Below are 56973 nucleotides of genomic sequence, written 5' to 3' on the forward strand. Positions count from 1 at the left end.
GGCAGATGGCTTTCGGCCGACCATGGACACATCGCGAGGGACTCCGTGATCTAAACTCGATTCATGTCTCATTTTCCTCCTCTCCTCATGGCCCTCTATTGGAGCAACATTCAAGCCAAACAGGGAGTTACGCATGCGTAAGGAATGTTATGCGACACAAGTAGTGAAAAGCATTAGACCACTTGCGTTGCCTGCTTTTAGTTATACCTAAGGAAAACATACTGAGGAGCTTCAGCTAGCCATGGACGAAAAGCCAGTTGCGCCCTGGATAAGAAACCTATCAAGATCGACATTAACCGTTACTTTGTTTTCTTTGATGACAGTATTTGTCTCATCTGGCAATGTTCAAAAAAAATCAATTTTGGTTTCTTGTGTCGGCGTGTCTGCCATGTTTGCAATGACTGCAATTGTTTGCGTTATCAAAAAATCCGCTCCGGCTTTTACTAGTCAATACGGGAGGGTTTCGGCCACCCCTCAAAAAACCAAGCCGGTACAGTTTTTCTTGTGTGTATTTTTATTTATCTCAATATCAATATTATTGTTGCTAGCCGCTGCGCAGAGATATACAGAGCTTTACCCGATTCAGTCATAAAAGATGGGGGTAGATTTATTTTCATTACTCTAACCCTGCCTACACCCAGACGCCTCTAGAGTAGAAAAAAAAATATATACCACCATTTCCAGTTAGGTAAATCAGCAACTTGGCTGCTCGAAAAGTGGCGTTATCCAACATCTGTCTGGATGTTATGCGGCAGGAGTGTCGTCTAATAATTGTTAGGGGTCTTCAATGGCTGGAGGCGGTGCCTTAACCCTCGCGATCCTATTCCTAGTGTTAGCCGTAGTGGCTATTGGACGAATTCTTTTCTCGTCTAGCACTCGATCTAAACGCAAACGAATAAGCTTCGCTATACTTGCGTTCATTTCACCATTTTTGCTGTTATTTGTAGCAAGCAGCATCCATAACAAAGTTCCTGATTTTCTATCGGGCTTTGTTTTCTGGGCGGCAATACTTAGCCCTGCGATAATCTATATCGTTTACGGGTTGACCGAGCCCAATAAGCAAACACAGAGTAAATCCTAACAAACGGTTCTAGACCGTCCGCTTCTCTCGCTGGGACGCCCGCGGAAAAGGGGACACATTAAAGGGGACAGATTTATTTTTCCTACTCTAGAGGTGTCTGGGTATGGGCAGGTTTAGAGTAAAGAAAATAAATCTGTCCCCTTTTTACACTGTCCCCTTTTTACACGCTCACTGAGCGCGTAATTTTGCCGGCGGCATGGAGCGGCAGCTACTTTTTCAACAGAATCGGCCAGAAGCAGACATTCAGCTTCGGGCGCTTTTGACCCTTAGCCGGCGCCTGCAAGGGCTGCATTCGGTCGATATTCTGTGACTTGAAGGTGTCTACGAAGCGTTGGGCGATTCAGTCGGTTCAGCACGCAAGCGTAGATTCGTCGAGCGCTGCCATCAATTCCATCCGCTTCGCAATTAGCTTAAGCCTGTCCGAACCCGAAAGATATTTTCCTGGTGCGGGCAAGGCAGAAGCTGTTGCCTCGCACCAACGCGAATACAGAACGCTGGTGTTAACGAAATCTGCTACTTGCGCCTTGCGCGCTAATGCCCGCTCGATCTGTTCAGCAATAATGGGATTGACAGTGGAGTAAGCAAACTGCGAAGAGGGGTGATTAACCACTGCCACAGGCACACCACCCGCTAGCGCGGTAACCCGACTACCGTTTCGCTTGCTGTAGCAGACGATCAACTCTGGTTCCAACACGTCCAAGACTTCAGTGAACGATCGCTTACCTTTCTCCCAAACTGCGTCCGACGGCACTTTGCGGATGCTGGGTAAGAACTCTTGGATAAAGTTGTAGTAGGCAATGCTATGCCAAAACTCACTCCTATCTGTTTTGGAAAAGTGCTTCCTAGCATTCAGGATAGAAGCCATTATTTTAGTGAAATGTGCATGTCGCCGAAGCTTAGCTGTGGCGTGAGGGTGTTTCTGACCTAAGGCCAGGGCCTTCAATACCTCGGGTGTGACTGTCGGGCGTTCATGCTCCTTGGCACCATAGTGAGATTCGCAGACCACAAGAATGCGTAGACCATGAATGCCTCGCTCGTAGTGGGGGCCGACCCATGGTGCAAAACGGACCGTACTTTTGCTCATCGCCATCCTTAGTTTGATTGTTAAGGCCAACAATTTTGGCCCAGCCGTAATCACACCATGAATCTACGCCGCTTCTGTATACGTCCTCAATGGCTGCTACCGCCGTAGCTCCTCTGTATATGCCCTTGCAAGGCTACGTCCTACAGATACTTCCGACTCTCTTTCCCCCTCCCTACAGAGAGTTTTCCTACAGCCCGTTAGCCTTGAGGCCCTACGCGTGCCATAGCTAGTGTCCCCGCCGTCACGGTCAATCCCGTGGCTGGGTTTGGCGACCCGACATTAGCAGGCGCGATAGCGCCAGCAAGGTGCTTGCGAGAACGGCGGACGTTCTTGCAGGTCCCCGCACGAATGCAGAAAGCCTGCATTGCTTTATGGCAGATCGCGCGGGGAGACCTTCGGGTCTGCCGGGTTCCTGCTAACCGGTTCGCCAACCCCGCGCGATTTGCCACCCACGTTTGGCGACGCAGGTGGCAACTCTTTCACTTAGCAGGAGTACCACCATGCACGACGCATACACCCCTGTCGTTTTCTACCGCCATTCCCACCGCCTGCGCACCCTGATGCTCGACAACCAGCCCTGGTTCGTTGCCCATGACTTCGCCCGGTTAATCGGCCACCCCGATGCCCTCCCCCTGCTCCAGGCCCTGGAGCCTCACGAACAACAAACCCTCCGCCTCGGCTACACCCATGACTTCCATGAAGAGGTCACCGCCATCAGTGATATCGGCGCCTACAAGGTGCTGTTCCAGTTTGGCCAGCCAGAGCACGGCGAGGTCGGCCGTTGGCTGAGTGAAGTGCTGGTGCCGACGCTGCATGACTATCACCGGGTGCCGGATGCGGCACCGTGCCGTGACGTTCTGAGCTATGAGGGCAGACGAATTGGCGTGGTGCGCTGGCAGGGCGAGGTGTGGGTGGCGTGGCGAGATTTGCCGGCCTTTATGGCCTCGGGAAAGGAGGTGTCGGCATGAGCATCGACCTTGAGGAACGTCGGCTGCGGGAGCTGCTGGACCGCTTGGATTCGCGGCTGCATGCGGTGCAGATGATTGCCGAGGTCGTTCTGGACAATGCGGCGCTACGGGAGGGGATTCCCGGACCCTATCTCGACAACATCAAGGAAAGCGCGCTGGTGGATGCGTTGATTCATTTGTCTCGCAGCAATCTGGAGGACTTCTGGCTGTTGGTGAAGATGGAGGAATTGCCGTTGGGGGCGAGGTGATTTGCGGTGTATTTGGGCCCCTCTCCGATGTGGAGAGGGGCCTTTGTTTGTTGGGGCAACGGGGTTGCCCTTGGCGATTGAAATCGCCCCTACAGGTGGGGTGGATTTGGGGTTGTTCGCGAGCAGAGCTCGCTCCTACGGTGCGCGCTGTGGGTCGTCAACACCAGAGCAACACGGCCATGGATGGTTTGCTTATCGTGCCTTTGAAGGAGCTATGAACATGAAATGTCCATCTTGTGCAGCATCGGAACTGGTGCATGACACCCGCGATATGCCTTACACCTACAAGAATGAGTCGACCAACATTCCGACAGTTACCGGCGACTTCTGCCCGGCTTGTGGCGAGACGGTTCTCGATGCAGCCGAGTCGGCCCGCGTCAGTGCGGCGATGCTGGAATTCAACAAACAGGTGAATGCTTCGATTGTCGATTCGAGCTTCATAGCCAACGTTCGCAAGAAGCTCGCACTCGACCAACGTGAAGCGGCAGAGATTTTCGGCGGTGGAGTCAATGCATTTTCACGCTACGAAAACGGCAAAACCAAGCCGCCGTTGGCTCTGGTGAAGCTACTCAAGATACTTGATCGCCACCCCGAACTATTGAACGAAGTCAGGACGACCTAGCCTCGCCCGCGTGGTTGGGGGAAGCGCACCGCCACTCGTCTATCGAGGTGTCAAAGCCCGCATCGAGCGGGCTTTTTCGTGCCTGAACGATAGCGTTGGCTTAGGGGTTGGCGTGTTGGCTTTTAGCGAATGAATTCGCCCCTACAGCGGTGAATTTGGGTGGGGTTGTTCGCGAGCAGAGCTCGCTCCTACGGCGGTAATCGTGCGTTGCCCTTAGCGAATGAATTCGCCCCCACAGGGGGGGAGTTTTCCCGGATTTCATTCGAGCTGCCAACGCCGTATGGCCCGCCCCCGCGAAGGACAGGATCGCTATGCATCACAGTGTGTCTGAAATGCATTGAGATACATGGGTACGAGTTTGACCAGGGAGCTGACACAGGCCAGATACCTCGGGGTGTTCAACTGCATGCGTCGCTTGAACGGGGTCGACCGGCCCCCAGCCAAACGCTTGCAACGGAGACATCCTCATGACGATGGCAATGCAGAACAAGGCAACCGGCAATAAACGCCGCCGCTGGGTCGGCTCGTCGATCCTCGCCCTGACCCTGATGCAGCTCGGCTTGGCCCATGCCCAAGCCTCCACGAGCGCGGCGCCCGCCGCGACCAGCGCCAGCACCCGGAGCGTGCAAGCCTCCCCGTTCGGCCAGTTGAAGCATGTAAAGGCCGGGCTGCTGGAGGTGGCGTATGCCGAGGTCGGCCCCGCCGACGGGCCTGTGGTCATCCTCCTGCACGGCTGGCCTTACGATATCCACAGCTATGAGAAGGTCGCGCCTCTGCTGGCGGACAAGGGCTATCGGGTGCTGATGCCCTATGCACGGGGCTATGGCGATACGCACTTCCTCTCCGAGCAGTCCGTTCGCAATGGTCAGCCCGCTGCGCTGGCCAGTGACGTCATCGATTTCATGGATGCGCTCAATATCAAACAGGCCGTGCTTGGCGGCTACGACTGGGGCGCGCGCTCGGCCGACATCGTCTCCGCACTCTGGCCGGAACGGGTCAAGGCGCTCGTGTCGGTCAGCGGCTATCTGATCGGCAACCAGGCCGCGGGCCAGAAACCGCTACCGCCCAAGGCCGAACTGCAGTGGTGGTACCAGTTCTACTTCGCCACCGAGCGCGGCCGCGCCGGCTACGAGCAGAACACCCACGACTTCGCCAAGCTGATCTGGCAGTTGGCCTCGCCGAAATGGGCGTTCGACGACGCCACTTTCGATCGCAGCGCCGCTGCCCTGGACAACCCCGATCACGTCGCCATCACCGTGTACAACTACCGCTGGCGCCTGGGCCTGGAGAAGGGGGAACCCCGCTACGAGGCCCTGGAGCAGAAGCTGGCCACCTCACCCTCCATCAGCGTGCCGACCATCACCCTGGAAGGTGACGCCAACGGTGCGCCGCACCCGAAGGCCGAGGACTATGCCAAGCGCTTCACCGGCAAGTACGAGTACCGGCTGATCACCGGTGGCATCGGCCACAACCTGCCCCAGGAAGATCCGCAGGCCTTCACCAAGGCCATCATCGACGCCGACAACCTCTGAAGCGCGGAAAGGGCACGCTCGTTGCCACCGGCGCGCCGGGTGGCAGCGAGGGCCTCGATTCACGGTTTCTAGCTGCACGGAATCAACCATCAACTGCATCGATGGCAGCCATTACGCAGCATCACTTCTTCAGCGAAATCCCATCAGTAACATGGGCCCCATAGACGAATTCCACCCCCCTCTAATCAAGGTGACCAAAATGAAAAAGCAAATCTTCGCCAGCCTGTTCATCGCCAGCCTGTCCGCCTCCGCTTTTGCACTGTCGGTTGCCGAGGGTGGTGCCGAGCGCACTTCCATCCACCGCGTCGCCGAAGGTGGCGCTGACCGCACCAGCATCCACCGCGTTGCGGAGAATGGTTCCGAGCGCTCCCAGTCCCTGCGTGTGGCTGAAGGTGGTGCCGACCGCACTGGGGCCAACCGCATCAGCTAATTCCCGGAGCAGTTCAGAGGCGGGCAATTCATGATGTATGCACCTCGAAAGGCAGAAGGCGCCACTTATGGCGCCTTCTTTCTTTTTGGGGAATACGAAATCCATGGGAGCGGATTTGGATGGGGTTGTTCGCGAGCAGAGCTCGCTCCTACGGTGGTTATTGTGTGCCGGCCATTGGGACAGCTGCGCTGTCCTTGGCGAATGAATTCGCCCCTACAGGGATTGGGTGCCGTAGACCTTCCGGGCCCCGAAGAGGACCATGCCTGCCGTGTAGTGCTTCCCATCATCAGAGGACGCCCTGGAAACAATCTCCGGGGCGTCTTGCGTTGGATCAGCCCTGCGTCGACGCGTGGCGACCGGCCTGACGGCCGAAGAACGTAGCGTCCGCCAGCGACATGCCCGAGCTGTAGCCACCGCCCCAGCGTGGCAGGCCGCAACTGGTGCGCCCTGCTGCATAGAGGCCGGCGACAAGTTCACGCTGCGCGGTCAGCACCTGGCCGGTAGGCAGCGTGTCGAGGCCACCGAAGGTGAAGTGCGGGAAGAAGGCGTAATCGAAGCGGCAGTCCAGGGCGACGAAGGGCGGCTCGTTCAGCGGTTTGAGCCACTTTGCCGCCTTGTGGAAGAGCGGGTCACGGCCCTCGGCGGCATGACGGTTGAAGAAGGCCACGCTCGCTGCCAGGGTCCCCTCCGGCATCCCCAACTCCTGCTCCACCTCGTCCCAGGTCTCGCCGACGGCAGCGATATCGATACGGGTGAACTCGGCGGGACGTTCGAATGTGGCGTTGTCCGCCAACAGGAACACCCGGTTCCCGCCTTGGCGGAGGATGTGGTAGCCGATGCGGCCGTGGTAGCTGTCCTCGTTGATGAAGCGTTGTCCGCGCTCATTGACGAAGATGCCCTTGACCAGGGATTCCGGCGCATAGAACGGCAAGCTGACGAAGGCCTCGTCCATGTGGATGGCCGCGCCGCCGACGCTAATGCCCAACTGAATGCCGCTGCCGTCGTCCCCCGGTGTACCGATCGGATTTTCGTTATGCATCAACTGCGGGGCATGGCTACGTACCATCTCGCGATTCATGACGAACCCGCCAGCACACAGGATCACGCCCTTGCGCGCGCGGACGAAACGCAGGCGGCCGTCGCTTCGCACCACCACGCCGTGGACCTTGCCATCGTCATCGGCCACCAGTGCCATCACGCGGCTGTCATAGTGCACTTCGACGCCCAGTTCGCTGACGCGGGCCGCAAGGACGTCCATCAGCAGGCGGCCACCGCCCCAGCCCTGGTACTGCGGCGCGTGGCCGCGCGGACACGGCGTGGCCTCCTCGGCGAACGGCCAGGCCTCCTCGCTGCCGGACCAGATCAGGCAATCGTCGGTCACCGGTTCAAGCATCTTCTCCGGCAGGAACGTGTTCTTGTAGGGGACGCCCTGGGCCACCAGCCAGTGGTAATGGTCCAGGCTGTTCTCCGCGTAGAGGCGTACCTTGGCCTCGTCGGCATCCGGGCCGCCGGCCATCATCAGGTATCGATACAGGTCTTGGGTGTCGTCGTTGAAGCCAGCCTCCCGCTGGGCCGGGGTGCCACCGCTGCCGCCCAGGTAGATCTCGCCCCCCGAGAGCGCGCTGGTACCACCGTTGCCGGAGGTGGCCTCCAGCAGCACGACCTGGGCTCCCGCGCTGGCGGCCTCGATGGCGGCAGAGGCGCCTGCGGCCCCAAAGCCGACGACAATCACATCGGCTTCCTGGTCCCAGGCGGAGACGTTATTCAGACGGCAAGGCCGGTTTACGGAGAAAGGTACTGACATGCAGGCGATCCTTATTGTTGTTCTGGCGAGTAGACCTGTGGGGTCCGGGGAACGCTGGCGATCGGTCGCGAAGTTGGCGCCGTTCGGGCAGGCAGGTGAGTGCCCACCTTAACCGCGAAGGGCATGACGGCCCTCGTCCAACTGAACTACCAGGCCACGTCCAACGCCAGGAGTGGGTGAATCGAGTGAGTGCCCCCTCTTCCGGACTTGGGGAGGGGCCTTTTGGGGCGCCGGGGTTGGGGCGTAACCCGGGATCGTTGGGTTTCGCTTCGCTCTACCCAACCTACGGAAGCCGATGGGGCTCACGCCGAGGCCAGCGCCGTGACGCGACGCGACGGCGCTGCCCTACCCCGAGCCATACCGCCAGGGCCGGCAGCCCAGAACCAGGTGATCCAGACACCCCTCGTAGATCGAGCGTTCCGCCTCCTGGCGCTGCAGCCGTGCGTATAGCCCAAGGGCGCGGAAAAGGTGCGGTAGCAGGTTCCTGATCAGCTCCACGTCGCTGGACGAGAAGCCCTGTTCCGGCGCGTTGTGCCCCCGCACCACGTCGACCCAACAGCGCATGCCGCCGGGCTCGGCGAAGCAGGTTCGAAGGCAGCTGGCGACATCCAGGGAACGCATGAACTCGGCGCAATCGGGTTCCACATCGCGCGGACCGAAAACGAGGATATCGCCCGGCAGTACCGACTCGGGGTCCAACAGCTCGATATGGGTGAAGCGCTCGCGGTGGATCTGTTCGGCCAGCAGCCAGTCCGTTTCGTCATGGGGCTCGACGGACATCACCTGGAGATCGGAGGGGCGGTCATCGGAATGATGCAGGGTGACCGTGACGTTGCGTGCGACCAGCACATGGCGCAGGCGCTCAGCCAGGCCGAACCAGGGGGTGGTTTCGTTCAGGCCTTCGTAGACCAGCCCGATCAGTTCAGGCAATAGAGCGACGCTGGCGCCCGGAACCTGGGTTACCGGGCGCCTCAGTAAAGCGACAGGCTCAGCTGCCATAGACCTTTTGCGCTGGCACGGCCTCGGCCAGCAGCTGCTGCACTACCCCGCCCAACTCCGCCGGCGCAAAGCGTGCGCCCTTGTCGAACTCGGGGCCACGACGCCAGCCGTCAGCGATGGAGAGCTTGCCGCCTTCCACTTCGAACATGCGGCCGGTGACCTGCTGGGATTCTTCCGAGCCCAGCCAGACGACCAGGGGCGCGACGTTCTCCGGGGCGAAGTAGTCGAAGCCGTCTTCGGGTTTCTTCATCACATCGGCGAACACGTCTTCGGTCATGCCGGTACGCGCGGCCGGGGCCAGGGCGTTGGCGGTGATGCCGTAGCGCGCGAGTTCAGCGGCCTGCACCAGGGTCAGGGAGGCGATGCCACCCTTGGCGGCGGCGTAGTTGGACTGGCCGATGGAGCCCTGCAGGCCGGCGCCGGAGCTGGTGTTGATGATCCGCGCCTTGACCTGCGCGCCGCCCTTGGACTGCTCACGCCAATGCTTCACGGCATGGCTGGCGAGGCAGAAGTGGCCCTTCAGGTGCACCGCCATCACGGCGTCCCAGTCGGCTTCGGTGAGGCTGGCGAACATGCGGTCGCGGCAGATGCCGGCGTTATTCACCAGCACGTGCAGATCACCGAAGGCTTCGATGGCCTGGCGCACGATTTCACCGGCGGCGGCGTAGTGGGTGATGTCGCCGTTATTGGCGATAGCTTCACCGCCGGCGGCTCGGATTTGTGCGACCACGGCTTCGGCGGCCGGCAGGTTGATGTCGTTGACCAGCACCTTGGCGCCTTCGGCGGCGAAGGCCAGGGCATAGGCCCGACCCAGCCCGCCGCCGGCGCCGGTGATGATGACGGAGCGGTCTTTGCAAATTGGCATGGGGAGTTCTCCGGTGAGTCTGGAATTGGGGTTGGCCGCCCTCTCCCCCGGCCCCTCTCCCTGAAGGGCGAGGGGAGCAAATCAGCCCGTGCCGGACTCAACCGCTGCACGGACAGCTCCCTCTCCCGCTTGCGGGAGAGGGTTGGGGAGAGGGCCAGCGGATTCAAAGCCTTTCGATAATGGTCACGTTCGCCTGCCCACCGCCTTCGCACATGGTCTGCATGCCATAGCGGCCGCCGCTGCGCTCCAGCTCGTGCAGCAGGGTGCACATCAGGCGGGTGCCGGTGGCGCCCAGGGGGTGGCCGAGGGCGATGGCGCCGCCGTTGACGTTGGTGCGCTCATGGGGGTAGCCGGTTTCCTTCAGCCAGGCCAGGGCGACCGAGGCGAAGGCTTCGTTGATCTCTACCCGGTCGATGTCTTCCAGCTTCATGCCGGCGCGCTTCAGGGCGTACTCGGTGGCGGGGATCGGGGCGGTGAGCATCCACACCGGGTCGTCGGCGCGCACGCTCATGTGGTGGATGCGGGCGCGGGGTGTCAGGTTGTAGCGCTTGAGCGCTGCCTCGGAAACCACCAGCAACGCGCTGGCGCCGTCGCAGGTCTGGCTGGATACGCCGGCGGTGACGCGGTCGCAACCGAACAGGGCTTCCAGTTCAGCCATCTTGTCGAGGCTGGTCTGGCGCGGGGTCTCGTCGTGCTGGACACCGGCCAGCGGGACGATCTCGCGAGCGAAGCGGCCTTCAGCGATGGCGTGCAGGGCGCGGCGATGGGACTCCAGGGCGTAAGCCTCCAGCGCCTCGCGCGACAGGCCCCAGCGCTCGGCGATCATCTGCGCCGAGCGGAACTGGGTCGGCGGCACCTTGCCGTAGCGCTTCACCCAGCCTTCGGAGCCAGTGAAGGGGTCGGTGAAGCCCAGCGGCTCGGCGGCGGTCATGGCCGAGGAAATCGGGATCTGGGTCATGGTCTGCACGCCACCGGCGATCACCACGTCCTGGGTGCCGCTCATCACGGCCTGGGCGGCGAAGTGCACCGCCTGCTGGGACGAGCCGCACTGGCGGTCGATGGTGGTGCCGGGCACGGCCTGGTCGAGGCCGGCGGCCAGCCAGCAGGTGCGGGCGATGTCACCGGCCAGCGGGCCGATGGTGTCGACGCAGCCGAAGATCACGTCGTCGTAGTCGGCATCGGGGATGGCGTTACGCGCGACCAGTTCGCGCAGCACATGGGCGCCCAGGTCGGCGGCGTGGATCTGGCTCAGGCCGCCCTTGCGCCGGCCGGTGGGGGTGCGCAGGGCGTCGACTATGTAGGCTTGGGGCATGGGGAAATCTCTGTGAAGTCGAAGTGGATTTGCCCTCACCCCCGGCCCCTCTCCCGGTGGGAGAGGGGAGACAAGCGGCCCGCTGCACGGACAGCCCCCTCTCCCGCTTGCGGGAGAGGGTTGGGGTGAGGGCAGGAATGGTCAGAAGGTATTGCCCGCCCCCGGCTGGATGGCACCCGCGAACAACGCCTCACGTACCCGCGCCTTGTGCCAGCCACGGTCGCCCCAGACCTTGTCCAGGGCCCAGGCGCGTTTCATGAAGAGTTGCAGGTCCACTTCCCAGGTGTATCCCATGGCGCCGTGGGTCTGGATGGCGTTCTTCGCCGCCAGCATCGCCGCTTCGGCGCAGGCGATGCGGGCGTGGGAAACCTGGATGTCCTGCTCTGGCAGGCCGTTGGCGACGGCATGGGCGGCGCGATAGAGGGGGCCCTTGGCGAACTCGATCAGCACCGCGACGTTGGCCATCAGGTGCTTCACGGCCTGGAACGAACCCACCGGCTTGCCGAACTGCTTGCGCTCGAAGCTGTAGTCCACCGCCAGGTCGACCATGCGCTTGGCCAGGCCCAGCAGTTGGGCGGCGGTGCCCAGCGCGCCACGATTCTTCGCCGCGCCCCACAGAGCCCTGCCCTGTTCGCCTTCTGCCACGCGGGTTTGTGCGCTTGGCGTCCAGTCGACACGGTAGAGCTGGCGGCTCGGGTCCACCGATTCATTGCGGGTGAGCTGCACCTGTGCCGGCAGCACGGCGTGCACTTCATCGCCATGGGGCAGCAGCAGCAGGTCGGCCACATGGGCGTCGGCCACGAGTGGATTACCCGGTTCGCCCACGGCGAGGCGGGCCTTGCCTTCAGCGATGCGGGTCAGCCATTCGCCTTGCAGGTCGAGCTGGCCCGGCAGGGAGGTGAGCATCGGCACGCCCACCAGCATGGTTTCCACCAGCGGCTCGGGCAGTCCGGCATAGCCGCACTCCTGGGCCAGCAGGATGAAATCCAGTTCGTTCATGTCCAGCCCACCGAAGCCGTCCGGCACGGTGATGGCGGTGAGGCCCAGTTCGGTGAGCTGGGTCCAGAGTTCGTCGCTGCGGCCGCTCTCGCTCTGCCACAGCTCGCGGATGCGTTCCGGGATCACTTCATTGGTGAGGAAGGCGCGCACGTTGTCCTGGAACAGCAGTTGGTCGTCGCTGAAGGTGAAGTCCATGGCGCGCTCCTCAGGCTCGCGGCATACCGAGCATGCGCTCGGCGATGATGTTGCGTTGGATCTCGTTGGTGCCGGCGTAGATCGGACCGGCCTGGGCGAACAGGAAACCGTCCAGCCAGTGACCGACATCGCCGGCATCCGGCGCGTGGGGCAGCAGTTCGCCGCGCAGGCCGAGGATCGACAGCGCCGTCTCGTGCATGCGCTGGTCCAGCTCGGACCAGAAGATCTTGTTGGTGGAAGATTCCGGGCCGATCTTGCCGCCCTTCCCCAGCCGGGACGCGGTCATGTAGGTGTTCAGGGTGTAGGCCTCGGCGTCCATCCAGGCGCGCATGACCGCTTCGCCGATGGCCGGATCGAGGTCCGCCTGTTGACGGTTGGCCAGGTAGAGCTGCACCAGGCGTCGTGCGGTTTCCTGGAAGCGGGCCGGGGAGCGCAGCATCAGGCCGCGTTCGAAGCCGGCGGTAGACATCGCCACATGCCAGCCCATGCCCTCCCCGCCCAGCACGTTATCCACAGGCACTTCCACGTCGTCGAAGAAGATTTCGGCGAAGCCCGGCAGGCCGTTGAGCTGCGGGATCGGGCGCACGGTGATGCCGGGGCTGTTCAGCGGCAGGAGGATGAAGGTAAGGCCGTGGTGACGGCTGGACTGCGGGTCGCTGCGGAACAGGCCGAACAGCCAGTCGGCCCAGACGGCACGGGTGGACCAGGTCTTCTGGCCGTTGAGCACGTAGACATCGCCCTTGCGCTCGGCGCGGCAGCGGATGGCGGCCATGTCGGAACCGGCGTTCGGCTCGGACCAGCCCTGGGCCCAGATTTCCTCACCGGTGGCCATCTTCGGCAGGAAGCGTTCCTGCTGCGCGGCGGTGCCGAACTCCATCAGGGTCGGGCCGAGCAGGAAGATGCCGTTCTGGTTCACGCGGGCCGGGGCGCCTGCGCGGTAGTACTCCTCTTCGAAGATCAGCCACTCGATCAGGTCGCAGCCGCGTCCGCCGAGTGCCTTGGGCCAGGTCACCATGCCCCAGCGGCCCTCGTTGAGCTTGGCTTCCCAGGCGCGGTGCTGGCGGAAGCCTTCTTCGCAGTCGAAGGATTGCAGCGGCTGGGCCGGCACGTTGGCCGCCATCCAGGCGCGAACCTCCTCACGGAAGGCCCGCTGTTCAGCTGTGTAGGTCAGTTCCATGGCTTCAGCCCTTGAAGGTGGCAGTGCGCTTGTCGACGAAGGCATCGCGGGCTTCCTGGGAATCCAGCGAGCGATAGGCCTGCAGGGTGAAGCCCTGCTCCCAGCGGTATTTGTCTTCGAGGTTGCCGTCCTCGATGCCGGTCAGCGCCTCTTTCGCCAGGGCGATCATGGCCGGGCTCTTGGCGGCGATCTTGCGGGCGATATCCAGGGCAGCCTCACGCAATTCGGCGCGGGGCACCACGCGCTCCACGGCGCCCAGGCGGTAGGCCTCGGCGGCGTCGATCATCTCGCCGGTGAAATACATGTGGCGCACCTTCTGCACCGGGAACAGGCGCTGCAGGTGAGCGCCGCCGCCCATGGCGCCACGGTCCACTTCAGGCACGCCGAAACGCGCGCAGTCGGAGGCGACCAGAATGTCCGCCGCGCCGCAGAGGCCAATGCCGCCGCCGAGGACGAAGCCGTGCACGGCGATGATCACCGGCTTGGGATTGCGGTGGACGGCCTTGAAGCTGTCGTAATTGCCCTTGTTGACGGCGACGATCAGGTTACCGTCGGCGGCCAGTTCCTTGATGTCCACACCGGCGCAGAAACCCCGCCCCTCGGCACGGATGACAATGACGCGGACCTCGGGCGATTCACCCAGGCGTTCCAGCTCGGCGGCGATGGCTGCCCAGCCCTTGCTGTCGAAGGCGTTCACCGGCGGATGGTCGAAGACCATCTCGGCGATGCCGTTGTCGATGCTCACGTGAAATGGATTACTCATCCGGCTCCCCCTCGATTATTCGTTTGTTCGCTCGTAGGGTGCGCCGTGCGCACCACTATTCCCGGTGCGCACGGCGCACCCTACGCATGCCCCGCAAGGCGGCACAGCTCGGCGAGTCGCTGCTCGGCCTGCTGCACGATGGATTCGATGAGTTCGGCGCAGCCCGGCAGGCTGTCGATGGCGGCGGCGACCTGTCCGGCGGGCAGCACGCCCTCGGCCGGAAGGCCGTCGACCATGGCCTTCTGGATCACCATGGGCGCGTTGGCGGCCATCAGTGTCTGGGCAGCGGTCAGGCCATCTGCGCCGCTGAGCTTCAGGGCGCTGCCGAGCAACTGGCCGATGCTGGCGCCACTGTGGCGGCGGTAGGCCAGGGCACTGCGCAGGGCCAGCAGCAGGCGCTTGAGGCCGCCGGAGCGCTCCAGGCTGTCGAGCAATTCGTTGCGGATCATCCGTTGCGGCATGCCGTCGATGGCGCGGCTGACGATGATGGCGGCCGGATCGCGCACCTTCAGGTAGCGCTCCAGGGTGGCCTTCGGCACCGGGCTGTCGGCGCTCATCAAGAAGCGCGTGCCCATGGCGATGCCGTCGGCGCCGAGGGCCAGGGCGGATACCAGGCCGCGTCCGTCCTTGAAGCCGCCAGCGGCGACCACCGGAACATCGACGGCATCCACAACCTGGCCGAGCAGGATCGAGGTGGGTACTGAGCCAGTGTGGCCACCGCCCTCCCCGCCCTGCACGGTCACGGCGTCAGCGCCCATTTCCACAGCCTTCATCGCGTGCTTGAGTGCGCCCACGGTAGGTATACAGACCACGCCGGCATCCTTCAGCCGGGCGACCATCGCCTTGCCCGGCGAGCGGCTGTAGCTCACCGCACGCACGCCGTGCTTGAGCACCAGCTCGACGATCTCGCCGGCGTTGGCCTGGTACATGTGGAAGTTGACGCCGAAGGGCTGGTCGGTCAGCCGCTTGGTCTCGAGGATGGCGGCTTCCATGTGTTGCGGTTCGATGGTGGCCCCGGCGAGGAAGCCGAAGCCGCCGGCATTGCCGGTGGCCGCCACCAGTCTCGGGTCGGCCACCCAGCCCATGGCGGTCTGGATGATCGGATAGCGGCAGCCCAGCAGGCGAGTCAGGCGGGTGTCGAGGGAGATCGCCATCACGCCTCCGAGGGGTTGCGCTGGGACTGAGCCATGGCGCGGGCGTCGTAGCCACCCAGCTTGTCGCCACTGATCAGTTCGTTGTGCACGTGGGCGAAGTGGTGCAGGCCGAACACCATGTCCATGGTGGCGCGCTTGCCCATCAGGTCTTCTGCGTTGTTCACCGCCTGCTTGGTGAGCTGCAGGCCCATGCGCGGCATCTGCGCGATGCGCCGCGCCACGTCCAGGGTCACGTCTTCCAGCACGTCGCGGGGCACCACCTTGTTGACCATGCCCATCTGATAGGCACGCTCGGCGCCCATGCGCTCGCCGAGGAAGAGGAATTCCTTGGCGATGCGCGGATTAAGTTCGTGCACATGGGCGAAGTACTCGACACCGGGAATGCCCATGCGCACCACCGGATCGGAGAAGTAGGCGTCTTCCGAGGCGATGATCAGGTCGCAGACCCAGGCCAGCATCAGCCCGCCGGCGATGCAGGCGCCCTGCACCATGGCGATGGTCGGCTTGGGCATGTCACGCCAGCGCCGGCACATGCCGAGGTAGACCTCCTGTTCGCGGGCGTAGAGAAACTCGCCGCCCGGCTTGTTCACGTGGTCGTACCAGAGGCTGGTGCGCTCGAAGCTCTGGTTGACATCGCGACCTGGCGTACCGATGTCGTGGCCGGCGGAGAAATGCTTGCCGGCGCCACGCAGGACGATGACCTTGACGTTGTCGTCGTCGCAGGCGCGCTTGAAGGCGGCGTCCAGGGCGTAGGTCATGCGCGAGTTCTGCGCGTTGTGGTACTCGGGGCGGTACATGGTGACCAGGGCCAGCGGGCCCTGCACCTCGTACTGCACCACCTCTGCTTCTGCGGCCTGTTCGTGGCTCATGTGTGCGGCTCCGCCTTAGTGGGTCATGGCCTGGGCGCGCACGCCCGGCGGATTGTCCTTGAGCTGGCTGGCGCGCAGGTTGTGCGGGTCCAGTTGCTGGATGAGGATCAGTTGTTCGAGGGTCGGCGCGGCGGTGGTCGGGATCTCGTCCGGCACATACAGCGGGAAGCCGGTGGCGGCCTGCACTTCGTCCGCCGTGACGCCCGGATGCAGCGAGCGGATGCGCATCTGCCGGTCGGGGCCCTGGAAGTCGAGCACGCAGAGATCGGTGACGATCAGGCGCAGGTCGATTTCGTCGAGCGACCAGCCACGGGCGAGGCGCTCGGGGTTGTAGCCAACCGAGGCCACCACATCCACTTCACCGTCCACGAACACCCGTTTGTTGTGGCCGGGCACCATGAAGGAGTTGGCGTGGCTGATGGAGTTGCCGGGGAAGCCGCGCACCCCGAGCATCTGCGACTTCGGTTTGGCGTGGTCGCCGATGCAGGAAATGTTGGCCTGGCCGAAGCGGTCGATCTGCACCGGGCCCACCAGGGCGTGGCGCTTGCCGCTCCAGACGTTGTCGAAAATGCGCGAGAAGCCCATCCAGCTGTCGAACTTGGGCTGGTAGCCGCCGCGCGGGCCGATCGGCACCGGCTCGGCGACCATGAAGGCTTCGGAGTCGGTCATCATCAGTTTGGCGTTGCTGTTGAGCATCGCCAGCGACGCGGCCAGGCGCTGCAACACGCCGATGCCGGTGGCGAGCACCTCACCGTCGTCCGCGAACGCTTCGGAAGCGGCGCAGATCATCAGTTCGGCGAGGCTGTAGGGTTGATTGGTGGCAGTCATCTCAGCGTCCTCAGAAAACCGGGAGCGGCAGTTGGCGAATCGCGTCCAGGCCGCCTACACGGGCCAGGTATTCCGCTTCCCCGCAGTTGACGTAGCGTTCCATGTAGGCCTGCCAGCCATCCGGCTCGGCGGCCGATGCGTTGTAGGCCTTGAAGTGGGCGGTATCGAAGCCGTAGAGCGGCGCGCAGGACGACGGATGGGCGCCGCCTGCCAGGTGCACCACGGCACTGGTGCAGTTGCGCTCCCAGAACACCTGGCGGGCGCGGGACGGGTCCTCGTGGAACCAGGCGCTGTCCACCAGCTCGTCGCAACTCACGTAGGCCTTCTCGGCGGCACGCACGAAGAGGTCGTCCATGTAGTGATCCGGGCCGGCGATCTGGCAGACGCCACGGGCATCGGCGCGGTCGACGTGGATCAGCGCGGCATCCAGCTTCAGCGCCGGCATGGCGACCCAGTCGCGGCTGTCGTCGTAGGGCGAGCTGACCAGCTTCAGTTCCGGGTTGATGCGCAGTACATCGGTACCCAGACCCACGGCGGTGGGAATGAAGGGCACGCCCATGGCGGCGGCCTTGAGGCCAAGCAGCAGCATGCCTTCGTCGATTTCCATCACCTCCACCGCGCCTTCCTGGCGGGCTTTGCGGAAGTAGGGTTCCAGCGGAATGAAGTCCAGCGAGACGAAGGCGTAGATCAGCTTCTTCACCTTGCCGGCGGCACAGAGCATGCCGATGTCGGCGCCGCCGTAAGCGACCACGGTGAGGTCCTTGAGGTCGGAGCGGAGGATCTCGCGAACGAGAGCCATGGGCTTGCGCCGCGGGCCCCATCCACCAATGCCGATAGTCATGCCGTCGCGTAGTTGGCCGACCACGTCGGCGGCGGTCATGCGTTTGTCCATGGGCGGCTCCTTATTGACGGCCGACGCTGAAGTCGTGGCCCCAGTGGCTGACCACGGTGCTCTCGAAGGGTGTGTGGCGTTCCCAGTCCATGACCTTGCCGCCGCAGCCGTACTCCAGGTCGAAGCCGCCCGGGGTCTGCATGTAGAAGCTGGTCATGTCGTCGTTGGTGTGGCGACCGAGGGTGGCGGACAGCTTCACGCCGCTGGCGTGCATGCGGTCCAGGGCGCGGCCCACGTCGTCCAACTCGCCTACTTCCACCATGAGGTGCACGCAGCCCGAAGGGATCGGGCACTCGAACAGCGCCAGGGAGTGATGGCGGCCGTTGTTGCAGTGGAGGAAGTGGATGCGTTTTTCCGGTTCGGCCGGATCGGGGGTGAAGCGCACTTTCATCAGGTCGGACAGGCCGAAGCCCATGACGCGCTCGTAGAAGTCCAGGCAGCGGTCGAAAGACGGAGCCGGCAGTACCGCGTGGCCCATGCCCAGGTCGCTGGTGACGAAGCCGCTGACGCCAGCCGGGGAAACGAAGGGGGCGAAGTTCTGCTGCGGTCCCCAGAAGAGTTCGTGGCGGTTGCCATCCGGGTCGGCGAAGCGCGCCAGCTCCTGCACCTTGCGGCCGGACGCGTCGGCTGCGCTGGCGCGCTGGACCTCGACGTCGGCCTGCTGCAGTTCGGCTATGGCCTGTTCGAAAGCGGCCTTGCCGGCGACTTCCCAGCCACAGGCGCCGTAGCCGTCACGGTCGGCACGCTCCACCAGGATGCGATAGGGGCGCTCGTCCATCTTCAGGTAGAGCCGCTCGTCCGCAACGGCATCCACCATCATGCCAAGCACCCCGGCGGCGTACTCGCGCCAGCGGTTCAGGTCGGTCGAGGCTACGGTGACGTACCCCAGGCCACGGATATCCATGCGGTTCTCCTCATTGTCGTTATCGCCGCGCACGCCAGGCGCGGGGCTCTATGGGGAGGGATTAAATCGGTGGCCCGGGGAGCGGGCATCGTCCGTTGGGACTAGCGCGAAAGGCGCGTGGGACGGGGCTTCGGCTATATCTGCGTTAGCTGTTGCCACAGATCGGCCATCGGTCCAGGGGCCTTGTAGGAGCTAGCTTGCTAGCGAAACGGCGCCATTCGCTGGCAAGCCAGCTCCTACGTGCAATCCAGCCCCTTGCAACACTTAATGCGGACACAGCAAATGAATTCGCAAAAGCAGACAGCCTTGGAATCCAGCGGAAAAATCTGGTGGAAATTTCCCACTGCAGAATGAGCCATTGGCGCAGTAACTTAGCCGACGGATCACTCTCGAGGGACGGCGATGGACTCACTCACCCAGGCAGTGCTCGGCGCCACCATCCAGGGCGCGCTGCTCGGCCGCTGGCAGGGGCGCAAGGCGCTGCTCTACGGCGCCGTGCTCGGCACGCTCCCCGACCTGGACGTAGTGATCCGCTACACCGATGCCGTGGCGGCGATGACCTACCACCGGGGCTTCAGCCATTCGATCTTCGTGCTCAGCGCCCTGGCGGCGTTGCTCACCCCTCTGGTGCGACGATGGCGGCCAAATCCCGGCTATTCCACGCGGCGGCTCTTCCTCACCCTCTGGCTGGTGCTGGTGACCCACCCGCTGCTGGATTGCTTCACCAGCTATGGCACCCAGTTGTTCTGGCCACTGATGACGCCGCCCATCGCCTGGTCGAGCATCTTCATCATCGACCCGCTCTACACCCTGCCCCTGCTGGCGGCGGTGATTGGCGGCGTGCTGTTCGGCCTGCGTGACCGCACGCCACGGCTGCCAGTGGCGGCGCTGGCGCTGTCCAGCCTCTACCTGCTCTCGACCCTCGGCGGCAAGTTCATGGCCGAGCAGCACGTGCAGGAGGTGCTGGAACGGGACGGCATTCGCCCGCAGGCGATGTTCAGCACACCGACACCGTTCAACACCCTGCTCTGGCGGGTGATCGTGCTCGATGGCGAGGACTACCACGAAGCCCTGGTGAGCTGGTTCGACCACGAACCGCCACGGCTGGAACGCATCCCTCGGGGCACCGAACTGGCGCGGCGCCTGCGGGATTCGCCGCAACACCTGCGGCTGGCCTGGTTCACCCACGGCATCCTGCGCTACGACCAGATCGACCAGGTGCTGGTGGTCACCGACCTGCGCCTGGGCATGACCGGTTTCCATCCCTTCCGCTTCATCCTCGCCGAACGCCGGGACGGCAGCTGGCAGCCGGTGACGGAAGCTCGCCGCTGGCATACCGACCGTGGGGACCTGGAGCGGCTCAAGGTGCTCTGGCAACGGATCTGGCATGAGGATCAGGCGGTTCCGCTTTCCACCTGGGCGGGGCTGCTGCAGCGTTAGAAAACTGGCGAATCCGCCCTGCCCTCATGACGCCGAACCTGCGGCCGATAAAGTCTCTGGCGGCACCTGCGGCTGGACTACCCTTGCCAGCATCGGACTTCACCAGCGGGGACGGGACATGAAAATAAGACAGAAAATGGTCGCCTCCGGAGCGATCAGCGTGCTCGCCGCAGCCCTGCTGGGTGGCATCGGATACTGGGGACAGACCGAACTGGCCGGGGCGCTGGCGGAGAACCAACTGAGTGTCAGCGCCCTGCGCAATCACCTGGAGGGCGACATGATGCACGACGCCCTGCGCGCCGACGTGCTGGCGGCGCTGGTGGTGCAGCCGGGCGACCAGGCCGGGGCCGACCAGGTACGCAGTGACCTGCGCGACCACAGCGAATGGTTCCGCCGCACTCTGGGCGAGAACGCCAAACTGCCGCTGACGGCGGATATCCACAGCGCCATCGCCGAGTCCCAGCCGGCCCTGGAGGCATACATCGGCGATGCCGAGCGCATCGTCAATCTCGCCTTGCGCGATCCGCAGGCGGCGCGTGGCGAGCTGCCGGCCTTCGAGCGCAGCTTCGGCGAGCTGGAAGAGAAGAACGAGGCGCTGAGCGGCAAGATCGAAGCCCACGCGGCGAAGACCCGTAGCGATGGCGAGGCAGCCGTGAGCAGCGCCGCCGCCTGGCTGGTGGGCGGCATCCTGCTGGTGATCGGCCTGCTCTGCCTGGTGACCAGCCAGCTGATGCGCGCGGTCCTGCGCCCGCTGGAGAAAACCGTCGGCGTGGCCCGCGCCATCGCCCAGGGCAACCTGCTCACCCAGGTCAGCATCGACAGCGACGACGAAGCCGGCCAGTTGCAGCGGGCCCTGGCCGATATGCAGGGCAACCTGCGGCAGATGATTGCCACCATCCGCAGTGAGAGCGAGGAACTGCGCGGTACCGCCCACCGCCTCAGCGAAACCTCGCAGAGCATCGTCGACGGCGCCAGCGAGCAATCCGACAGCGCCACCAGCATGGCCGCGGCCATGGAGCAGATGATCGCCAACATCGGCCAGATTGCCGAACATGCGCGCAATGCGCAGAGCATTTCCGCCCAGTCCGAGGACCTGGCCGGCAGCGGCGGCACGGTGATACTCGGCGTGGTGGACGGCATGAACCGCATCGCCGACGCGGTGAACCAGTCGTCCAGCACCATCACGGCGCTGGGCCAATCGTCAGAGGAAATCCACTCCATCATCCAGGTGATCAAAGGCATCGCCGAACAGACCAACCTGCTGGCGCTGAACGCCGCCATCGAGGCCGCCCGCGCCGGGGAAGCCGGGCGCGGCTTCGCGGTGGTGGCGGACGAAGTGCGCAACCTGGCGGCACGCACCGCGCAGTCGACCCAGGAGATCACCGGGATGATCCAGCGCATCCGCGAGTCCACCCAGCAGGCGGTGGACAGCATGCAGACGGGCGTGGAGCGGGTGCAGGACGGCGTTGGCCTGGCGCGGCAGGCGGGTGAGTCGATCAGCGAGATCCGCAGCGGCGCCCACCGTGCGGCGGAAGTGGTGGAGGAGATTTCCCACACCATTGGCGAGCAGTCCAGGGCCAGCAGCGAAGTGGCCCAGCGGGTGGAGCTGATCGCCCAGATGTCGCGGAGCAACAGCCAGGCCATGCGCGACCTCGCCAACGCCGCCGAAAGCCTGGACGCCGTGGCCAGTGCGATGCAGTCGTCGGTGGCGCGGTTTCAGATTTGAGTCTGGCGACCACTACCCTCATCCGAACGCGGCCCGCCCCAGCCCCTCTCCCAGAGGGCGAGGGGTGACTCGCGCCTGCGAGGCACAAGTCATCCTGAGGCCCACATGGGCCTGAAACGGGGCAGATGCGGTGGGGCGGGGACTGCGCCCCGTCAGGAGGCCGAGCGGAATCGTTGCAGAGGGGGACGAGCGGCATGGATGCCGCGAGAGGCGTGTGGGGCCATGGATGGCCCCTCTCGCCGTGCCCCCGGCGCAACGATGGAGCAAGGGGACCCGGCGAAGCCGGGCCGAATGCAGGGGCAAGACCGTTGCTTCCTTTGGGTCGACTGCCAAAGGGAGTCGCCCGGCAAGGCGAAACGGAAGCCTGACGCCCACTCGTACATGAACCGAGCAAACGAACCTCAAGCCCCCGGCACCGAATCGCCCATCCAGCGTGAAGATCCAAAAGAAAACCCCGGCACATGGCCGGGGTTCTTGTTCGTACAGCGGAATATCAACCCGCTTCGTAGCCTGCAACCTTGCTGGCCTGGGCCTTGCTGCCAAGCTTCAGACGGTAGCAACCCCACATCACCAGCAGCCATACCGGGATGGCGTACACCGATACCTGGATGCCCGGGATCATCAGCATGATGCCGAGGATGAACAGCACGAAGGCCAGGCACAGGTAGTTGCTCATCGGGTACCAGAGGGCGCGGAAGCCGGTGCGAACACCGTCCTTGTCCATCTGCTGGCGGAACTTCAGGTGGGAGTAGCTGATCATCGCCCAGTTGATCACCAGGGCAGCTACCACCAGGGACATCAGCAGCTCCAGCGCATTCTGCGGGACCACGTAGTTGATCACCACGGCGAGGAAGGTCACGGCCGCCGACACCAGCAGCGAACGTACCGGTACACCGCGCTTGTCCACCTTGGCCAGGGCGCGCGGGGCATCACCCTGCTCGGCCAGGCCCAGCAGCATGCGGCCGTTGCAGTAGGTACCGCTGTTGTAGACCGATACCGCAGCAGTCAGCACCACGAAGTTCAGCAGGTGGGCGGCGGTGTCGCTGCCGATCAGCGCGAAGATCTTCACGAAGGGGCTGCCGCTGTAGGCATCGCCCGCGCCGTTGATGGAAGCCAGCAGCGCGTCCCAGGGGCTCAGGGAGAGCAGCACGACCAGGGCGCCGACATAGAAGATCAGGATGCGGTAGATGACCTGGTTGATGGCCTTCGGGATCACCTGCTTCGGTTTGTCGGCCTCGGCAGCGGTGAAGCCGAGCATTTCCAGGCCGCCGAAGGAGAACATGATGAAGGCCATGGCCATCACCAGCCCGCTGACGCCGTTGGGGAAGAAGCCGCCATGGGCCCAGAGGTTGGCGACCGTTGCCTGCTCGCCGCCGCTACCGCTGAACAGCATCCAGCAACCGAGGACGATCATGCCGACGATGGCAACCACCTTGATCATGGCGAACCAGAACTCGGCCTCGCCGAAGAGTTTCACGTTGGCCAGGTTGATGGCGTTGACCACCAGGAAGAAGACGGCAGCAGTGGCCCAGGTGGGGACGTCCGGCCACCAGTAGTGGATGTACTTGCCCACAGCGGTGAGTTCGGACATGCCGACCAGGATGTAGAGCACCCAGCAGTTCCAGCCGGAGAGGAAGCCGGCGAAACCGCCCCAGTATTTGTGTGCGAAGTGGCTGAAGGAGCCGGCGACGGGCTCTTCGACGATCATTTCGCCCAGCTGGCGCATGATCAGGAAGGCGATGAAGCCGCAGATGGCGTAGCCGAGAATCATCGAAGGACCGGCGGACTTGAGCACGCCGGCGGAACCGAGGAAGAGACCGGTGCCGATGGCGCCGCCGAGGGCGATCAGCTGGATGTGGCGATTCTTCAGGCCGCGTTTCAGCTCGCCCGAGTGTTGCATCTCACTCATTGCGTCACCTTTTGTTGTTGTCGTGACGGGATTTCACCCGCCGGGCTTGTGGTCCGGCGGAAGTTTGCAAGGCGGGTAAACCTTATTGCGCGTCTGGCTGTACCTCCGGAGCAGCATTCCTGAATGCTTCGAGGGCTTCGCAGCGCGCAGCGATATCGAGGATGCGCGGATAGGCCGACAGGTCACAGTCGAAGCGTCGTGCGTTGTAGATCTGGGGAACCAGGCAGGCTTCCAGGTAGCCGGGGCGGCTGCCCAGGGAGAGCTTGCCGCCGAAGGCTTCCAGGCCCTTTTCCACAGCGGCGAGACCTACGTCCACCCAGTGGCGGTACCAGGCATCCTTGGCCTCGTCGGCGACGCCCAGTTCAGCCTTGAGGTACTGCAGCACCCGCAGGTTGTTCAGCGGATGTACATCGCAGGCGATGTGCATGGCCAGCGAGCGCACCAGGGCGCGCTGGGCGGGGTCGGCCGGCAGCAGGGCCGGTACGGGGAAGACTTCTTCGAGGTATTCGAGGATGGCCAGGGACTGGGCGATACGGATTTCGCCACCGGCATTGCCGGCATCCAGCAGCAGCGGCACCAGGCCCTGGGGGTTGAGTTCGCGATAGGCGTCCTGATGCTGCTGGCCGCCATCCTTGACCAGGTGCACCGGCTCCTGGCGATAGGCCAGGCCCTTGAGGTTGAGGGCGATACGCACGCGGTAGGCAGCGCTGGAGCGCCAGTACCCGTAGAGGGTGAGTTCTGTATTCATGGCGTCGGGCCGAATTTTTGTTTGCGCCATCTCACTCTGGCAGGGCCTGGCGAACAAGGCGCGGAATCTCCCGGAGCGGCGCGCTGGACGGCCTATCCGGAAAGTTTTCCTTACAGACCTGAAAAAGCGTCGATACCGCCTGCCAGACGCTCCGCCTGCGTAAGGATTTCTTGACAGGGCGTTCAGCCAGGCTTCCAGGCGGGAGCACCATTGGCCGACCAGCGGCGGTTTGCACGGGGTCCTGGCCTGTGCCATATGAAAGCAAAGCGCCACCAACCGCCGGGGAATGCCACGCAATGCCGCACATGGACGAGCTCTACGACAGCCTGGTCAACCTCTGCTACGAATGCGTGCTGGATGGCGGGGCCTGGCGGCCAATGCTGGAACTCCTGACGGCGGCCACCGGCCACCAGTTGGGCGCCATGCTCTTCCTCGACCAGCACAAGAAACGGCCGCAGGTCACCTCCATCAACCTCTGCGACCCGGCCTGCGTGGAGGTCTACAACGCCTACTACCACCAGCTCGATCCGGCCAAGGACGTGCTGGTCCCGCGGCCGGTGGGCAGTTGGTATCACGACCTGGAGGACCTGGGCCCGCAACGCATCCACCGCGACCCGTACTACCAGGAATTCCACCTCCCCTTCGGCATGAGCAACATTTCCTGCATCAAGCTGCACGAGCAGGCCGAATCGGGCGTCTACCTGTCGCTGCTGACCGCTGTGGGCGCGGCCTTGCCGGAGATGCGGCAGCGCGACCTGCTGATGCGCCTGAGCCCTCACCTGGTGCGCGCCGCGAAGATGTCCAACCACCTCCAGAACCTGGAACTGGAGGTGGCGCACCGCGACCTGCTGCTGGAACGCCACCCCGCGCCGCTCTGGCTGCTGGATGCCGAAGGCCGGGTGCGCTACTGCAACCGCCAGGCCGAGCAACGCCTGAGCCACCCGGCGTTCGCCCTGAAGGGCCTTCAGGGACGGCTGCATGGCAAGACGCTGGATGGCCGCCTGCAGGCGCTGATCCACCAGGCTGCCGGCCAGGATGGCAAGCGCCGCGCCGGCTGGCTGCCGCTGCCGGGTGAAGCGCAAGGGCGCCTGCTGGTAACGCCGGTGCCCGAGTCTTCGCCGCTGTCGGCCCGGCACACTGGCCCGCTGGTGCTGCTGACACTGCTGGAAGGCCAGGCCGGGAGCCGATGGCTGGCTGACCTGTTCCAGTTCAGTCCGGCGGAGCAACGCCTGGCCAACCTGCTCGTCCAGGGCTTGGCGCCGGAAGCCTGCGCCGAGCGTCTGAATGTTTCGATCAACACCATCCGCACTCAGTTGCGCGCGCTGTTCCGCAAGACCGAAACGGAACGTCAGGCGGAGCTCGTCACCCTCCTCGCTCGCCTGCAGGGCCTTTGATTCCGCTGCAATTCACCCGTTTTAAAGCGCGATTTCATCTATCTGAATGATTGCGGGCAGATCGCCATCAACTAAGGTTCTACACGGAGACAGCACCTGCCTTTATCCCGCGTGCCGGGTCAAGGAATCCACGTTTGGCCAGAGGAGGTGGCGTGTGGAAGAGTCCAGTGATCCGGAAGAACTGAGCAGAGGCATCCAGCAACAACAACAGGTCAAGCAGGAACTGGCGGCAATCAAGGCCGAACGCGAACGGCTGCGATTCGACACACCTGCACCGCCCCGGGAAGAGGCGCCGCCGCCGAGCAACATCCTTCCCTTTCCCAGCCGAACACTGCCAAGCCCCGGCCTGCGCTGCGGCAACGCACTGCTGCTGGACTATCTCTATGGCGTCGAATCGGACGCCCTGCGCAGCCTGCCCGAGGAGCGCACCCGCCAGTTGTTCGATTTCGCCACCAGCGCGCAAGCGGCTCGCGCCCTGCGTTGCCGCCGGCGCATGCTCGCCCGCGCCCTGGACGAAACCTGCCTGGACGCCGGCAAGGGCGCGCGCATGCTGTGTGTCGCCGGTGGCCACTTCCGCGAGGCGGAGCTGGCCCGCGAACTGCGCCACGGACACTTCGGCGAAATGCTGGTGTTCGATGACGACGCGGCGCGTCTGGAAACGGTGCGCAAGAGCTATGGTCCCTTGGGCGTGCGCACCCGCCTGGGCAACCTGAACCAACTGCTGAACGGTGAGTGCGAGTTCGAGGGCTACGACCTGGTGTATTCCTCCGGAATCACCGAGCTGCTGGATGACCGGCGTTGCGAACGCCTGGTCCAACGCCTGTTCCAGGCCCTGCGGCCGGGCGGCCGCCTGTTGCTGGCGAACTTCCGGCCGGGCATCAATGCCATCGCCTTTCTCGAAGGGCTGCTGGACTGGCACCCGCGCTATCGCCACGACGCGCAGATGCTCAGCCTCCTGGATGGGGTCGATTACAACCAGATCGCCTCGGCGCGGGTATTCCACGACATCGGCCAGCGCATCGTCTTCCTGGAGGCGGTGAGGTACGGCTGAGCTGCCCTGGCCCTTGAATGGGAGAGAGTCCCGTAGGTTGGTCCGAGCCTGCGAGGCCCAACGTGGCCAGTCACAGGCGCCGCAGCGTTGGGCTTCGCTTCGCTCTGACCAACCTACAAAAGCCCTCACCCTGTAGGAGCGAATTCATTCGCGATTGAAATCGCTCCGGAAGCGGCTCAGCCCTGTTGCAGGTGCCCGTAGAGCTTGGCGTAGAGCCCGCCTTCGGCGATGAGCTGTTGGTGGTCGCCGTCTTCGGCGATGTGGCCGCCGTCGAATACCAGCACCCGGTCCGCCTGCTTAACCGCTGACAGGCGGTGCGCGATGATCAGGGTGGTACGGCCGTTGAGGAAGGTGCCGAGGGCCTGGTGCAGGGCGTATTCGGTGGCGGCGTCGAGCGCCGAGGTGGCCTCGTCGAGGATCACCACCTTGGGTTCAGCCAGCACCATGCGCGCGATGGCCAGGCGCTGCCGCTGGCCGCCGGACAGGCGCACGCCGGAGCGGCCCACCACGCTGTCCAGCCCCTGGGGCAGGTTGCGGATGGTGTCGGCCAGCTGGGCGATTTCCAGGGCACGCCAGCAGGCGTCGTCGCTGCGCTCGCGGCCCATGGTCAGGTTGGCGCGCACGCTGTCGTTGAACAGCGCCGGGTGCTGCAGGACCACGGCGACGTTGTCGCGCACCTCGGCCAGGCCGATCTCTTCCAGCCGGCAACCGCCGTAACGGATCTGCCCGGCCTGGGGCTGGTACAGCCCCAGCAGCAGTTGCACCAGGGTGCTCTTGCCACCGCCGCTGGCACCGACGATGGCGACCTTCTCGCCGGGGGCGATGGACAGGTTGAGGCCATCGAGCACCGGTTCGTCGGAATAGGCGAAGCGCAGGCCCTTCACTTCGATGCCCACGGTTTCGCGGCCACGGAACGGATCGACGCTCGGGCTGTACTGGGGCTCGTCGGCACGCGCCAGCAGTTCGTTGATGCGGCCCAGCGCAGCGCCAGCGGAATAGTAGGAATACTGCAGGCCCAGCAACTGCTCCACCGGGCCGATCATGAACCAGAGGTAGCTGAACACCGCCAGCATCTGGCCGATGGACAGGTCGGAGAACAGCACGGTGAGCATGGCCGCGGCGCGGAAGAAGTCGATGCCGAACTGGAACAGTAACCCACTGGTGCGCCCCGCCGCGTCGCTCTTCCACTGGGAGGCGACGGCGTAGTCGCGGACTTCCTGGGCGCGCTGGCCGAGGCGGCCGAAGAAGAAGCCCTGGCGGTTGCTGGTACGCACTTCCTGGATGGCTTCCAGGGTTTCCGTCAGCGCCTGGGTGAAGCGCGCGGTGCTGTCGTTCTCCAGCTTCTTCAGGTGCTTGACGCGCTTGCCCAGCTGCACGGTGGCGTAGATCACCAACGGGTTGAACAGCAGGATCAGCAGCGCCAGTTTCCAGTGCATCCAGACCAGGATGGCCGCCGTACCGGTGAGGGTCAGCACGGCCACCAGGAAACGGCTGAGGGTTTCGCCGACGAACTTGTCCAGGGTGTCCAGGTCGGTCACCAGGTGGGCGGTGACGGTGCCGCCGCCGAGGCTTTCGTATTCGCCGAGGGAAATGCGCTTCAGGCGTTCGATCAGGCGGGTACGGATGCGGTACACGATGTCCTTGGCGAGCCGCGCGAACAGCCGCGCCTGCAGCACGTTGAACACCAGGGCCATGCCGCGCAGGACCAGGGTCACCACCAGCATCAGGCCGATGTAGCCGACAGCGTTTTCCCAGGGCGCGGGCAGGAAGTGGTCCATGAAACGCAGCGCGGCATCACCGCGCTGCAACAGCACTTCATCCACCAGCAACGGCAGCAACAGCGGAATGGGCACGCTGCATAGGGTGGCCAGTACGGCGACCAGGTTGGCCAGCCAGAGGGCTTTCTTGTGGCGCAGGGCCAGACGGCGGATCTCCGCCCAGCTCAAGCGATCAGGCATGGTTGCCCCGTTCCAGCCAGCGACCCAGCAGCGGAGCCAGTTCGTCGAGCGGCTGGTAGCCGTTGGTCAGCAGCGCCAGCTGGCCATCGCGCTCGGCCAGCAGGGTGGGGAAGCCGGCGATGCCGAGGTCCTGCACCCAAGTGAAGTCGGCAACGGTCGCCTCATGGCTGGAGGCGGCGTCGAAGGCTTCGGCGAACTCGATGCGCGGAATCCCGGCCTGTTCGGCCAGTTCCACCAGGACAGAGGCCTGGGTCACGTTGCGGCCTTCGGCGTAAAAGGCGTGCTGGATCAGCCGAACCAGCGGCCAGGCCAGTTCCGGCGCGAGGGAACGGGCGACCACCATGGCGCGGCAGGCCGGCTCGGTGTCGTAGATGAAGTCGTCGGGCAGGGCTCCGTCGAAGCGGAACGGCTGCCCGGTGGCCCGATGGACCGCCTGCCAGTGCTCGAGGATGTAGCGCCGGGTGTTGGCATCCAATGCGGCGCCCTGGCCGGTACGCAGGCCGCCGGCCACCAGGTGCAGCGAAACGCCGGCCGCCGCGGCCTGTTCGGCGAGTGCCGACGCCACCGGGGCGAAGCCCCAGCACCAGGAGCACATGGGGTCCATCACATAGAGCAGGCGGGCGTTGGACAAACTCAATCCTCCAGGGCTTGGCGCGGGTCGCGGCCAATCGGGTGCGGCAGGTTGCGGGCCTTGGCCAGCTCGATCTGCTTCTGCCGCTCGATGGCGCTGGCGCGGGTCTTCTCGCTCAGGCTGTCCCAGCAGTGCGGGCAGCTGATGCCGGGCGCGTAGTGCTCGGACTGGCGATCTTCCACGGAAATCGGGTTACGGCAGGCGTGGCACTGATCGAAGTCGCCTTCGGTTAAATCGTGGCGCACGGTGACGCGGTTGTCGAAGACGAAGCAGTCGCCGCGCCAGAGGGTTTCGTCCTGGGGCACTTCTTCCAGGTACTTGAGGATGCCGCCCTTGAGGTGGAACACCTCTTCGAAGCCCTGGCCGAGCATGTAGCTGGAGGCCTTCTCGCAGCGGATGCCACCGGTGCAGAACATCGCCACTTTCTTGTGGCGCGAGGGGTCGAAGTTGGCCTTGATGTAGTCGGGGAATTCGCGGAACGACTTGGTCTGCGGGTCGATAGCGCCCTCGAAGGTGCCGATGGCCACTTCGTAGTCGTTGCGGGTATCGATCAGCAGCACGTCGGGGTCGCTGATCAGGGCGTTCCAGTCCTTGGGTTCGACGTAGGTGCCGACCTGCTGGTTGGGGTCCACGTTCGGCACGCCCAGGGTGACGATTTCCTTCTTCAGCTTGACCTTGGTGCGGTAGAAGGGCTGCTCCTCGCAGTAGGACTCCTTGTGGTCCAGATCCACCAGACGCGGATCGACCTTGAGCCAGGCGAGCAGCGCATCGATGGCTTCGCGAGTGCCGGAAACGGTGCCATTGATGCCTTCTTCGGCGAGCAGCAGCGTGCCCTTGACGCCGTTGTCCAGCATGGTCTTGAGCAGGGGTTCACGCAGCGCAACGTAGTCCTTCAGGGTGACGAACTTGTACAGCGCCGCAACAACGATCTGGGTCATGCGGTGACTTCCTCCAGTGGTCGCCCGCGTAAAGGGCGGACCGGGTGACAGAAACGACTGCGCCGGCGTGGGCCGGCGCGGTGCGAAGTCTATCAAAAAGCGGCTGGGATCAGGCTGCGATAAATGGCCCCAGGGATCAGTGGTCGTGCTTGCTGCCGCCAGCACAGGTGGGCGAATCCGGCGCCGCGCCCTGCTCCGCCCATTCCTCGGGGGTGTAGGTGTGCAGGGCCAGGGCATGGAACTGCCCCATGAGCTCGCCCAGGCTGCCATAGACCTTCTGGTGGCGCTTGACGGCGTTGAGCCCGGCGAACGCCGGGCTGACGATCACCGCCTTGTAGTGGGTTTCCAGGCCGCGGCTGTGCATGTGGCTCTCGTCCAGTACGTCGAGGTGCTGGGGGTCGAGGGCCTGCAGGGCGGTCAGGATGCGGTCACGCATGGACATCGGTGGACTCCGCTTACTGCTTCTTCTTGTCCTGGGGCGCCAGTTCGCTGGTCATCTCGCTGAGCAGCTTGTTGACCTCGGGCACGGCGGATTCCAGGCGGGTCTGGGTGAGCTGGGCGGACTGCTGGGTCAGCGCAGGCATCTTTTCCAGCACTTTCTTGCCCAGGGGGGATTCGTAGAAGGCGATCAGGTCCTTCAGTTCGCTCTCGGAGAAGTTGCTGGTGTAGATCTTCACCAGTTCCGGCTTCAGCTTGTCCCAGCCGACAGCCTTGTCCAGGGCGGCGTTGGCCTTGGCCTGGTAGCTCTCCAGGGTGGCCTTCTTGCTGGCCGGCGCCTGGGACTGCTGGAAACGCTGCTCGAACATCTGCTGCACCTGGGCATAGACCGGAACGGTCAGCTTGTCGGCACGAGCGAGCTTGAGGAAGCGCTCGGCATCGGCGGCATGGCTGGCGGCGTCGGCCAGAACCTGGCCGCTGGCACAGGCCAGCAGTACGGCGGTGCAGAGAATGCGAAGCTTGGTCATTAGGTATCCTTGTCTGGGCACGGATGACGGGGACTGCCCCGGGGCTGGTCATTCTGCGCTCAAGCCGATATCGGGCTCAAGCGGCGGTTTTTTCGACAAGTACATGACGAAAATGTGCGATGCCGCACTCCACGAACATGTTGTCAAAACGCCATCACTTGCTCATGCTTTCGCCCGCTGGGCATGCTTTGCCGGCCAGGAACCTTGTCGCGCCCATCGACGGATTTTCCGATGAGCTGCAGCCGGCTTCCCTCGGCTCCGTACGAAAAATCCCCCAAAAGGACTGATGTCGTACAGAACCTGAAGTGCCCAGGCTTTGCACACACATGGACGTGCTCAATGAATAGCCATATCTCCACCCTGGAGCCGGGACTTCCCGCGCTCTGCGATGCCCGCGGCAAGCTCGCGCCCGCCGCTGTCGGCTGGTCAAGCCGGCCACGCCTGAACTGCGCGATCCCCGGTCACATGGGACGGCGCAAGCGCTGGAACCACTGGTGCATCACCACCCCGCGCTGGATGCTCTCGCTGACCCTCGCGGACCTCGATTACCTGGGCTACGGCGCCGCCTACTTCCTCGATCTCGACAGCGGCCAGGCCGTCGCCCATACCCAGCTACGCCCCTTTGCCCTCGGTTGCCGGCTGCCGGATACGCCGCTGGAAAGCCACAGCTTCCACCACTCACGCCTGCAGATCCGTGTCGATGAGCACCCCGGCCGCCTGAGCGTGCGGGTGGAGGCGCCGGATATCGGCGGCCAGCCACTGCAGGCCGCCCTGGAAGTGCTGCGCCCCGCACACCTGGACTCGGTGAACCTGGTCGCGCCCCTCCCCGGCCACTGCTTCCACGCCAGCAGCCGCCAGCTCGGCCTGCCCGCCAGCGGCAGCGTGCAACTGGGCGAACGCCAGTACCAGTGCACCACCGGCCAGAGCTTCGCCGCCCTGGATTTCGGGCGCGGCGTCTGGCCCGTCCACAGCCACTGGACCCGCGCCGCCTTCGCCGCACCCGGTGGCATCGCCGGCAATTTCGGCGCGGGCTGGACCGACTCCAGCGGCCTGACCGAGAACGCCCTGTGGTTCGGCGGCCGCCTGGCCAAGCTCGACCGCCCGGTGCAGATCGAGCAAACGCCGAACAATCCCCTGGCTCCCTGGCTACTTTTCACCGCCTGCCGACGGGTCGAACTCACCTTCACGCCACGTCAGTTGCACCAGGCCTGCCCGCGCCTGGGCCTGTTCTACGCCGATACGCGCCAGTGGTTCGGCCGCTTCGACGGCGTATTGCGCAGCCCGGATGGCGAATGCGTGCCGGTGACCAATGCCCTTGGCTGGCTGGGTTCCACCCGCGCACGCTGGTAATTGCCCGAACGGTTGAACCGAGTGCCGGAGAGAGAGCCTAAACTGCGGAATCAATAGCCGGAGCCAACCCACATGAGCCGCACAGAAACCGACAGCCTGGGGCCAGTCGACGTCGCCGACGACGCCTACTGGGGTGCCCAGACCCAGCGCTCGCTGGAAAACTTCGCCATCGGAGGCGAGCGCATGCCGCTGGCGGTGGTGCACGCCCTGGCCCTGATCAAGAAGGCCGCCGCACGGGTCAATGGCCGCGACGGCGACCTGCCGCCGGATGTCGCCCGCCTGATCGAACAGGCCGCCGACGAAGTGCTGACCGGCAAACATGACGACCAGTTTCCCCTGGTGGTCTGGCAGACCGGCAGCGGCACCCAGAGCAACATGAACGTCAACGAAGTGATCGCCGGCCGCGCCAACGAACTGGCCACCGGACAACGCGGCGGCAAGAGCCCGGTGCACCCGAACGATCATGTGAACTTCGCCCAGAGCTCGAATGACTGTTTCCCCACGGCGATGCACATCGCCATCGCCAAGGCGGTGCAGCACGAGCTGCTGCCGGCCATCGCCGAACTCGCCGACGGCCTGGCCGAGCAATCCGCACGGCACGCCCATCTGGTGAAGACCGGCCGCACCCACATGATGGATGCCACGCCCATCACTTTCGGCCAGGAGCTCTCTGCCTTCGTCGCCCAGCTCGACTATGCCGACAAGGCGATCCGCGCGGCGTTGCCGGCGGTCCTGCAACTGGCCCAGGGCGGCACCGCCGTGGGCACCGGCCTGAACGCGCCCCACGGTTTTGCCGATGCCATGGCCGCCGAACTGGCCGCGCTGTCCGGGCTGCATTTCGTCTCGGCACCGAACAAGTTCGCCGCCCTCGCCGGCCATGAGCCCCTGGTGAACCTCGGTGGCGCCCTCAAGACCCTCGCCGTGGCGCTGATGAAGATCGCCAATGACCTGCGCCTGCTGGGCTCCGGCCCTCGCGGCGGCCTGGCCGAGGTGCGGCTGCCGGCCAACGAACCGGGCAGTTCGATCATGCCCGGCAAGGTCAACCCGACCCAGTGCGAGGCGCTGTCGATGCTGGCCTGTCAGGTCATGGGCAACGACGCCACCATCGGTTTCGCCGCCAGCCAGGGGCACCTGCAGCTGAACGTGTTCAAGCCGGTGATCGTGCACAACCTGCTGCAATCGATCCGCCTGCTCGGCGACGGTTGCCGCAACTTCCAGAAGCACTGCGTGGCCGGCATGGAGCCGGACGCCGCGCGCATGGCCGAGCACCTGGAACGCGGCCTGATGCTGGTAACCGCGCTCAACCCGCACATCGGCTACGACAAGGCCGCGCAGATCGCCAAGAAGGCCTACACGGAAGGCACCACCCTGCGCGCTGCGGCCCTGGCGCTGGGTTACCTGACCGACGCAGAGTTCGATGCCTGGGTCCGCCCCGAAAGCATGCTGGAGGCCGGTCAACATGGCTGAAGCGGTCAAGCATGGAGCAACGCCACTGGAAGGTGACGGCAAGCGCATCCTGATGATTCTCGGCACCCCAAAAGGGGGAAGCCTGTGCCATGCCCTGAGCGATGCCTTCGCCCAGGGCGCCCGCAGCGAAGGCCACGTGGTGCGCCTGCTGAAGCTGGGGGAGATGCAATTCGACCCGGTGCTGCGCCAAGGCTACGACCAGAGCCAGAACCTGGAACCCGACCTGCTCGAAGCGCAGCGGCAGATCCACTGGGCCGAGCACCTGGTGTTCGTCTATCCGGTCTGGTGGGGCGGCCTGCCGGCGCTGCTCAAGGGCTTCTTCGACCGCGTTTTCCTGCCCGGCTTCGCCTTCCGCTACCGCGGCCAGCAGTCACAGGCCTGGGACAAGCTGCTGACCGGACGCACCGCCGACCTGCTGGTGACCCTGGACACCCCGCCCTGGTACTTCCGCTGGATCTACGGCGCCCCGGCACACCGGCAGATGGTGCGCACCATCCTCGGTTTCTGCGGCATCAAGACCCGCCGCCTGACCGAGTTCTCCCCGGTGCGCCCTTCCTCCGAGGAACAACGCCAGACCTGGCTGCGCAAGGCGGAGACGCTCGGCACCCGTTGCTAGGTTCCTGATGTGGAAGCGATTTCAATCGCGAATGAATTCGCTCCCACAGACGGCTATTCACCGCCCGCCAATGCAGCCGCCTCACGCCGCGCCCGCCAGCTGCGCACCAGCGATGGCGCCAAGGCGGTGAGGGCCGAACCCAGTACGACGAACAGCGCGCCGGCGTAGGCGATCCAGTTGATTTCTTCCGGCTGCACATGGTCCGGCCAAAGGGCCGCGCAGGCGGCGACGCTGGCGAAGGTCACCAACGGGGTGATGGCCAGGGTGGCGCTGACCCGCGACGCCTCCCAGTGGGCCAGGGCTTCGGCAAAGGCGCCGTAGGCCACGAGGGTGTTCAGGCAGCAGGCCAGCAGCAGCCAGCCCTGCAACGGGCTCAGGTTGAGCGCTTCCAGCGGATGCACCCAAGGCGTCAGCAAGGCGGCGCAGCCGAGGTAGATCACCATCATCACCTGCGCCGAACTCCAGTGGGTCAGCAGCTGCTTCTGCGCCAGCCCGTAGAAGGTCCACACGGCCGACGCCAGCAGGATCACCAGCACGCCCAGGGTGTACTGGCCCATGGACGTGAGCAGTTCCTCCAGGCGCTGATTGAAGAACAGCCCGAAGCCCAGCACCGTCACCACCAGACCGAAGGCCTGCCCCAGGCTGAAGCTCTCCTTGAAGATGAACAGGCTGCTCAGCAGGAAGAGGATGGGCGCCACCTGGATCACCAGCTGCGTGGTGCCGGGGCTGAGCATCTTCAGGCCGATGAGGTAGAACACGTAGTTGCCGGTCAGGCCGCCCACCGCCAGCACCACCAGCCAGCGGCCACGGGCGCCCAGCGGGCGGAATTCGGGCAGGCGACGATTGGCGCCCAGGTAAACGAACAGCAGCAAGCCGGCGACGATCAGGCGGTACCAGGTGACAGTCACCGGATCCATGGTCTGCAGGACTTCCTTCAGCCAGATGGGCAGGACACCCCAGAGCACGGCCGTAACCAGGGCAAGGAACAGGCCGTAGACCCAACGGCCAGAGGAGATGTGCATGGGAACCTCAGCGGGAAAGCCCGGCCTTCGGATGGCGGGCAGGACGAGAGACGCCATTCTAGGAGCGCCGGTTCCCAGGGCACAGGAACAGTTCCCGCACTGTCGAGGACAGAACTGTACCTGTCGCGATCCGCAGCCGCCCGTCGAGCCCCGGAGCAAGGCTGGCGACGCTGGTTAGACTCAAGATGCCAATGCAGAAAAGGAGGTGGTCCGATGTTCGGCCGACGCGCGTCCGACAAGGCACCTGGCACCCACTACAGAAGCGAGCGTGTCAGTGCCGTGAACGGGCAGTACTTCTTCTCCACCCGAGAGGGAACCCTGGAAGGGCCCTTCTTCACCCGCGTGGATACGGAACGGGAGGTCGCGCTGTACATTCGCCGCGTACAGCTATCCAACGCGATACTTGTCCGACGGGCGCCATGAGCGCCTCACAATGAAAGAACCCGCGCCAGGCGCGGGTTTTTCTTTTGCGGGGGAATGACCCACTGTGACTGTGGGAGCGATTTCAATCGCGAATGAATTCGCTCCCACAGGTCTTTGCCAAGGGGATACCCAAGCCTCAGCGATACGCCTCGAACAGGCCGGTGGCGCCCATGCCGCCGCCGACGCACATGGTGACGATGCCGTAGCGCTTGCCCTGGCGCTGCAGTTCGCGCACCAGGTGGCCGACCTGGCGCGAACCGGTCATGCCGAAGGGGTGGCCGATGGAGATGGAGCCACCGTTGACGTTGTACTTCTCGTTGTCGATGCCCAGGCGGTCGCGGGCATAGAGGCACTGGGAGGCGAAGGCTTCGTTGAGCTCCCAGAGGTCGATGTCGTCGACGGAGAGGCCCTTGGCCTTCAGCAGCTTCGGCACCGAGAACACCGGACCGATGCCCATCTCGTCCGGCTCGCAACCGGCAACGGTGAAGCCGCGGAAGAACGCCTTGGGCTTCAGGCCCAGTTCCAGCGCCTTGTCCAGGCTCATCAGCAGGGTCATGGAGGCGCCATCGGAAAGCTGCGAGGAGTTACCGGCAGTGACCGAGCCATCTTCGGAGAACACCGGCTTCAGGGACGCCAGGCCTTCCAGGGTGGTGTCGGCGCGGTTGCAGTCGTCGCGGTCCACCACGCCTTCGATGATGCTCTTCTCGCCGGTGGCCTTGTCTTCGACGAAGTACTTCACGCTCATCGGCACGATTTCGTCGTTGAACAGACCTGCGGCCTGGGCGCGCGCGGTGCGCTGCTGGCTCTGCAGGGCGTAGAGATCCTGGGCTTCGCGGCTGACGTTGTAGCGGCGGGCGACGATCTCGGCAGTCTGGCCCATGGGGTAGTAGATGCCGGGGTGTTCGAGCTTCAGGCGCGGGTTGACGAAGTTGTCCTGGTTGATGCTCTTCAGGGTCAGGGTGATGGACTCGACGCCACCGGCCACCATTACGTCGCTGCAGCCCGAGGCGATCTGGTTGGCGGCGATGGCAATGGCCTGCAGGCCCGAGGAGCAGTAGCGGTTGAGGGTCATGCCGGCAACGCCGATGCCCAGGCCCGACAGCACCGCCACGTTGCGGCCGATGTTGTGGCCCTGGGCGCCTTCATTGGAGCCGGCGCCCACCACACAGTCGTCCACCAGCGCCGGGTCGAGATCATTGCGTGCCAGCAGGGCGTTCACACAGTGGGCGGCCATGTCGTCCGGCCGGGTCATGTTGAACTTGCCGCGGAAGGACTTGGCCAGGCCAGTCCGCACGCTGTCGACGATCACCACTTCACGCATGACGCACCTCGTTATTGTTGGGATGGAAAGTGGGGTGAGCATAGTTCCGGCCCATGTTTCCCCACCACGATCATTCATCCCGCGTATGCGCGGCCATCCCGTGCTCAGTCTTTCTTGAAGGCAGCCTCCAGCGCCTCGTTGATGGTGCGCAGCACCTTCACCCGTGCGTAACGCTTGTCGTTGGCCTCCACCAAGGTCCAGGGAGCGATCTCGGTACTGGTGCGATCGACCATGTCATCCACCGCATCGACGTAGAGGTCCCACTTGTCGCGGTTGCGCCAGTCTTCCTCGGTGATCTTGTAGCGCTTGAAGGCAACTTCCTCACGCTCCTTGAAGCGTTCCATCTGGGTGTTCTTGTCGATGGACAGCCAGAACTTCACCAGCACGATGCCGTAGTTGTGCAACTGCTCCTCGAAGTCGTTGATCTCGCCGTAGGCGCGCAGCCAGTCGGCCTCGGAACAGAAGCCCTCGACCCGCTCCACCAGCACGCGGCCGTACCAGGAACGGTCGAAGATGGTGAACTGCCCGCGCCCCGGCACGTGCCGCCAGAAGCGCCAGAGATAGGGCTGTGCCCGTTCTTCCTCGGTGGGCGCGGCGATCGGAACGGTGCGGTACTGCCGTGGGTCCAGCGCACCGGTGACGCGGCGGATCGCCCCGCCCTTGCCGGCAGCGTCATTGCCCTCAAACACCGCCATCAGGGCATGGCCACGCATGCGCTTGTCGCGCAGCAAGCCGTTGAGCCGCGCCTGTTCGGTGGCGAGCTGTTCCTTGTAGTCGTCCTTGTCCAGCTTGCGGCTGAGGTCGAGGCTGTCCAGCAGGCTCAGATTGTCGAGACTGGACATCAGCGGCGCCGCATGGGGCTGCAGCTTGGGCCTGCCTTTGTGCTTGAGGGCCGCTTGCAGACCTTCGAGGATGATGCGGCCGACACTGAGGCTGCGGTAGTACTCGTCGGCGCCCTCGATCACGTACCAGGGCGCGTAGTCGCGGCTGGTGCGACGCAGCACCCGTTCACCGAAGCGCACGAAGCGGTCGTAGACCTCGCTCTGCTTCCAGTCCAGCGGATTGAGCTGCCAGCTGCGCTGGGGGTCCTTCTCCAGAGCCTTGAGGCGCTCCTTGAGCTGCTTCTTGGACAGGTGGAACCAGAACTTGAAGATCAGCGCCCCTTCGTCGCAGAGCATGCGCTCGAAACCTTCGGCGTCGTTGATGGCCTGGTCCAGGCGGGCGTCCTTGATGTCGCCCTCGACCCGTGCGTGGAGCATCTGGCTGTACCAGTTGCCGAAGAAGATGCCGATCCGCCCCTTGCCCGGCAGCTTGCGCCAGAAACGCCACTGCGGCGGCCGCGAAAGTTCTTCGTCGGTGGGACGCAGGAAGCTCTCGACGTTGATCAGGCGCGGGTCCATCCATTCGTTGAGCAGCTTGACCGTCTCGCCCTTGCCGGCACCTTCGATACCGTTGATCAGAATGAGCACCGGGAAGCGCGCCTGCTGCTTCAGCTCGAACTGGGCTTCCAGCAGGGCTTCGCGCAGTTCCAGCACGGCCTTCTCATAGGTTTCCTTGTCGATTGAGTGGCCGATTTCGGCGGATTCGAACATGCAGACCTCCTTGGCTTGATGGAGAAAAGGTAGCGGACATCGACGCGCTCCGTCTCCGTTGTTTCGGATCAAACCGACACGGCCTTCCGATCGGCTACTATTCGCGCTTCGCAGTCAGGAATACCCCATGTCCGATTTCCACCACGCCCAACTCGACTGGGACGAACAGGGCCGACCGCTGTCGCGGGAATTCGACGACGTCTACTTCTCTCCGACCTCGGGTTTCGACGAAACCCATCATGTGTTCATCAATGGCAATGACCTGACCCGGCGTTTCACCGAACTGCCGGCCGGCGGGCGTTTTTGCATTGGCGAAACCGGTTTCGGTACCGGGCTGAATTTCCTCTGTGCCTGGCAATTGTTCGAACAGTGCGCGCCGGCCGGTGCCCGATTGCACTTCGTCAGCGTGGAGAAGTTCCCCCTCACCCGTGACGACCTCCAGCGCGCCCTGGCCCTGTGGCCGCAACTGGCGCCCCAGGCTGCCCAATTGCTGGACCAGTACGTGGCGATCCACCCCGGTTTCCAGCGCTTCAACCTGGCCGCGGGCCGCGTGGTGCTCACCCTGCTGGTGGGCGATGCCCTGGACTGCCTGCCCGAGCTGGACGCGCGCATCGACGCCTGGTTCCTCGACGGTTTCGCCCCGGCGAAGAACCCCGAGATGTGGAGCCCCACCCTGTTCACCCAGCTGGCGCGACTGTCCCACTCGGGAACCACCCTCGCCTCCTTCACCTCCGCCGGCTTCGTGCGCCGCGCGCTGACGGAAGCCGGCTTTGCCATCAAGCGCCTGCCCGGCTTCGGCAAGAAATGGGAGATGAGCCGGGGCCTGTTCACCGGTGAACGGCAAGACGACGCCAAGCCCTGGTTCGCTCGCCCGCGCTTCGTCCCCCAGCGTCGCGAGGCCCTGGTGATAGGCGCGGGACTGGCCGGCTGCGCCACGGCGGCCAGCCTCGCCGCGCGCGGCTGGCAAGTGACCCTGCTGGAGCGCCACGGCGAGCCCGCACAGGAAGCCTCCGGCAACCCCCAGGGCGTGCTCTACCTCAAACTCTCCGCCCATGGAACGCCGCTGTCGCGGTTGATCCTCAGCGGATTCGGCCATACCCGCCGACTGCTGCAACGCCTGGAACAGGGCCACGACTGGCAGGCCTGCGGCGTGCTGCAACTGGCCTTCGATGAAAAGGAAGCGCAGCGCCAGGCGAAGCTGGCCGAGGCCTTTCCTGCCAATCTGTTGCACAGCCTGGACAAGACCGAAGCCGAAGCCCTGGCCGGCGTAACGCTGCCCGCGGGCGGCCTGTTCTATCCCGAGGCGGGTTGGGTCCATCCGCCGGCCCTGTGCCGCCTGCTGGCCAGCCATCCGAACATCCGCCTGGTCACTCACGGCGAAGCCCTGGAGCTGCAGCGCGAGGACGACCTCTGGCATGCCCGGAACGCCGAGCGCACCCTGGCCACCGCCCCGGTGGCAGTGCTGGCGGGCGCCGCCGATGTGCTGCGTTTCCCCCAGGCCGCCGGACTCCAGCTCAAGCGCATTCGCGGGCAGATCAGCCGCCTGCCGGCCACTGCCGAGAGCGCGACGCTCGGCACCGTACTCTGCGCCGAAGGCTACGTGGCACCACCACGGGACGGCGAACACACCCTGGGCGCCAGCTTCGACTTCCACAGCACCGACCTTGCCCCCACCGCCGCCGAGCATGCGGGCAACCTCGAACTGCTGGAGGAAATCTCCCCGGACCTCGGCCGCCGCCTGCACGTCGCCGAACTGGAACCGGAGCGCCTGGAAGGCCGCGCCGCCTTCCGCTGCACCACCCCGGACTACCTGCCGATCGTCGGCCCGCTGGCGGATGCCGACGCCTTCGCACAGGCCTATGCCGTGCTGGCCAGGGACGCGCGCCAGGTGCCACAAGTACCGGCGCCCTGGTTCGACGGCCTCTATGTGAACAGCGCCCACGGCTCGCGCGGCCTGATCACCGCGCCGCTGTCCGGCGAGTTGCTGGCCGCCTGGCTCGACGACGAACCGCTGCCGGTGCCCCGCGCCGTGGCCGAGGCCTGCCACCCCAACCGTTTTGCCTTGCGCCGCCTGATTCGCGGCCAGAGCGCCTGATCATGGAGCTATTGCTACTGGAAGCCCTGGCCATCGGAGCCGTGCTCGGCTTGCTGCTGGGCCTGACCGGCGCCGGCGGTTCGCTGGTGGCCCTGCCCCTGCTGCTCAGCCTGCACCTGCCGCTGCGCGATGCCATCGGCGTGAGCCTCGGCGCCGTTGCCCTGTCCGCTGCCATCGGCGCCATTCCCCGCGCCAGCCAGGGGCTGGTGGCCTGGCGCCCGGTGCTGTTGCTGGCCATCTGCGGCCTGCCTGGCAATGCCATCGGCCAATGGCTGGGACGCTTCATTCCCGAGTTCGCGCTGATACTCGGTTTCTGCCTGCTGGTGCTCTGGTCCGCCTGGCGCATGTGGCGTGGCGCGGTGTTGCCCAAAAGCCACTCCGGCCCGCTGCGCAGTACGCCGCTGATGGCCATCGGCGCTGGTGTGGGGCTGCTGTCGGGGGTGATGGGCGTGGGCGGCGGCTTCCTCGTGGTGCCGGCGCTGCTCTGGTACACGCCGTTGTCGATGCTGGCCGCCACTGCCACCTCGATGGCGGTGATCGCGCTGGTTTCCGGCGGTGGCTTCCTGCTCTATCTCACCGGCGCCCAGCCGCCCATGGCCCTGCTCGGCGGCCTGGCGGCCGGCGGCGCGGTCGGCGTGCTCTGCGGCAATCGCCTGGCCACTCGTCTGCGCGGCGCCACCCTGCAACGGCTGTTCGCGTTGATGCTGGTGGCGGTAAGTCTGTCCCTGGCAGCACAAAAGTTGTTGGGTTGACCGGGAAAGGCCGTCTTAGAACCAATCGATATAAAACTCACAGAAGTGCGCAAGGGTCGGACCCTAGAGTGCCCCTTTACAGGGCACCCACTCCCCAACGGCAACACCGGTAAGGAACTATGTGCGGCATTTCTGGAGAACTTCGCTTCGACAAACGCCCGGCCGACCTGGCCGCCCTCGATAGAATCACCCACCATCTAGCGCCCCGCGGTCCAGACGCCTGGGGCCTGCACAGCCAGGGACCGATCGCCCTGGGCCATCGACGGCTGAAGATCATGGACCTGGCAGACGCCTCCGGTCAGCCCATGCTGGACCCCGAACTGGGGCTGGCCATGGTGTTCAACGGCGCCATCTACAACTACCCCGAATTGCGCAAGGAACTGCTTGCCCTCGGTTATCGCTTTCATTCCGACGGCGACACCGAGGTGCTGCTCAAGGCCTGGCATGCCTGGGGCAAGGACATGCTGCCGCGGCTCAATGGCATGTTCGCCCTGGCCATTTGGGAACGTGACAACCAGCGCCTGTTCCTCGCCCGCGACCGCCTCGGCATCAAACCGCTCTACCTGTCACGCAACGAGCAGCGCCTGCGCTTCGCCTCCAGCCTGCCGGCCCTGCTCAAGGGCGGCGACCTGGACACAACGCTGGACCCGCAGGCGCTGAACTTCTACCTCAACTTCCATTCCGTGGTGCCCGCGCCACGTACCCTGGTCAAGGGTGTGGAAAAGCTGCCACCGGCGAGCTGGATGCTGATCGATGCCGACGGCAACTGCAGCCAGGGCACCTGGTGGGAACTGGAGTACGGCCCGCGCGAGGATGAACAGAGCCTCAGCTTCGACGACTGGCGCGACCGCCTGCTGAGCGGTCTGCGCGACGCCGTGTCGATCCGCCAGCGCGCCGCCCGCGAGGTGGGCGTCCTGCTGTCCGGCGGGGTGGATTCCAGCCTGCTGGTGGGCCTGTTGGCGGAGTCGGGTATCGAACAGCTGGCAACCTTCTCCATCGGTTTCGAGGACGCCGGCGGCGAACGCGGCGACGAGTTCGAGTTCTCCGACCTGATCGCCAACCATTACGGCACCCGCCACCAGCAGTTGCGCATCGATGAGCACGAAGTGCTGGAGCAGTTGCCTGCCGCCTTCGCCGCCATGAGCGAGCCCATGGTCAGCCACGATTGCATTGCCTTCTATCTGCTGTCCCGCGAGGTGTCCCGGCACTGCAAGGTCGTGCAGAGCGGCCAGGGTGCCGACGAACTCTTCGGCGGCTATCACTGGTACCCGCCGCTGGCCGACACCCGCGACCCGTTCAACAGCTACCGCGCGGCCTTCTTCGACCGCGCCCACCCCGAATACGAGGCCACGGTGCAGCCGGACTGGCTCACCGAGGACCTTGCCGGCGATTTCGTGCGCCAGCACTTCGAGCACCCCGGCGCCCTCGACTCGGTGGACAAGGCGCTGCGCCTGGACAGCACGGTGATGCTGGTGGACGACCCGGTGAAGCGGGTGGACAACATGACCATGGCCTGGGGTCTGGAGGCACGGGTGCCGTTCCTCGACTACCGGGTGGCCGAGCTGTCGGCGCGGATTCCCTCGCGTTTCAAGCTCGGCGACGGCGGCAAGGCGGTGCTCAAGGCCGCCGCGCGCCAGGTCATTCCCCACGAGGTGATCGACCGGCCCAAGGGTTACTTCCCGGTGCCCGGTCTCAAGTACCTGGAAGGCCGGACCCGCGACTGGGTACGCGAACTCCTGCTGGACCCTAGCCAGGATCGCGGCCTGTTCCGGCCGGCCATGCTCGAACGCCTGCTGGCCAGTCCCACGGAAGACATCACCCCGCTCCGGGGTTCGAAGCTCTGGCAGATGGCGGCGCTCAACCTCTGGCTCAATCAACAGGGACTCTGAACCGATGAAAGCCCATACCCTTCACAGCCAGCGCCTGTTGCGCGGACAGGCTCCGTCCTATCAGCGCCTGCAGGCTCAACTGGCCGAGGGGCACCTGGAGCCCCATGAAGCGCCGCAGATCCTCCACTGTGGCTGGGGACGCCTGCTGCTCGGCCATACCTTCCCCGACCCCGTGAGCCTCGCCCGGGAGCTGCTGGACGAACAGCCCGGCGAACGCGATATCGCCCTCTACGTCGCCGCACCCCAGCAGGTGCTGGCCCAGGCGCCGCAGCAACTCTTTCTCGACCCATCCGACACCCTGCGCCTCTGGTTCCCCGACTACCGCCCCGCGCGCCGGGCCTTTCGCGGCTTCCGCATCCGCCGTGCCCTGAGCGACACCGACTGGCAGGCGGTCAATCAGCTCTACCGCTGCCGCGGCATGCTGCCGGTCGACCACGATGCCATCACCCCGCGCCACCAGGGCGGGCCGGTGTACTGGCTGGCCGAGGACGAGCGCGACAACCAGGTGATAGGCGCCGTCATGGGCCTCAACCACCAGAAGGCCTTCGACGATCCGGATGGCGGTTCCAGCCTCTGGTGCCTGGCGGTGGACCCGCAATGCAGCCGCCCTGGCGTGGGCGAAGTCCTGGTGCGGCACCTGATCGAGCACTTCATGAGCCGTGGGCTCAACTACCTCGACCTCTCGGTGCTGCACGACAACCGCCAGGCCAAGGCGCTGTATTCCAAGCTGGGCTTCCGCGACCTGGCCACCTTCACGGTCAAGCGCAAGAACAGCATCAACCAGACCCTGTTCCTCGGCCCCGGCCCGGAAGCGGGGCTCAACCCCTACGCCCGGATCATCGTCGACGAAGCCCTGCGGCGCGGTATCGAAGTGCAGGTGGACGACGTCGAAGGCGGGCTGTTCTGTCTCAGCCAGGGCGGTCGGCGCATCCGCTGCCGGGAGTCGCTGTCCGACCTCACCAGCGCGGTGAGCATGACCCTCTGCCAGGACAAGCAGCTGACCCATCGCGCCCTCGCCCGCGTCGGCATCTTCCAGCCGGAGCAGCGCCTGGCAGGCAAGGACGAAGAGAATGCGGCCTTCCTTGCCGAACACGGCAGCCTGGTGGTCAAGCCGGTGAATGGCGAACAGGGCCAGGGCGTGGCGGTGGACCTGCGCAGCCTCGATGAGCTGAAGACCGCCATCGCCAACGCCGAACACTTCGACAGCCGTGTGATCCTGGAAAGCTGTCACCAGGGCTTCGACCTGCGGGTGGTGGTGATCAATTACGAAGTGGTGGCGGCGGCCATTCGCCGCCCCGCCGAAGTCCTGGGCGACGGCCTGCGCACGCTGAGACAGCTGATCGAACGCCAGAGCCGCCGACGCCAGGCCGTGACCCAGGGGGAAAGCCGCATTCCGCTGGATGGCGAGACCGAACGCACCCTGCAAGCCGCCGGCTTAGCCTATGAAGACGTCCTGCCGGCCGGCACCCGGCTGGCGGTACGGCGTACCGCCAACCTGCACACGGGCGGCACCCTGGAGGACGTCACCGCGATCCTGCATCCAGCGCTGGCCGAGGCCTCCATCCTCGCCGCGCGGACCCTGGAAATACCGGTGGTGGGACTGGACCTGCTGGTCCAGGCCGCCGACCAGCCGGACTACGTGATGATCGAAGCCAACGAACGGGTCGGCCTGGCCAATCACCAGCCGCAACCCACGGCGGAGCGCTTCATCGATTTGCTGTTCCCGCTCACGCGAGCGCCCTCGGCTTGAAACCTGTGGGAGCGAATTCATTCGCGAATGAACCAGCTCCCGCAACCACGCCGCGACGTGGCCCAGAAAGGAGATGCCATGAGCCAGAGACTTCCCGAGCCCGATCTCACCTACCTGCAAAGGGTGCTGCTGGAAATGCTCGCCATCCCCAGCCCCACCGGTTTCACCGATACCATCGTGCGCTACGTCGCCGAGCGGCTGGACGAGATCGGCATCCCTTATGAACTGACCCGGCGCGGCACCATCCGCGCCACGGTCAAGGGCACGCAAAGCAGCCCGGACCGCGCGATGTCGGCGCACCTGGACACCATTGGCGCCATCGTCCGCGAGATCAAGGACAACGGCCGGCTGGGCCTGGCGCCGGTGGGCTGCTGGTCCAGCCGCTTCGCTGAAGGCAGCCGCGTCAGCCTGTTCGGGGACAACCGGGTACTGCGCGGCAGCGTGCTGCCCCTGCTGGCGTCGGGGCACGCCTTCAACACCCAGGTGGACAACCTGCCCATCAGCTGGGACCACGTGGAACTGCGCCTGGACGCCTACAGCACCACCCGCGCCGACTGCGAGACCCTGGGGGTTTCAGTGGGGGACTTCGTCGCCTTCGACCCGTTGCCGGAATTCACCGAGAGCGGCCACATCAGTGCCCGCCACCTGGACGACAAGGCTGGCGTCGCCGCCCTGCTCACCGCCCTCAAGGGCATTGCCGATGCGCGCCTGGTGCCGCCCATCGACTGTCATCCGTTGTTCACCATCACCGAGGAGATCGGTTCCGGCTCGGCCGCCGCGCTGCCCTGGGACGTCAGCGAGTTCGTCGGTATCGACATCGCCCCGGTCGCCCCCGGCCAGCTCTCCAGCGAGCACGCCGTGACCGTGGCCATGCAGGACTCCGGCGGCCCCTACGACTTCCACCTGTCGCGGCACCTGCTGCGCCTGGCCGAAGCCAACGCCATCCCGCTACGCCGCGACCTGTTCCGCTACTACCACAGCGATGCCCAGTCGGCGGTCACCGCCGGCCACGACATCCGCACCGCCCTGCTGGCCTTCGGCTGCGACGCCACCCACGGCTACGAACGCACCCACATCGACAGCCTGGAAGCCCTGACCCGCCTGATCGGCGCCTACCTGATGAGCCCGCCGGTGTTCGCCTCCGACGCGGTCACCAGCCAGCAGTCCCTGGAACCGTTCAGCCATCAGCTGGAGCATGACGCGCAGATGGAGAGCGAGACGCGCGTCCCGACCGTGGAAAGTCTTGTGGGAAAGGGTGACGGCAGCCCTTGAAGGCCGAACCCGCTAGGAGCAAAGTGCCATCCAGGGATGCAATAACAACACGGGTGGTCACCCATGCTTCACCTTTCAGGCTGTGTGAAAACTGTCGCACTCGGTCTGGTCGTTCTCATGTTCTGGCTGTGCCGGCCCGCCTTCGCCCAGGAGGCGGCGCCGCTCGACCAGGACCAGTTGCGCCTTGCGCTTGGCCACTGGGTCAGTTACCTCGAAGACCCCAAGGGCGAACTCAGCCTGGAGCAAGTGCGCAAACTCCCCGATCCCGCTTTCCAGAAGGTCAGGGGCGAACAGCCCAACATGGGCAAGAACAGATCGGTCTGGTGGTTCAAGGTACGCCTGGACAATAGCCGTCCCCGGGCACTGGATGGTTACCTGGAAGCCAACTACCCGCTGCTGGACAACATCCGCCTCTACTACCTCACCCCTGACGGCCGGGTGCAGGCGCAGGAAACCGGCGATCACTTCGCCTTCTCGCAGCGCCCGGTACAGGTGCGCAACTTCTGGTTCCCCCTGCGCGTGGAGCCGGGACAGAGCACGCTGATCCTGCGGGTGGAGAGCACCAGCACCCTCTTCGTGCCGCTGGTATTCAGCACCTTCGACGCCAGCGCCGCCGCCCAGGAGAACCTCATGGGGTTCAACGGGGCCTTCTATGGCGTGCTCTTCGCCATGTTCTTCTACAACCTGTTCCTCTACCTGTCGCTGCGCGAGCGGGCCTACCTCTGGTACCTGGCCTACAACCTCAACGTCGGCCTGCTCGCCGCCTGCTTCGACGGCATGCTGTTCAAGTTGCTGCCCGACCATGTGGGGCTGCAGTCGGTGGCGATCTACATCTTCATGTACCTGCACTGCCTTGCGGCCCTGCAGTTCAGCCGCCACTTCCTCCACACCGGCCTGCACTTCCCACGGCTGGACCGCGTGCTGCGCGGCCTGATGCTGGCGACCCTGGTGGCGCTGCTCTGCGCTCCGGTGATCGGCCTGCAGAACTGGAACATCCTCGCCAGCCTGACGGTGTCGGGCATTTCCGCCTTCCTCCTGCTCACCGGGCTCTATGTGTGGCGCAAGGGGCTGCGTTACGGCTCGTACTACACCCTGGCCTGGGGCGTGTTGCTGTTCGCCTTCATCCAGACCACCACCGGCTCCCTGGGCATCGAAGTGCTGGGCCTGTACGGCGCCACGGTGGTGAAGATCGGCGTCACCATCGAGCTGATCACCCTGTCCATTGGCCTGGCCGACCGCATCAACACCCTCAAGGAAGAAGGCTTCCGCTCACGCCAGGCCGCTGAGCAGGCGCACTTCGAGAACCAGGCAAAGAGCCGCTTCCTGGCCACGATGAGCCACGAGATCCGCACGCCGCTGAACGGTGTGCTGGGCATGCTGCAATTGCTCAAGGAAACTTCGCTGGATCGCAGCCAGCGCTTCTACGTGGACACCATCTCCAGCTCGGGCACCGCGCTGATGGCGGTGATCAACGACATCCTCGACTTCGCCCGCATCGAGTCCGGCAAGCTGGAGCTGGAACACATCGAGTTCGACCTGGAAGACCTGGTATCGGAAACCCGCGGCCTGTTCACCGCCCAGGCCATCGGAAAGCGCCTGGGCCTGCACCTGAGCCTGGATGCCGGGGTGCCACGGCGCGTCCAGGGCGACCCGACACGGCTCAAGCAAGTGCTGATGAACCTGCTGGGCAATGCCCTCAAGTTCACCGCCGAAGGCCACGTGACCCTCAACCTCAGCCTGCGTCGCAATGCCGAGGGCAAGCCCCACCTGGTGTTCAGCGTCGTCGACAGCGGCATCGGCATCCGTCCTGAAGCCCTGGCCCAGCTGTTCGACTCCTTCGCCCAGGGCGACTCCAGCACCACCCGCCGCTATGGCGGCAGCGGCCTGGGCCTGGCCATCAGCAAGGAGCTGGTGGAAATGATGGGCGGACGCATCGAGGTGCAGAGCACGCTCAATCAGGGAACCCGCTTCAGCTTCGACATTCCGCTGCAACCGGGCGAATTCCAGACCGACGACCTGAGCCAGTTGCTGGGGGGCCGCACCGCCCTGCTCGCCTGCCAGGACACGCTCGGCCTGGATGCCCTTGGCCGCCTGCTCGGCCGCTGGGGCATGCGCTGCGAACGCTGCCAGAATCCGGAAAGGCTGATCGACCAACTGGAAGACTTCGCCGTGCCACCCCTGCTGGTGATCCAGGCGCCCTGGCCGGGCGACCCGGAGCGCTGGGTGGACAAGCTGCGGCCACACCTGGAACACGGCCAGCGGGTGATGCTGATCTGCCCGCCGGAGTCCTGCCTGAACCTGCCAGCCGGCGCTGGCCTGCGGCTGCGCGCCACCGCCCAGCCGCTGACCCTGGCACTGTTGCGCGACACGCTGCAGGAGCTGTATCGCGAACGCCGCCTGGAAGAACGTACCCAGCAGCAGGAAGAGCGGCGCCGGGTGAGCGCCACGCCCTGCATTCTGGTGGCGGAAGACAACCCGGTGAACCAGATGGTGGTCCAGGGCTTCCTCAAGAAGCGCGGTTACCTGGTGCGCACCGTGGCCAACGGCCTGGCGGCGGTGGACGAATACCAGCGCGACCCGGAGGGCATCCAGTTGATCCTGATGGACTGCGAGATGCCGGAAATGGACGGCTTCGAGGCGACCCGGCAGATCCGCCGGCTGGAGCGCAATCGCAACTGGCCGCCGGTGCCCATCGTCGCGCTGACCGCGCATATCCTCGAAGAACATCGCCAGGCCGGAGCCGCCGCCGGCATGGACGACTTCCTCGGCAAACCCCTGGACAGTGCCCTGCTGTTCAGCACCCTGGAACGCTTCATCCAGCGCCAGAGCGTGGACGGATGACGACGCGGGCCGGCGGAGTTAGCATGCCGCCCCCGCTGGAGACCCCCGATGCTCATCCCCTTTGACTTGCTCGAAGCCGAAACCCTGACCCGCCTGATTGAAGACTTCGTCACCCGCGAAGGCACCGACAATGGCGACGACACCCCGCTGGAAACCCGCGTCGAACGGGTACGCCGTGCCCTGCAGAAAGGCGAGGCGGTCATCGTCTACGACCCTGACAGCCAGCTGTGCCAGCTGATGCTCAAACTGGACGTACCCAAGGAGTGGCTGGAGGAGTAGCGCTGTAGGGGCGGATTCATTGGCTGAGCCTGCATCAAATGTTGCAAGTAGCCGCATTGCCCGTAGGAGCTGGCTTGCCAGCGAATGGCCCCTTTTCGCTAGCAAGCTAGCTCCTACAAGGCTCCTGGACCGATTGGTGATCTCCGCAGACACAGCGAATTCATTCGCCAAGGGCCGCGCAGCTGCCCTCTGAGAACTCACAACTTCGCCGCCTGCACGGCTGCGCCCACCGGCAGGCTGCGTTCCACCTGCCCCATCCGCGTCACCTCCACCTTGAGTTTGTCCTTGCCCAGCAGGTAATCCACCAGCCGCTGCGGGAACGGCCAGTAGTTCAGATCCGCGGTCAGGGTGATGGGGCCTACGGCATCCTTCGGCACCTCGAAGGTGAATTCGCGAACGTCATAACCCTTGGGCAAAAGGCGGTTGTCCGAAAGGATCTGGGTAGCATTCCAGACCTCGATGTCCAGTTCCTTGCCGTCCTTGTCCCCCAGATGGACCTTGAAGTTGCGGGTATCAGGTTCGGTGGCGCCATCCTTGATCGCACCCAGCCGGTAGATCTCGTGTCCGGCCCCGTCCACCACACGGAAATCGATCCACACCTCGCGCCCCTCGGGGAATCCGGTGGGCAACTTGTGCCCGGCACCGACGTTGGCGACCTTCACCCGCACCGATACCTCCTGGCCTGGCACCAGGTGATCCGGCATCGATTCGAAGCTGATCTCGGCGGCCCTGGCCAACTGGTCCCGTGCGCGCTGCGCCGCCTCTTCCTGCCCCAGGTACGACAGCACCGCCGCGTTGGCCCCGGTGAACCAGTGAGAGGCCACATCGGCGCGGTCCGGCCCCATCACTGCCGCCTTGCCGGCGAACCCCGGCATGTGGCAGCTCTGGCAGGTCTGGCCGTTGAAGCCGTAGGGACTCTCGAGCCATTCGTCATAGGTACGTTCGACCGCCACGGTGCTGAACGGGTGGGTCACGTTGTGGCAGGTGGCGCAGAAATCCGAGCGGGTATGCAGGCCCGAGTAGACCGTATCGTGGTAGGGGGACACCGCATCGCTGCGAGGGCCGAACTTGGTCGGCCGGCCGTTGGCGCGCGGACTGAGCACATAGGCGCCATTGTCCAGTCCGGTACGCGCGTTGATGTTGTGGCAGGTCTCGCAGTCCACCCCCGGCATCGGGTTGTGCACGGCGGTGAACTCCACCGGAGCGCGATTGATCGTCGAATTGATCTGGCCGGTGGTAAGGCCGATGGGGGTGTGGCAGCCGGTGCAGAAATTATCCACCCGCCCCTCGGTGGCCTCGCTGGCATGCCTGAGCAGGGCCCGGTAGATCGGCTCCTCCCAGGACTGGGACATCATCGAGGTCCGCCACTGTCGATAGATCTCGGTGTGGCAGGCGCCGCAGACCTGGGCGTCATCGAAGTCCGCGACATTCAGCAGGGCGTTGTTCGGCGTGTTCGCCCGGTGGGGAAAGAACGGCAGGCCCTGCTTGTCCTCCAGCAGCCTGGAACGCGCCGGCTCCAGCCACTTGTCGTTCGACGGGGGCGTCTCGGCAACGGCGACGAGGCTCGCCAGCCAGGACAGAAGCAGGCACGTGAGCAGCCAGGAGAGCAGGCGTCCGGACGGGACAGGAAGACGTGAAGTCGAGAACTTCTTTGCCGGATTGCCCATTTCGCCACCCACCTTCATCGAAGCCGATGAGAAGGCGCACGAACTCCGCAGAATAACGGCAACAACCGTCTCTTTCAGCGCCTTTTTGCCGAATTTCACCCAGCTCCCCCGCTCTTGGGGGAAGTAAGTCAGTAGTAGATGGAGGTCAGTGCAGCGTCAAAGGCATGACTTCGGCAGAGAGCGACCGAACGGAGCGCTTATCCGGATGATTTGTATGGATTTAGCTGGAACTGGATGCGACGCGGCAGGCGATGAAGCGGCGATTCTTCCGTACCAGCGACAGGGTGGCTGGCCAAGATCGACAGGCACAAAAAAGGCCGCCACGGGGCGACCTAAACAAAGCACAGAGCACCAATAGACTCTGGAATCAGAGTGTAGTTGCTCCACTACAAAATGATGACAGCGCATCGAAAAACAACAGGCATTTCGTCGGCAAATGCGTCGAACTAACGCGCAACCGCTCTATCTCGCGGTTTCTTCTTGCGTCGCAAACCGAGATTCGTCGACAAGGTGTCATCAGGCACGTGCCGAGATCCCATTTCCAGCCGGAAGTAAGAAATTTCGTACGGTTCTTCGACCTTGAGCGCCTACAAAAGCCCTCGCTAGAGTCCACGACCGTCGCGGTAGGAACCGCGACCGGGAGTCGCAACCCGAACAACGCAAGGCGCGTCCAACCTGGATTGCAATCGCAATATGGTGGGCCGTGCAGGGAAGGCTTAGGCCTTGCCGGGTTTTCCTCGCGTAACCGGTTTGCGACCCCTGCACGGCCCGCCGCCCTTCCATGTCGTGACGGCAAGGTGCGGCTCCTCTAGAACGCGAGGACGCAAGGATATGCACTGCCCACACTCCATGCAGACATCCATTGGCACCCTCGGCCTTCTTCCCCTGCGAAGAAGCCCGAACACCGACTTCACCCCCCTCCCGCCTTCGTCCCAGCCGTACGGGGACGTCCTTTTCATTAACGTTCGCGCCCCCTCGGCCCACCTGTTCGAAGCCGCCAACCAGCGCGTTGCCGCCCTGGCTGACCTGCTGCGGATCCTGGAGTCTGGCAGCGACAACGCGATGGCTCAGGAAACAGCCCGGCTCGCCTCGGCCCTCGGCATGCTGCTGGCCGATGCCCAGGCATTGCACGAAGCGGCCTACCAGCGCTCGCGTGAGGAAGAACACGCAGCCGGCAATCATTGCGCAACCGAAGCCAACGCCCCTTCCGAAGCCCCTGCCTAGAGCCAGTATTCCCAGGCGCGCCCGATCCGTTCACTGACGCGGGCGCGCACGGGACGGCGCTGCCACTTCTCCAGGGTGAGCTCATCGGATCCATCCACATCTTCCAGGAACGCCTCGCGCATCCGCCCGCCGAATTCCGCCCCCAGCACCACCACATTGACCTCCTGGTTATGCAGGAAGCTGCGCCAGTCGAGATTGGTTGAACCCACGGTGGACCACACGCCATCGATCACCCCGGCCTTCACGTGGAGCAGCGCGTCACGGCGTTCATAAACCCGTACCCCGGCCTCCAGCAATTCGCGGTAGTAGGCCCGCCCGGCGTGGAACACCAGCCAGGAATCGGTGCTGCTGGGCACTACCAGGCGCACGTCCACGCCGCGCTTCACGGCAGCCTTGAGTGCATCGAGCAGTTGCGGATCGGGCACGAAATAGGCACTGGTCAGCCAGATTTCACTCTGCGCGCTGTGCAAGGCGGAGATGAGCGTGGCGTAGATCTGGCTGTAGGGCTCGTCTGGCGAGCTGCCGATGGCCCGGACCACATCATTGCCCTTGCGCTCCAGGGGCGGGAAGTAATGACGGGCCACCAGTCCACCGCCTTTCTGCCGGCTCCAGGTCGTGATGAAGAGCTTCTGCAGATCGGCCACCACCGGCCCTTCGATGCGCAGGTCGGTATCGCGCCAGGGCAGTTCACGGCGCGGCCGCCCCTGGCGGCTCGAACCGAAGGAGCCGCTGGAATAAACCCCGCTGATGTTCACTCCACCAAGAATGGCGATACGCCCGTCGACAATCAGCAGCTTGCGATGGTCGCGCTGGTTCAACTGCCAGCCCGACCTGGCGGTCAAGGGATTGACCGGGTTGAACTCCACCAGCCGGATACCCGATTCACGCAACCTGGTGAAGAAGGCAGGCGACGTGCCGAGCGTACCGACACTGTCGTAGATAAGGTTGACCTGCACGCCGCTGCGCTGCTTGGCGATCAGGGCGTCGGCGAAGCGCTCCCCCACCTCGTCCCCTTCGAGGATGTAGGTTTCCATGTTGATGTGGTCACGCGCGCTCTCGATGGCCGCGAACATCGCCGCGTAGGTCTCGGGGCCGTCCTGCAGCAGGTCGACCTTGTTACCAGCGGTGAGCGGGCTGCCCACCAGGGACTCTTCGACCGCCAGGTGCAGGTCGAAGATATTGGTCTGCATGCCGGAGGCCTTGAGCCGCTCCAGGATCGCCTGGCTGTGCGACTCGGAAAGCGGGCCATGGGCGCCATCCAGCTGCACCGGGGCGGCCGGAGAATGGACCATGTCGGGATTGATGCGGGGCAGCGAGCTGCAGGCCAGGAGGAGCGTCGAATAGAGCGCCACCAGGACACGCGCCACGGTCCCTGATGACGGCAGGTTCATCCAGCATCCTCCTGCACGGGGGAGGTTCGATGCCCAAAAGGCGTATCAGCCGCTTCTACGCCTGCCTTCCGGGCTGCCTTGTCGATTTCGACAGCGAGTCATCTGGAAAGGTTGAGGGAAAATTCACCGGCTGGCCGTCAGCTTGGAGAGAAGCGCGGCCCCAACAGGATCACGGTGGCCCCCAGGACGCACAGGGCCGCGCCCAGCCAGTCACTGGCCAGCGGCCGGGCGCGCTCGACGACGCCCAGCCAGAACAGCGAGGCGACAATGTAGATGCCGCCATAGGCCGCATAGGCGCGTCCCGCATAGGCCGCTTCAACGCGGGTCAGCAGCAGGGCGAAGAGGGTCAGGCTGAGCAGGCCGGGGACGATCCACCAGGCACTCTTGCCCATTCGCAGCCAGAGCCAGAAGGCGTAGCAGCCGCCGATTTCAAAGAGCGCGGCGAGGAAGAACCAGAGGTAATTGAGCATCGATGTTTCCCTTCGGGGTGGAACAGCCGGTGACTCAGGTGTCAGCCGTGCACGCCACCTTCGCGTTCCCAGGCGCAGCGCACCCGCAGATTATCTTCCTGGGGGCTGTGGAAGCCCTGCTCGCTTTCCCAGCGGAAGGTGTGGATGCCGTTGAGCTCGGTTTCCAGGTGAACCACCGCGCTGCTCCAGTAGAGCTGCCTGAGCAGGGCTTCGAATGCCTTGACCCAGAGGCTCCATTCGTACTCCACCGCCGGATAGCTCGCGCCGAAGTGAATCACCTGGGTACGGAAGACGCCCTCGCCCGGTTGCTCGCAGCAGGAGAACATCTCACGGCCGAGAAAGGGCCAGGCCTCGCCGCTGGGCAGGCTGTCCAGCACACGGCGATTGGTTTCGCGGCGCAGCCGGTGCTCCTGATCGTCGAGCGACGGCCAGTCGCGGATGCAGCCATAGACGATGGATTCGGACTCCACGCGGGCACTCCAGTAAAACAGTGGCAGCCTTCTAACACAGGACTGCCACGGGAGAAAGGAAATGCGTCGAAGTCCTCAACGGCGCCTGAGCCCGAGCACCCAGGCCAGCACGCACATGACCAGCGCAAGGCCCGTGATGACCATGAAAGGCGCCTGGTAACTGCCCGCCAGGTCGCGGCCTAAACCGGCCAGGATCGGGGCGAAACTGGCCATGCCGTATCCGGCGAACAGCATCATCGCGGTCCAGCGGCTCACGGCCAGCGGCGTGTGCGCCTCATAGAGCGGCAACACCAGGGACAGGGCGAAGGAGCCACTGAGTCCAAGTCCCAGCAGCGATGCCCAGACTTCCGGCAGCAAGGTCGGCTGGAAGCAGATCATCCCCAGGCAGACGCTGCTGATCAGACCGCACACCAGCAGTAACTGGTAGCGGTTGTCGAAACGCTGGGCCAGCCAGGGCAGTACGAAGGCGCTGGGCAGGCCCACCAGCATGAAGAGGCTGAACAGGCTGTTGCTGTGCAACAGGCTGAGGCCGGCTTCGTGGTAGCGGGCCACCAGCCAGGTGGTCAGCGCATAGAACAGGCCAGCCTGGAGGGCGAAGAACGCGGTGATCAGCCAGGCTCGCGACTCACCCCAGGGCAGGCCGCCCTGCCCAGCTTCGCTGGCGGATTCGGCGCGATTGGGCATGCGCAGCCAGAGCAGCAATGCGAGAAACGCCGGCACGGCCCAGAAAGCCAGGCCGAGGTGCCATTGGTCCCCGAGCAGCTGGGTCACTGGCGGCGTCAGCACCGCGCCGGCGGCACCGCCTATGGTCATGCTCAGGGAGTACCAGGCGACCACCCGCCCGACCTGGTCGTGGAAGTGGCGCTTGATGAAACCGGACAGCAGCGGCCCGGCAACCGCGATGCCCGCGCCCATGGCCACGGCGCTGCCGATCAGCACGGTGCTGGCATGACTGCCCAGGCGGGCCAGCAGGGCGACACCGATCAGGCCCAGGCAGAAGGTGATCACCCGCTCCAGGCCGAAACGCACGGCCAGACGCGGCGCGAGCGGCGCCAGCAACCCCATGCAGAGCACGGGCAAAGCCGTGGTCAGGCTGATCAGACTGCGGCTCAGCGCCAGCTCGTGGGCGATGCGTTCGATCAAGGGGGCGAGAGAGGTGATGCCGGGCCGCAGGTTGATCGCGGCGAGCACCAGCGCCAGCATCAGCAGCGCGCGGGACAGGGGTTTCACGGTGGGTCCATCCGGATAGGCAGTCAGGCCGGGGGAGCAACCCTACTCCCCCGGTCCGCGGCCGGGCAACCCCGGACGGCGCCGAACCTGACCGATCGGACAGCCAGTTTTCTCAAGCGCGGTTCTTGGCCCTCATCTTCGCCGCCATGCTGGCCATCTCGTCGTAGAGCGCCTGCGGGTTCTTCTGCTTCACGGCCCAGGCCATGCGGCCCTGCTCGTGGGGCAGGATCATGAAGGTGCCGGCGGCCACTTCCTGGAAGATGTAGTCGGCGATATCGGACGCGGTGATCGGCGAGCTCTCCAGCAGCTTGCCCACCTGCTGCTTCATGGCCGGGGTCGGCCCACGGAAGGAGTCCAGCAGGTTGG

51 protein-coding genes (1 of these 51 running past the window's edge) are annotated in these 56973 nt (G+C 64.8%); 22 read left to right on the forward strand and 29 right to left on the reverse strand.

Annotated features, from left to right (window positions below; genetic code table 11):
* The first annotated feature begins 241 nt into the window (after window positions 1-241).
* Window positions 242-592, forward strand: coding sequence for a hypothetical protein (locus tag E8E91_RS05655; RefSeq protein WP_280374948.1), 351 nt, complete (start codon window positions 242-244; stop codon window positions 590-592).
* A gap of 838 nt (window positions 593-1430) precedes the next feature.
* Here E8E91_RS05655 and E8E91_RS05660 read toward each other — a convergent pair.
* Window positions 1431-2165 (reverse strand): hypothetical protein, encoded by a 735-nt coding sequence (locus E8E91_RS05660; protein WP_280374949.1) that lies wholly within the window; start codon window positions 2163-2165, stop codon window positions 1431-1433.
* Between the two features lie 500 nt (window positions 2166-2665).
* Between E8E91_RS05660 and E8E91_RS05665 the strand changes: the two genes are divergently transcribed.
* The 5 genes from E8E91_RS05665 (at window position 2666) to E8E91_RS05685 (ending at window position 5965) form a co-directional block, all read left to right on the forward strand.
* Entirely contained in the window at window positions 2666-3133 is a 468-nt protein-coding gene (locus tag E8E91_RS05665; RefSeq protein ID WP_280374950.1) for a BRO family protein, read from the forward strand.
* Window positions 3130-3381, forward strand: a complete 252-nt coding sequence (locus E8E91_RS05670; RefSeq protein ID WP_280374951.1) for a hypothetical protein — start codon at window positions 3130-3132, stop codon at window positions 3379-3381. The genes E8E91_RS05665 and E8E91_RS05670 overlap by 4 nt, the downstream gene beginning before the upstream one ends.
* Window positions 3382-3601: 220 nt before the next feature.
* Window positions 3602-4003: a type II toxin-antitoxin system MqsA family antitoxin gene (locus tag E8E91_RS05675; protein ID WP_280374952.1), complete on the forward strand. Its 402-nt coding sequence runs from the start codon at window positions 3602-3604 to the stop codon at window positions 4001-4003.
* A gap of 467 nt (window positions 4004-4470) precedes the next feature.
* On the forward strand, window positions 4471-5535 hold the full coding sequence (locus E8E91_RS05680) for an alpha/beta hydrolase (RefSeq protein WP_280374953.1): 1065 nt from the start codon (window positions 4471-4473) through the stop codon (window positions 5533-5535).
* Between the two features lie 199 nt (window positions 5536-5734).
* Window positions 5735-5965, forward strand: a complete 231-nt coding sequence (locus tag E8E91_RS05685) for a hypothetical protein (protein WP_280374954.1) — start codon at window positions 5735-5737, stop codon at window positions 5963-5965.
* 331 nt (window positions 5966-6296) lie between these two features.
* Here the strand turns inward: E8E91_RS05685 and E8E91_RS05690 are convergent, their stop codons facing one another.
* From E8E91_RS05690 to E8E91_RS05745, 12 genes are all read right to left on the reverse strand, one after another.
* The gene (locus E8E91_RS05690) at window positions 6297-7769 is read right to left on the reverse strand and encodes an FAD-dependent oxidoreductase (protein WP_280374955.1); all 1473 of its coding nucleotides are present in this window, start codon (window positions 7767-7769) and stop codon (window positions 6297-6299) included.
* A 345-nt stretch (window positions 7770-8114) separates the two neighbouring features.
* Entirely contained in the window at window positions 8115-8699 is a 585-nt protein-coding gene (locus tag E8E91_RS05695) for a hypothetical protein (RefSeq protein ID WP_280374956.1), read from the reverse strand.
* Window positions 8700-8757: 58 nt separating this feature from the next.
* The gene (locus tag E8E91_RS05700) at window positions 8758-9633 is read right to left on the reverse strand and encodes an SDR family oxidoreductase (protein ID WP_280374957.1); all 876 of its coding nucleotides are present in this window, start codon (window positions 9631-9633) and stop codon (window positions 8758-8760) included.
* Between the two features lie 163 nt (window positions 9634-9796).
* Window positions 9797-10945, reverse strand: coding sequence for an acetyl-CoA C-acetyltransferase (locus tag E8E91_RS05705; protein ID WP_280374958.1), 1149 nt, complete (start codon window positions 10943-10945; stop codon window positions 9797-9799).
* 141 nt (window positions 10946-11086) lie between these two features.
* Window positions 11087-12139 carry an acyl-CoA dehydrogenase family protein gene (locus E8E91_RS05710; protein WP_280374959.1) on the reverse strand — a complete coding sequence of 351 codons (1053 nt, stop codon included), beginning with the start codon at window positions 12137-12139 and terminating at the stop codon, window positions 11087-11089.
* Between the two features lie 10 nt (window positions 12140-12149).
* Window positions 12150-13316 carry an acyl-CoA dehydrogenase family protein gene (locus E8E91_RS05715; protein WP_280374960.1) on the reverse strand — a complete coding sequence of 389 codons (1167 nt, stop codon included), beginning with the start codon at window positions 13314-13316 and terminating at the stop codon, window positions 12150-12152.
* Between the two features lie 4 nt (window positions 13317-13320).
* On the reverse strand, window positions 13321-14079 hold the full coding sequence (locus E8E91_RS05720; protein WP_280374961.1) for an enoyl-CoA hydratase family protein: 759 nt from the start codon (window positions 14077-14079) through the stop codon (window positions 13321-13323).
* 80 nt (window positions 14080-14159) lie between these two features.
* Window positions 14160-15233, reverse strand: a complete 1074-nt coding sequence (locus E8E91_RS05725) for a nitronate monooxygenase (protein WP_280374962.1) — start codon at window positions 15231-15233, stop codon at window positions 14160-14162.
* Entirely contained in the window at window positions 15233-16102 is an 870-nt protein-coding gene (locus E8E91_RS05730) for an enoyl-CoA hydratase (protein ID WP_280372591.1), read from the reverse strand. Before E8E91_RS05730 ends, E8E91_RS05725 begins: the two co-directional genes overlap by 1 nt.
* A gap of 15 nt (window positions 16103-16117) precedes the next feature.
* Complete coding sequence (locus tag E8E91_RS05735; protein ID WP_280374963.1) at window positions 16118-16930, reverse strand: ketoacid CoA transferase; 813 nt, start codon at window positions 16928-16930, stop codon at window positions 16118-16120.
* Between the two features lie 10 nt (window positions 16931-16940).
* Window positions 16941-17822, reverse strand: coding sequence for a CoA-transferase (locus E8E91_RS05740; protein WP_280374964.1), 882 nt, complete (start codon window positions 17820-17822; stop codon window positions 16941-16943).
* Window positions 17823-17832: 10 nt separating this feature from the next.
* Window positions 17833-18726, reverse strand: coding sequence for a VOC family protein (locus tag E8E91_RS05745; RefSeq protein WP_280372594.1), 894 nt, complete (start codon window positions 18724-18726; stop codon window positions 17833-17835).
* Between the two features lie 402 nt (window positions 18727-19128).
* On the opposite strand from E8E91_RS05745, the gene E8E91_RS05750 reads away from it, so the two are divergent.
* Window positions 19129-20166, forward strand: a complete 1038-nt coding sequence (locus E8E91_RS05750) for a metal-dependent hydrolase (RefSeq protein ID WP_280374965.1) — start codon at window positions 19129-19131, stop codon at window positions 20164-20166.
* A 118-nt stretch (window positions 20167-20284) separates the two neighbouring features.
* Window positions 20285-21892, forward strand: a complete 1608-nt coding sequence (locus E8E91_RS05755) for a methyl-accepting chemotaxis protein (protein WP_280374966.1) — start codon at window positions 20285-20287, stop codon at window positions 21890-21892.
* 493 nt (window positions 21893-22385) lie between these two features.
* On the opposite strand, the gene E8E91_RS05760 is transcribed toward E8E91_RS05755, so the two are convergent.
* Window positions 22386-23801, reverse strand: coding sequence for an amino acid permease (locus E8E91_RS05760; protein WP_280374967.1), 1416 nt, complete (start codon window positions 23799-23801; stop codon window positions 22386-22388).
* A gap of 82 nt (window positions 23802-23883) precedes the next feature.
* A complete protein-coding gene (gene maiA / locus E8E91_RS05765; protein ID WP_280374968.1) occupies window positions 23884-24549 on the reverse strand; it encodes a maleylacetoacetate isomerase in 666 nt (221 codons plus the stop codon).
* A gap of 296 nt (window positions 24550-24845) precedes the next feature.
* Here maiA and E8E91_RS05770 point away from each other — a divergent pair, with 296 nt between their 5' ends.
* Together E8E91_RS05770 and E8E91_RS05775 are read left to right on the forward strand one after the other, a co-directional pair.
* Window positions 24846-25943, forward strand: coding sequence for a helix-turn-helix transcriptional regulator (locus tag E8E91_RS05770; protein ID WP_280374969.1), 1098 nt, complete (start codon window positions 24846-24848; stop codon window positions 25941-25943).
* A 154-nt stretch (window positions 25944-26097) separates the two neighbouring features.
* Entirely contained in the window at window positions 26098-26994 is an 897-nt protein-coding gene (locus E8E91_RS05775; RefSeq protein ID WP_280374970.1) for a class I SAM-dependent methyltransferase, read from the forward strand.
* 176 nt (window positions 26995-27170) lie between these two features.
* Here E8E91_RS05775 and E8E91_RS05780 read toward each other — a convergent pair whose 3' ends face one another.
* The 5 genes from E8E91_RS05780 to E8E91_RS05800 all read right to left on the reverse strand — a co-directional run bounded on the left by E8E91_RS05780 (window position 27171) and on the right by E8E91_RS05800 (window position 31486).
* Window positions 27171-28952, reverse strand: a complete 1782-nt coding sequence (locus tag E8E91_RS05780) for an ABC transporter ATP-binding protein (protein ID WP_280374971.1) — start codon at window positions 28950-28952, stop codon at window positions 27171-27173.
* A complete protein-coding gene (locus E8E91_RS05785) occupies window positions 28945-29547 on the reverse strand; it encodes a DsbA family protein (protein WP_190827874.1) in 603 nt (200 codons plus the stop codon). Before E8E91_RS05785 ends, E8E91_RS05780 begins: the two co-directional genes overlap by 8 nt.
* 38 nt (window positions 29548-29585) lie before the next feature.
* Window positions 29586-30521 (reverse strand): rhodanese-related sulfurtransferase, encoded by a 936-nt coding sequence (locus tag E8E91_RS05790; protein ID WP_280374972.1) that lies wholly within the window; start codon window positions 30519-30521, stop codon window positions 29586-29588.
* A gap of 136 nt (window positions 30522-30657) precedes the next feature.
* Window positions 30658-30963, reverse strand: a complete 306-nt coding sequence (locus E8E91_RS05795; protein ID WP_280372603.1) for a BolA family protein — start codon at window positions 30961-30963, stop codon at window positions 30658-30660.
* 13 nt (window positions 30964-30976) lie between these two features.
* Window positions 30977-31486: a DUF2059 domain-containing protein gene (locus tag E8E91_RS05800; RefSeq protein ID WP_280372604.1), complete on the reverse strand. Its 510-nt coding sequence runs from the start codon at window positions 31484-31486 to the stop codon at window positions 30977-30979.
* A 339-nt stretch (window positions 31487-31825) separates the two neighbouring features.
* Here E8E91_RS05800 and E8E91_RS05805 point away from each other — a divergent pair, with 339 nt between their 5' ends.
* The 3 genes from E8E91_RS05805 (at window position 31826) to E8E91_RS05815 (ending at window position 34919) form a co-directional block, all read left to right on the forward strand.
* A complete protein-coding gene (locus E8E91_RS05805) occupies window positions 31826-32836 on the forward strand; it encodes a DUF2804 domain-containing protein (protein WP_280374973.1) in 1011 nt (336 codons plus the stop codon).
* Between the two features lie 72 nt (window positions 32837-32908).
* On the forward strand, window positions 32909-34303 hold the full coding sequence (locus tag E8E91_RS05810; RefSeq protein ID WP_280374974.1) for a class II fumarate hydratase: 1395 nt from the start codon (window positions 32909-32911) through the stop codon (window positions 34301-34303).
* Window positions 34296-34919 carry an NAD(P)H-dependent oxidoreductase gene (locus E8E91_RS05815; RefSeq protein WP_280374975.1) on the forward strand — a complete coding sequence of 208 codons (624 nt, stop codon included), beginning with the start codon at window positions 34296-34298 and terminating at the stop codon, window positions 34917-34919. Before E8E91_RS05810 ends, E8E91_RS05815 begins: the two co-directional genes overlap by 8 nt.
* A gap of 53 nt (window positions 34920-34972) precedes the next feature.
* Here the strand turns inward: E8E91_RS05815 and E8E91_RS05820 are convergent, their stop codons facing one another.
* Entirely contained in the window at window positions 34973-35941 is a 969-nt protein-coding gene (locus E8E91_RS05820; RefSeq protein WP_280374976.1) for a DMT family transporter, read from the reverse strand.
* A gap of 213 nt (window positions 35942-36154) precedes the next feature.
* Here E8E91_RS05820 and E8E91_RS05825 point away from each other — a divergent pair, with 213 nt between their 5' ends.
* Complete coding sequence (locus E8E91_RS05825) at window positions 36155-36364, forward strand: DUF6316 family protein (RefSeq protein ID WP_190827568.1); 210 nt, start codon at window positions 36155-36157, stop codon at window positions 36362-36364.
* Window positions 36365-36500: 136 nt separating this feature from the next.
* On the opposite strand, the gene E8E91_RS05830 is transcribed toward E8E91_RS05825, so the two are convergent.
* Together E8E91_RS05830 and pap are read right to left on the reverse strand one after the other, a co-directional pair.
* Window positions 36501-37685, reverse strand: coding sequence for a thiolase family protein (locus tag E8E91_RS05830; RefSeq protein WP_280374977.1), 1185 nt, complete (start codon window positions 37683-37685; stop codon window positions 36501-36503).
* A 104-nt stretch (window positions 37686-37789) separates the two neighbouring features.
* Complete coding sequence (pap, locus tag E8E91_RS05835) at window positions 37790-39277, reverse strand: polyphosphate:AMP phosphotransferase (protein WP_280374978.1); 1488 nt, start codon at window positions 39275-39277, stop codon at window positions 37790-37792.
* Window positions 39278-39404: 127 nt separating this feature from the next.
* Between pap and mnmC the strand changes: the two genes are divergently transcribed.
* The 7 genes from mnmC (at window position 39405) to E8E91_RS05870 (ending at window position 50155) form a co-directional block, all read left to right on the forward strand.
* Window positions 39405-41372 (forward strand): bifunctional tRNA (5-methylaminomethyl-2-thiouridine)(34)-methyltransferase MnmD/FAD-dependent 5-carboxymethylaminomethyl-2-thiouridine(34) oxidoreductase MnmC, encoded by a 1968-nt coding sequence (mnmC, locus tag E8E91_RS05840; RefSeq protein ID WP_280374979.1) that lies wholly within the window; start codon window positions 39405-39407, stop codon window positions 41370-41372.
* A 2-nt stretch (window positions 41373-41374) separates the two neighbouring features.
* Window positions 41375-42124 (forward strand): sulfite exporter TauE/SafE family protein, encoded by a 750-nt coding sequence (locus E8E91_RS05845; protein WP_280374980.1) that lies wholly within the window; start codon window positions 41375-41377, stop codon window positions 42122-42124.
* A 119-nt stretch (window positions 42125-42243) separates the two neighbouring features.
* Complete coding sequence (locus E8E91_RS05850) at window positions 42244-44013, forward strand: N-acetylglutaminylglutamine amidotransferase (protein ID WP_280374981.1); 1770 nt, start codon at window positions 42244-42246, stop codon at window positions 44011-44013.
* A gap of 4 nt (window positions 44014-44017) precedes the next feature.
* A complete protein-coding gene (gene ngg / locus E8E91_RS05855) occupies window positions 44018-45763 on the forward strand; it encodes an N-acetylglutaminylglutamine synthetase (RefSeq protein WP_280374982.1) in 1746 nt (581 codons plus the stop codon).
* 78 nt (window positions 45764-45841) lie between these two features.
* Window positions 45842-47035 carry an osmoprotectant NAGGN system M42 family peptidase gene (locus tag E8E91_RS05860; protein WP_280374983.1) on the forward strand — a complete coding sequence of 398 codons (1194 nt, stop codon included), beginning with the start codon at window positions 45842-45844 and terminating at the stop codon, window positions 47033-47035.
* Between the two features lie 63 nt (window positions 47036-47098).
* Window positions 47099-49876 (forward strand): hybrid sensor histidine kinase/response regulator, encoded by a 2778-nt coding sequence (locus E8E91_RS05865; RefSeq protein WP_280374984.1) that lies wholly within the window; start codon window positions 47099-47101, stop codon window positions 49874-49876.
* Window positions 49877-49924: 48 nt separating this feature from the next.
* Window positions 49925-50155 (forward strand): YheU family protein, encoded by a 231-nt coding sequence (locus E8E91_RS05870; protein ID WP_280374985.1) that lies wholly within the window; start codon window positions 49925-49927, stop codon window positions 50153-50155.
* Window positions 50156-50352: 197 nt separating this feature from the next.
* Here E8E91_RS05870 and E8E91_RS05875 read toward each other — a convergent pair whose 3' ends face one another.
* On the reverse strand, window positions 50353-51822 hold the full coding sequence (locus E8E91_RS05875; RefSeq protein WP_280374986.1) for a multiheme c-type cytochrome: 1470 nt from the start codon (window positions 51820-51822) through the stop codon (window positions 50353-50355).
* Window positions 51823-52653: 831 nt separating this feature from the next.
* Here E8E91_RS05875 and E8E91_RS05880 point away from each other — a divergent pair.
* On the forward strand, window positions 52654-53046 hold the full coding sequence (locus tag E8E91_RS05880) for a hypothetical protein (protein ID WP_280374987.1): 393 nt from the start codon (window positions 52654-52656) through the stop codon (window positions 53044-53046).
* On the opposite strand, the gene cls is transcribed toward E8E91_RS05880, so the two are convergent.
* The 5 genes from cls to E8E91_RS05905 form a co-directional block, all read right to left on the reverse strand.
* Window positions 53043-54437: a cardiolipin synthase gene (gene cls, locus E8E91_RS05885; RefSeq protein ID WP_280374988.1), complete on the reverse strand. Its 1395-nt coding sequence runs from the start codon at window positions 54435-54437 to the stop codon at window positions 53043-53045. The two genes, E8E91_RS05880 and cls, sit on opposite strands and share 4 nt — an antisense overlap.
* Window positions 54438-54574: 137 nt before the next feature.
* Entirely contained in the window at window positions 54575-54907 is a 333-nt protein-coding gene (locus E8E91_RS05890; protein ID WP_280372620.1) for a YnfA family protein, read from the reverse strand.
* Window positions 54908-54948: 41 nt separating this feature from the next.
* Window positions 54949-55377, reverse strand: coding sequence for a hypothetical protein (locus E8E91_RS05895; RefSeq protein ID WP_190827545.1), 429 nt, complete (start codon window positions 55375-55377; stop codon window positions 54949-54951).
* 75 nt (window positions 55378-55452) lie between these two features.
* Window positions 55453-56607 carry an MFS transporter gene (locus E8E91_RS05900; protein ID WP_280374989.1) on the reverse strand — a complete coding sequence of 385 codons (1155 nt, stop codon included), beginning with the start codon at window positions 56605-56607 and terminating at the stop codon, window positions 55453-55455.
* Between the two features lie 112 nt (window positions 56608-56719).
* Window positions 56720-56973, reverse strand: partial view of an SDR family oxidoreductase gene (locus E8E91_RS05905; protein ID WP_280372622.1) — the 3' portion only. The gene runs 553 nt beyond the window's last position; only the last 254 of its 807 coding nucleotides appear in the window; its start codon lies off the right edge, out of view; the stop codon is at window positions 56720-56722.

Origin of the sequence: Pseudomonas sp. BN515 (genome assembly GCF_029873155.1) — a bacterium.
Taxonomy (GTDB): Bacteria; Pseudomonadota; Gammaproteobacteria; order Pseudomonadales; family Pseudomonadaceae; genus Metapseudomonas.

Bases quoted from the DNA above. Each gene is read 5' to 3' on its own strand.
- E8E91_RS05710 (WP_280374959.1), bottom strand. From the start codon at position 12,139: ATGGACTTCACCTTCAGCGACGACCAACTGCTGTTCCAGGACAACGTG.
- E8E91_RS05720 (WP_280374961.1), bottom strand. From the start codon at position 14,079: ATGAGTAATCCATTTCACGTGAGCATCGACAACGGCATCGCCGAGATG.
- E8E91_RS05705 (WP_280374958.1), bottom strand. From the start codon at position 10,945: ATGCCCCAAGCCTACATAGTCGACGCCCTGCGCACCCCCACCGGCCGG.
- E8E91_RS05685 (WP_280374954.1), top strand. From the start codon at position 5,735: ATGAAAAAGCAAATCTTCGCCAGCCTGTTCATCGCCAGCCTGTCCGCC.
- maiA (WP_280374968.1), bottom strand. From the start codon at position 24,549: ATGAATACAGAACTCACCCTCTACGGGTACTGGCGCTCCAGCGCTGCC.
- E8E91_RS05880 (WP_280374987.1), top strand. From the start codon at position 52,654: ATGCACTGCCCACACTCCATGCAGACATCCATTGGCACCCTCGGCCTT.
- E8E91_RS05725 (WP_280374962.1), bottom strand. From the start codon at position 15,233: ATGGCGATCTCCCTCGACACCCGCCTGACTCGCCTGCTGGGCTGCCGC.
- E8E91_RS05735 (WP_280374963.1), bottom strand. From the start codon at position 16,930: ATGACTGCCACCAATCAACCCTACAGCCTCGCCGAACTGATGATCTGC.
- E8E91_RS05730 (WP_280372591.1), bottom strand. From the start codon at position 16,102: ATGAGCCACGAACAGGCCGCAGAAGCAGAGGTGGTGCAGTACGAGGTG.
- E8E91_RS05870 (WP_280374985.1), top strand. From the start codon at position 49,925: ATGCTCATCCCCTTTGACTTGCTCGAAGCCGAAACCCTGACCCGCCTG.
- E8E91_RS05800 (WP_280372604.1), bottom strand. From the start codon at position 31,486: ATGACCAAGCTTCGCATTCTCTGCACCGCCGTACTGCTGGCCTGTGCC.
- cls (WP_280374988.1), bottom strand. From the start codon at position 54,437: ATGAACCTGCCGTCATCAGGGACCGTGGCGCGTGTCCTGGTGGCGCTC.
- E8E91_RS05670 (WP_280374951.1), top strand. From the start codon at position 3,130: ATGAGCATCGACCTTGAGGAACGTCGGCTGCGGGAGCTGCTGGACCGC.
- E8E91_RS05890 (WP_280372620.1), bottom strand. From the start codon at position 54,907: ATGCTCAATTACCTCTGGTTCTTCCTCGCCGCGCTCTTTGAAATCGGC.
- E8E91_RS05675 (WP_280374952.1), top strand. From the start codon at position 3,602: ATGAAATGTCCATCTTGTGCAGCATCGGAACTGGTGCATGACACCCGC.
- E8E91_RS05820 (WP_280374976.1), bottom strand. From the start codon at position 35,941: ATGCACATCTCCTCTGGCCGTTGGGTCTACGGCCTGTTCCTTGCCCTG.
- E8E91_RS05700 (WP_280374957.1), bottom strand. From the start codon at position 9,633: ATGCCAATTTGCAAAGACCGCTCCGTCATCATCACCGGCGCCGGCGGC.
- E8E91_RS05755 (WP_280374966.1), top strand. From the start codon at position 20,285: ATGAAAATAAGACAGAAAATGGTCGCCTCCGGAGCGATCAGCGTGCTC.
- E8E91_RS05760 (WP_280374967.1), bottom strand. From the start codon at position 23,801: ATGAGTGAGATGCAACACTCGGGCGAGCTGAAACGCGGCCTGAAGAAT.
- E8E91_RS05665 (WP_280374950.1), top strand. From the start codon at position 2,666: ATGCACGACGCATACACCCCTGTCGTTTTCTACCGCCATTCCCACCGC.
- E8E91_RS05680 (WP_280374953.1), top strand. From the start codon at position 4,471: ATGACGATGGCAATGCAGAACAAGGCAACCGGCAATAAACGCCGCCGC.
- E8E91_RS05780 (WP_280374971.1), bottom strand. From the start codon at position 28,952: ATGCCTGATCGCTTGAGCTGGGCGGAGATCCGCCGTCTGGCCCTGCGC.
- E8E91_RS05850 (WP_280374981.1), top strand. From the start codon at position 42,244: ATGTGCGGCATTTCTGGAGAACTTCGCTTCGACAAACGCCCGGCCGAC.
- E8E91_RS05845 (WP_280374980.1), top strand. From the start codon at position 41,375: ATGGAGCTATTGCTACTGGAAGCCCTGGCCATCGGAGCCGTGCTCGGC.
- E8E91_RS05750 (WP_280374965.1), top strand. From the start codon at position 19,129: ATGGACTCACTCACCCAGGCAGTGCTCGGCGCCACCATCCAGGGCGCG.
- E8E91_RS05790 (WP_280374972.1), bottom strand. From the start codon at position 30,521: ATGACCCAGATCGTTGTTGCGGCGCTGTACAAGTTCGTCACCCTGAAG.
- E8E91_RS05865 (WP_280374984.1), top strand. From the start codon at position 47,099: ATGCTTCACCTTTCAGGCTGTGTGAAAACTGTCGCACTCGGTCTGGTC.
- E8E91_RS05875 (WP_280374986.1), bottom strand. From the start codon at position 51,822: ATGGGCAATCCGGCAAAGAAGTTCTCGACTTCACGTCTTCCTGTCCCG.
- E8E91_RS05745 (WP_280372594.1), bottom strand. From the start codon at position 18,726: ATGGATATCCGTGGCCTGGGGTACGTCACCGTAGCCTCGACCGACCTG.
- E8E91_RS05655 (WP_280374948.1), top strand. From the start codon at position 242: ATGGACGAAAAGCCAGTTGCGCCCTGGATAAGAAACCTATCAAGATCG.
- E8E91_RS05740 (WP_280374964.1), bottom strand. From the start codon at position 17,822: ATGGACAAACGCATGACCGCCGCCGACGTGGTCGGCCAACTACGCGAC.
- E8E91_RS05785 (WP_190827874.1), bottom strand. From the start codon at position 29,547: ATGTGCTCCTGGTGCTGGGGCTTCGCCCCGGTGGCGTCGGCACTCGCC.
- E8E91_RS05860 (WP_280374983.1), top strand. From the start codon at position 45,842: ATGAGCCAGAGACTTCCCGAGCCCGATCTCACCTACCTGCAAAGGGTG.
- E8E91_RS05690 (WP_280374955.1), bottom strand. From the start codon at position 7,769: ATGTCAGTACCTTTCTCCGTAAACCGGCCTTGCCGTCTGAATAACGTC.
- E8E91_RS05830 (WP_280374977.1), bottom strand. From the start codon at position 37,685: ATGCGTGAAGTGGTGATCGTCGACAGCGTGCGGACTGGCCTGGCCAAG.
- E8E91_RS05825 (WP_190827568.1), top strand. From the start codon at position 36,155: ATGTTCGGCCGACGCGCGTCCGACAAGGCACCTGGCACCCACTACAGA.
- E8E91_RS05660 (WP_280374949.1), bottom strand. From the start codon at position 2,165: ATGAGCAAAAGTACGGTCCGTTTTGCACCATGGGTCGGCCCCCACTAC.
- E8E91_RS05715 (WP_280374960.1), bottom strand. From the start codon at position 13,316: ATGGAACTGACCTACACAGCTGAACAGCGGGCCTTCCGTGAGGAGGTT.
- E8E91_RS05770 (WP_280374969.1), top strand. From the start codon at position 24,846: ATGCCGCACATGGACGAGCTCTACGACAGCCTGGTCAACCTCTGCTAC.
- E8E91_RS05810 (WP_280374974.1), top strand. From the start codon at position 32,909: ATGAGCCGCACAGAAACCGACAGCCTGGGGCCAGTCGACGTCGCCGAC.
- E8E91_RS05805 (WP_280374973.1), top strand. From the start codon at position 31,826: ATGAATAGCCATATCTCCACCCTGGAGCCGGGACTTCCCGCGCTCTGC.
- mnmC (WP_280374979.1), top strand. From the start codon at position 39,405: ATGTCCGATTTCCACCACGCCCAACTCGACTGGGACGAACAGGGCCGA.
- pap (WP_280374978.1), bottom strand. From the start codon at position 39,277: ATGTTCGAATCCGCCGAAATCGGCCACTCAATCGACAAGGAAACCTAT.
- E8E91_RS05815 (WP_280374975.1), top strand. From the start codon at position 34,296: ATGGCTGAAGCGGTCAAGCATGGAGCAACGCCACTGGAAGGTGACGGC.
- ngg (WP_280374982.1), top strand. From the start codon at position 44,018: ATGAAAGCCCATACCCTTCACAGCCAGCGCCTGTTGCGCGGACAGGCT.
- E8E91_RS05795 (WP_280372603.1), bottom strand. From the start codon at position 30,963: ATGTCCATGCGTGACCGCATCCTGACCGCCCTGCAGGCCCTCGACCCC.